The following is a 51,374-nucleotide window of genomic DNA, read 5'->3' on the forward strand; positions in this document are numbered from 1 at the left end:
GACGTGGAGTCCGGGCCGGGGCGGGGAGCGTAGAAGTCGATCACCTGGTCGGGGTGGTCACCGTACGCGGCCGTGACGTCGGGGTCGACCGGGGAGTGCGAGAAGGCCGACTCCTCTTCGGCGGCGGCGCGGGCTGCTGCGGCGTCGTCCGGCATGCTCCAACCTCTCAGGGAAGAAACGGGTTTGACGGACCAGGTGGTTAATCGGCCGTTGGCCGGGACGGTACCAGGCCGGTGACGTGCGGGGATACGGGGATGTCACGCACGGTGAGGATCAAACGGTCCTTTGGGGCGGGATGCGCGGGGCCCGGCGCGGGGCCCCGCACCCCCGGCGCTAAGCCAGCTCCTCCCCCAGCACCCGCGCCGCCCGCTCCACGTCCCGGAAGCCCACGTACAGCGGGGTGAAGCCGAAGCGGAGGACGTCGGGGTGGCGGAAGTCGCCCACCACGCCCCGGGCGATCAGGCGCTTCATCACCTCGCCCGCGTCCGCGCAGCGCAGCGCGATCTGGCTGCCCCGCTCCGCGTGCCGCTCCGGTGTCACGCACTCCACCCGGCCGGGCTCGGTGTACTCGGCCACGCACCGCAGGAAGAAGTCCGTCAGCGCGAGGGACTTGGCGCGCACGGCGGTGAGGGACACCCCGTCCCAGACGTCGAGGGCGGCGTCCAGAGCCAGCAGGGAGAGGATGTCCGGCGTGCCGACCCGGCCGCGCACCGCGCCCGGCGCCGGCGTGTAGGCCGGGCTCATGCCGAAGGGCTCGGCGTGCGAGTTCCAGCCGGGCAGCGGAGAGTCGAAGCGGTCCTGCAGCTCACGGCGCACGTACAGGTACGCCGGTGAACCCGGGCCGCCGTTCAGGTACTTGTAGGTGCAGCCGACCGCGAGGTCCACGCCGTGCTCGTCCAGGCCGACCGGCAGCGCGCCCGCGCTGTGGCACAGGTCCCAGACCGCGAGGGCGCCGGCCGCGTGGACCGCCGCGGTGAGACCGGGGAGGTCGTGCAGCCGGCCGGTGCGGTAGTCGACGTGGTTCAGCAGCACGGCGGCCGTGCGGTCGCCCAGCACCGCCGGCACCTCGGCCGGGGTCACCGGGCGCAGGGTGCGGCCGGTGAGCCGGGCCGCCGACTCGGCGATGTACCCGTCCGTGGGGAAGGTCGTCGCGTCCACCAGGAGTTCGTCGCGGCCGGCGTCCGCCATGCGGATCGCGGCCACGAGCGCCTTGAAGACGTTGACGCTGGTGGAGTCGCCGACGACGACCTGGCCGGGCGCCGCGCCGACCAGCGGGGCGATCCGGTCGCCGATCCGCTCGGGCGCCGTCCACCAGCCGCTCTCCTCCCAGGAGCGGATCCGCAGTTCGCCCCACTGGCGACGGATGACGTCCGCCACCCGGTCCGGGACGTTCGCGGGGAGGGCGCCCAGGGAGTTGCCGTCCAGGTAGACCGCGGCGTCGGCCGCGTCGTCGGACGCGGTGCCGAGGACGAAGCGGTCCCGCAGGGGCGCCAGTTCGTCGGACGCGTCCAGTTTCCGCGCGAGCAGGGGCAGCTCAGACATGGGACCTCGCCGTCCACAGCTCGGGGAACACGTTCTTGCGGGCGCGCTTCTCCAGCCAGGCCACACCGGCGGAGCCGCCGGTGCCGGCCTTTGCGCCCATCGCGCGCCGGGTGGCGACCAGGTGGTCGTTGCGCCAGCGCCAGACCAGTTCGGCGACGTCGGTGAGCGCCTCGCCGAGCCGGGCGAGTTCGTCGCTCTCGTCGCCCGCGTAGACGGCGGTCCAGGCGGCCTCCACGGCCTCCGACGGCTCGTAGCGCTGGGAGACGTCCCGGCGCAGCACGGTGTCGGGGACGGCGTGGCCGCGGCGCGCGAGGAGCCGTACCACCTCGTCGTACAGGCTCGGCTCGTGCAGCGCCTTCTCCAGCTCCGCGTGGACGCGCGGGGCGCCGCGGTGCGGTACGAGCATGGACGCGGACTTCTCCCCGAGCAGGAACTCCAGGCGCCGGTACATCGCCGACTGGAAGCCGGAGCCCTCGCCGAGCGCGCTGCGGTACGCGTTGAACTGCGCCGGGGTCAGCTGGCCGAGCGGCTTCCAGGAGGCGTTCAGGGCCTCCAGTTCCCGCACCGAGCGCTTCAGCGCGGCGATGGCGGTGGGTACGTCGTCCGAGCGGAGCGCCTGCGCGGCGGTCTCCCACTCGTGCACGATGACCGTGAACCACAGCTCCATGACCTGGGTGGTCACCAGGAAGACCATCTCTCCGGGGTCGTCGGAGAGGGGGTGCTGGAGGTGGGTGAGGACGTCCGCCTTGACGTAGTCCTCGTACGGCGTCGTCCCCGCGAAATCGAGATTCGGGGTCTCGGGCTCAGCGGCCTCAGGAAGGGGGTGAGCCTGTTGGGACATCGCTGTCTCCTGTTGTTACTCCGGGTAGCGGTCCGCCCCTGCCGATGCCGGCACGGGGGCCCCGGTCCCCACCCCGCAATCCTCCGCAAAGCCCCGGGGTACGGCAAGGCCCGCCTGCTGCCAGACGGGCCACACCGGTGACTTCCCTCCGGGTCAGCCCAGGGTCTGGGCCGCCGTCGGCGAGGAGTCCTTCAGGAACTGCGTGCAGCGCTCGTACTCGTCCTGCTCCCCGATCGCCTGCGCGGCGCGGGCGAGGGCGTGCAGGGCGCGCAGGAAGCCACGGTTCGGCTCGTGCTCCCACGGGACCGGGCCGTGTCCCTTCCACCCGCTGCGGCGCAGGGCGTCCAGGCCGCGGTGGTAGCCCGTACGGGCGTACGCGTACGACTCCACGACCGCGCCCCGCTCGAACGCGTCGTCCGCCAGCTGCGCCCAGGCGAGGGAGGACGTGGGGTGCTTGGCGGCGACGTCCGCGGGCGCGGTGCCGCCCGCGAGCGCCTGCCGGGGCTCCGGGTCGTCGGGGAGGTGGGTGGGGGGCGGACCGCCGAGGAGGTTCTCGTGAATCGTCATGGGTTCAGTCTCGCGCACCGGGGCGTACGGGGCGTGCCCGGTGCGGGTGCGGTGGGCCGGGCGGCACGGCTGCCCGCGGTTACGCCCGCCGGTCGGGCTCCAGCGGCGGAGCCGTCACGTTGCCGTGCGTCCGGCACTCCGGGTGACGGCAGCCCGGGGGCGGGCGGCGGACCAGGGTGAAGGCCAGGGCCGAGCCCAGCAGCAGCGTCCCCGCGCAGATCGGCATCGCCCGGTCGAACGCCGCGTCGAACGCCGTGGCCGACCGGTACGCGTCCGGGCCCATGCCCGCCAGGAGCGGGAGGGCGGCCACCGCGACCAGGCCCGCCGCACGGGCCGCCGCGTTGTTGATGCCGCTGGCCAGGCCCGCCCGGGCGGTGTCGACCGAGGCGAGGACGGTGGCCGTCAGGGGCGCCACCAGCGTGACCATGCCGGCGCCCATCACCAGCAGGGCGGGGAGGACGTCCGTCGGATAGTCGGCGCCGGCACCCACGCGCAGCATCAGCAGCATCGCCGCCGCGCACAGCAGCGGCCCGACCGTCAGCGGCAGGCGCGGGCCCGTGCGGTCGGCGAGGGCGCCGGAGCGGGAGGAGAACAGCAGCATCAGGGCCGTGGTGGGGAGGAGGGCCGTACCGGCGGCCAGGGGCGAGTAGCCCACCACCACCTGGAGTTGGAGGGCGGTGAGGAAGAAGAAGCCGCCGAAGGCCGCGTAGACGCACAGGGTGACCAGGTTGACGGCCGTGAACTGCCGTGAGGCGAAGATGCCCGGCGGGAGCATCGGGTCGGGGCGGTGCCGCTCCACCCGGACGAAGGCCAGCGCCGACGCCAGGCCCGCCGCCGCCGTCAGGGCCACCGCCAGGGAGCCGGCGCGGGCCTCGATGAGCGCGTACGTCAGGAGGGCGAGGGCCAGGGCGCCGAGGGCCGCGCCGAGGACGTCGAAGCGGCCGTGGGCGCGCTCGTCCGCCGACTCCGGTACGTGCCGCAGGGCGACCGGTACGCACAGCAGGGCCAGCGGCACGTTCAGCAGGAACACCCAGCGCCAGCCGGGTCCGGTCACCAGCCAGCCGCCGAGGAAGGGGCCGACGGCGGCGCCGATCCCGCCGAAGCCGGACCACAGGCCGACCGCCCGGCTGCGGTCGTCGGGGTGGAAGGACGCCTGGATGAGCGCGAGCGAGCCGGGCGTGAGGAGGGCGCCGCCGACGCCCTGCAGCGCCCGGGCGGCGATCAGCATGACGGCGTTCACCGCGAGCCCGCACAGCAGGGAGGCGGCGGCGAACCAGACCACGCCGAGGAGGAAGACCTTCCGGCGGCCGTAGCGGTCGCCGAGGGAGCCGCCCAGCAGGATCAGGCCGGCCAGCGTGACCATGTACGCGTTGACCGTCCACTGGAGGGCGGCGAGGTCCGTGTCCAGGTCGCGGCCGATGCGCGGCAGGGCGACGTTGACGACGGTGGAGTCCAGCATCGCCATGCCGGAGCCGAGGACCGTGGTGAACAGGGTCCACCTGCCCTGGGGCGAGGCCAGCCGGACGTCGGGCATGCCCCCAGGTATACAGCGGGCCCGGCGGCATGGACAGCCGCCGGGCCCGTCGCAGCGCCGTGGCGCTTACTTGATCTTGTTGCCCGCCGAGCGCAGGTTCTGCGTGGCCTGGACGACGCGCGCGGCCATGCTCGCCTCGGCCAGCTTGCCCCAGGTGCGCGGGTCGTAGGCCTTCTTGTTGCCGACCTCGCCGTCGACCTTCAGGACGCCGTCGTAGTTCTGGAACATGTGGGCGGCGACCGGACGGGTGAAGGCGTACTGGGTGTCCGTGTCGAGGTTCATCTTCACGACGCCGTTCTCCAGCGCGGTGAGGATCTCCTCCTCGGTGGAGCCGGAGCCGCCGTGGAAGACGAAGTCGAACGGGGACTGCTTGCCGAACTTGGCGGCGACGCCGTCGTTCAGCTCCTTCAGCAGGTCGGGGCGGAGCACGACGTTGCCCGGCTTGTACACGCCGTGCACGTTGCCGAAGGAGGCGGCCAGCAGGTAGCGGCCCTTCTCGCCCAGGCCCAGGGCCTCGGCGGTGCGGATCGCGTCGTCGACGGTGGTGTACAGCTCGTCGTTGATCTCGTGGGAGACGCCGTCCTCCTCGCCGCCGGTCGGGGTGATCTCGACCTCAAGGATGATCTTGGCGGCGCGGGCCTGCTCCAGCAGCTCCTGGGCGATCGCCAGGTTGTCGGCGAGGGTCTCCGCCGAGCCGTCCCACATGTGGGACTGGAACAGCGGGTTGAGACCGGCGTCGACGCGCTTCTTGGAGAGCGCCAGCAGCGGACGCACGTACCCGTCCAGCTTGTCCTTCGGGCAGTGGTCGGTGTGCAGCGCGATGTTGACCGGGTACTTCTCGGCGACGATGTGCGCGAACTCGGCGAGCGCGACCGCGCCGGTGACCATGTCCTTGCTGTACTGACCGCCGAGGAACTCGGCGCCACCCGTGGAGATCTGGACGATGCCGTCGCTCTCGGCCTCCGCGAAGCCGCGCAGGGCGGCGTGCAGGGTCTGGGTCGAGGTGACGTTGATGGCCGGGTAGGCGAACTTGCCTGCCTTCGCCCGGTCGAGCATCTCGTTGTAGACCTCGGGGGTTGCGATGGGCATCTGTCCGCTCCTTGTGTTGCGGGTAGGGGTTACGCGTACGGCCCTGACCTAGACCTGCTGGGGGTTCGACGTCGTCGTCGAGCACATCTTTCCAGACGAGGGGGCGCCCGTCGGCGCCCCGGTCAAGTCCAGGTCACACCGCGTCGTCAGTCCAGACCCAGTTCATCCTTCGAGAAGGCGAACCGGTAGGAAACGCCCGCGCCGGACTCGATCTTCTCGGCGGCGCCGGTCGCGCGGTCCACGATGGTGGCGACGGCGACGACCTCGGCACCGGCCTCGCGGACGGCCTCCACGGCGGTCAGCGGGGAACCGCCGGTGGTGGAGGTGTCCTCGACGACCAGCACGCGGCGTCCGGCGATGTCGGGGCCCTCGACCCGGCGCTGGAGCCCGTGCGCCTTGGCCGCCTTGCGGACGACGAACGCGTCCAGCCGCCGCCCGCGCGCGGCGGCGGCGTGCAGCATGGCGGCGGCGACCGGGTCGGCGCCCATGGTGAGCCCGCCGACCGCGTCGAACTCCAGGTCGGCGGTCAGGTCCAGCAGGACCTGGCCGACCAGCGGGGCGGCCTCGCCGTCGAGGGTGACGCGGCGCAGGTCGACGTAGTAGTCGGCCTCCAGACCGGAGGAGAGGGTCACCTTGCCGTGCACCACGGCCTTGTCCTTGATCTGCTGCAGCAGCGCGCCGCGTACGTCCGTCATGCCGACCAGCTTAGAGCCGTCGCCAGCTCCAGGTGGTCGTCGCCTCCAGCGGCTCCAGCGGGGTGACCAGGCGCGGGAGGGTGTTCAGCCCGTTCGGCGGACCGGTCTGCGGTTCGACGCAGACGGCCTCGGCCTGCTCGTCGTAGACCACCACCCACTCCTCGCGGCTGGTCACCTTCAGCTCCAGCTGCCCGGGCCAGGTGAGGGTGACGTCGACGCCGCCGGGCATGCCGAAGCAGTCGTCCCAGGGGCCGGGCCGCGGGTCGATCCGGTTGCCGGTGGGCAGGTGGTCGGCGCCGCGCTCCTCCTGCCAGGCGGGCTTGAAGTCCAGCCGGACGTCCTCGCCGCCGAGGTTGCGGTGGAACCAGGGGTGCCAGCCGAGCTGGGCCGGGAAGGAGTCGTCGTACGTCTCGACGGACATCGTCAGCGTCAGGGCGTCCTCGGCGAGCGCGACGACCTGGGTGACGCGGCCGGGGTGCGGCCAGGGGTCGGTCAGCTCGTACGTGATCACCGCCTCGTTCTCCGTGACGCGCGCGGTGCGCCACGCACCGTCGCGTGCCGTGCCGTGGATGGCGTGCGGCGGGGAGTTCAGCGGCATCCGGCGGACGGTTCCGCCGTCCAGGAAGCGGCCCTCCCGGATCCGGCCGCACCAGGGCACCATCGGGAAGCAGCCGTAGCGGGGCCCTTGCCGCAGCAGTTCCAGGGAGCCGGCCTTGAGGCTGCCGATACGGCCGCCGGCTGCCGGGCTGACACGTACTTCCGCCTCGCCCGCGGTCAGCGTGATGTCTTCGTTACTCACGGGACGACAGTACTGGGGTCGGGCCCGGTTGGGGGCGGGGCCGGTGGGGCGGGTCCGGTGAGGGCGTCCCGTCAGCGGCGCCTGCGCAGGGCCCGGCTCACGACGATCGCGGAGGCCAGCGCCAGCGCCGCCGCCGGTGCCGCCCAGCGCAGGGCCGTGCTGCCGGCGACGGTCTGCGGGGCCGGTACGGGGGCGTAGCGGCCGCGGGGCGGGGCGTGGTCGACCTCCTCGGCGCTGCGGCCGATCATCGTGCGGCGCGCGTGCGCGGCCTCGGCGGGGGGATCACCGGTGTCGGTGAACCCCCGGTCCAGGGACGGCGGGGGGACCTCGGTCTCGAAGACGGAGGGGTGGGGGGTGCCGGCGCCGCTCACGGCATCGCCGCCGGCGTCGGCGTCGGCGTCGGCGTCGGCGTCGGCGTCGGCATCCGTCTCGGCGTCGGCGTCGGCGTCGGCGTCGGCGTCGGCATCCGTCTCGGCGTCGGCGTCGGCGTCGGCGGGAGGCGTCTGCTGCTCGTCGCCGTTCGCCGCCAGGGCCTCCAGGAACCGGTTCAGCAGCCTCGTCGCCGCCGCGGTCACCGTCTCCTCCGGCAGTTCCGCGATCCGGCCGGTCGCGTCCGCCGTGCCCTCGGCCGTGACGGTGCAGCCGCCCTCGGTGTCCGTGAGGCGCAGGGTCAGGGAGAACGTGACCGAGCCGGTGCCGCGGGCCTCGGTGGCGTCGGCCTCGACGGCGTAGCCGCCGTCCTCGCGGGGCGTGACGTGTGCCGTGCCCCGGTAGGTGACGGAGTGTCCGCCGACGCGGAGTTTCAGCCGGCCGGTGATCGGTTCGGCACCGGCGTCCTGTTGCAGGCCGGGGACGGCGCGGGCCACGCGGGCCTGGTCGGCCAGAGCGGTCCGGAGCTGTTCGGCGGGGGCCGGGAGGAAGACCTGGTGCTCCATGGTGCGGGAGCCTACCCAGTTGCGGCCGGAACTCACCCGGGCGACTCGGTCGGCCGGGAAGGCGGACCGGAAGGCGATCGGGAAGCAGACGGGAGCGCGGACGGAAAGGCGGGCGGAAACCCCTCAGTACCGCGGATGCACCAGCGTCGACGCCGCCAGCCCCGCCACCCGCGTCCCCTCCGCCGCCCGCGCGTCCGCCGTCAGCTGCCCCTGCGTCAACGTCCCGGAGCGGTCGCGGGGCACCCGCAGGTCCGGCGGTGTGGTCCCCGGCGCCGCCAGCAGGAATCCCCAGTCCCGGGGTGCCCGGGAGGTGTCCGTCGAGCGGTCGGGGCCGGCCGCGAAACCGGAGTCGTGGCCGAGGACGCGGTAGGGGGAGACGGAGAAACCGGCGGTGCGGAGGGTCGCGGCGACGGTCCAGAAGGCGCGGGGGCGGGTGGTGACGGGTCCGGCGTGCACCACGAGGCGGCCGTTCCGGGTGAGGACCCGGCGGGCCAGGCCGTAGAACTCCTGGGAGTACAGCTTGGTGCTGGCGGTGATGCCGGGATCGGGGAGGTCGGCGATCACGACGTCGTACGCCGGTCCGCGCGCCGCCCGCAGCCAGGCGAGCGCGTCGGCGGTGGTGACGTGCACGCGCGGGTCGGCGAGGGCGTGCCCGTTGGCGGCGGACAGGCCGGGGTCGCGGCGGGCCAGGTCGACCAGGCCGGGGTCCAGTTCGACGACGTCCACGCGGCGCACCCCACGGTGGCGCAGCACCTCGCGGGCGGCGAGGCCGTCGCCGCCGCCGAGGACGAGGACGCGCGCGTGCGGGCCGGTCAGGGCGGGCCGGACCAGGGCCTCGTGGTAGCGGTGTGCGTCGCGGCCGCCGACGCGGAGGCGGCCGTCGAGGAAGAGGTCGAGGGGGCGTCCGCCGGTGCCGCCGGAGAGGACCACCTCCTGCACGTCGGTCTGCACGGCCACCCGGACGTCCGGTCCGTACACGGCGTGCCGGGCGGCGCGTTCGAAGTCGCCGGCGAGGGCGGCGGCGGAGGCGAGGACACCGAGGACGGCGAGGCCGGCCAGGCCGAGGGTCCAGCGGGCGCGGCGGGTGAGGTCGCGGCGGAAGAGGCCGAGGACCAGGGCGCCGCCCGCGACGACGTTGACCGTCCCGGTCAGCAGGGCGCCCGTCAACTGGCCGAGGAAGGGCAGGAGGAGGAAGGGGAAGGCGAGGCCGCCGACGAGCGCGCCGACGTAGTCCGCGGCGAACAGGTCGGCCACCGCGCCGCCCGCGTCCTGCCGGCGGATGCGCTGGATCAGCTCCATGAGCAGGGGGACCTCGGCGCCGATGAGCAGACCGATGGCGAGGGAGAAGGCGACCAGCAGGCAGCGCGGCCCGTCGGCCCACATCCCGCCCCATCCGGCGGTCCAGGCGAAGACGGCGTACAGGGCCATGGCGCTGCACCCGCCGACCAGGGCGAGGACGGACTCCACCGCGCCGAATCCGGCCGCCGCGTGCCAGCGCAGCCGTTTGGCGCCGAGGGAGCCGATGCCCATCGCGAACACCATCACGGACAGCACCACGGAGGCCTGGGTGACCGAGTCGCCGATCAAGTAGGAGGCGAACGCGACGAGTTCGAGTTCGTACACGAGTCCGCAGGCGGCGCAGACGAAGACGCAGACGAGGACCAGGAACCGCCCGGTGCCGGGCCGGACGGGCAGCCGTGCGGGGCCTGTCCGGGAGGGCGGGGCGCCCGGGGGCGCGGGGGCGTGCGGTTCGATCACTCTGCGACGTTACGTCACACACACGGCACGCTTCGTCACCCACACGTGTGGATCTGGAGGCGGTCGGCGCCCGGTGGGTTTATGTCGCCGGAGGCTGCTGAGCGGCCGGTCTCGTCCGTGCCCCGACCCGGGTGCGGGTGGCCACCAGCTGGCCGTCCTGCGGGTAGGCGTGCCAGGTGCGCCAGTGCACCTGGCCCTCGTGCCGCTGGGCCAGCATCGCGGTGAAGGCGTGCGGGCTGCCGGGAAAGACCCCGGCGAGGCCGTGCGGATGGTCGGAGACGAGGGCCAGCAGTTCCTGGGCGCGGCCCGCGAAGGAGCCGGGGGTGAGGATCTCGACGCGGGCGGCGAACTCGTACTCCCAGTTGCCGACCCGCTTGGCGACGCCCAGCGGCAGCGGGGTGCTGGATCCGGGGATGCACGCGACCGTCTCCGAACAGCTGCCTCGCTCCTCCTCGAGGAGCACCTGATGGGAGGCGCCGAGCAGCCGCAACTGCAGTTTGGCGCCGGTGAGTTCGAGATCCAGGGTGGCCAGGGCGGGCAGCGGTTCGCGTCCCAGGGCCCAGGCCAGGTCGGCAGCGCGCGTATCGGTGTACGTGGTGTTCAGGGTCGTGAGCATGGATCGGCTCCGCTAACACGCAAATGAGGGGGAGATCGGCCATGTCAGCCCTGCCGGCCCGGCCGGGGTGGGGAGTCTGAGGACGTCCGAGGGGCTGCTTTGGCGCTTTAGAGGGAATCATGAACAAGGGCTACGCCACAGCGTTTTTACCCAACTTCATGGGCTTTCCATCCCTCAGAGGGCGCCACAGTTCAACTGTTCAACCATGAAGTGCGCCGGGCGCCGTTTCACGCCACCGAGCGCCCGCCGGATCTCTGCCCGGCGGGCGCCCGATGGGTGCGGCCCGGATGCGGTTCCCCCTGTTCCGGAAAGCTCAGCTGCCCCGTGTCAGCTGCCTCCCCCGCATCCGCCCCCGCCGCCGCACGACGACCCCCCGCCGCACGAGGACCCCCCGCCGCACGACGAGCTGCTCCCGCACGACGAACCGCCGCCGCAGGAGTGCCCCCCGTGGTGCCCGCCGTGGTGCCCCCCGCCCCCCGACGACCCGGAGTCCCCGCCACCGACCCACCAGCTGCTCGCACCGCTGTCGGTGGACGACGACGCGGCCGTACCGGACGACGCGGAGGCCGCGCGGTACGACCGGTTCCGGCCGCGGCCGGACTTGCTCAGCGAGAGCCGGGCGTTCCGGCTCCGGCGGGCCTGGGCCGCCAGGACGAACACCACCACGACCACCGCCAGGATGATGCCCTCGATCGCGCTGTCGCTCATGGCGTCACCCTCCTTCCGTTCCCCCGAAGCGGCCCCCCGTGGGCGCCTCGCCTGGTGCCGCGTCTCGCGCGGTGCCGGGGGGATTCCCGGCCGCCGTGTGCCGCAAAGCAGAGTTGAGGAACTCCAGAGCTTGAGCGCAGGATGACCGGCATGACCTCCAGCGCACGTCCTCACCTCAACCGCCGGCTCGCCGCGTTCGGGACGACGATCTTCGCCGAGATGTCGGCGCTCGCCGTGGCGACCGGGTCGATCAACCTGGGCCAGGGCTTCCCCGACACCGACGGCCCCGAGGAGATCCGGGAGGCCGCCGTGCGGGCGCTGCGCGACGGCCGCGGCAACCAGTACCCGCCCGGCCCCGGCGTCCCCGAGCTGCGCACCGCGATCGCCGCGCACCAGCAGCGCCGCTACGGCCTGTCCTTCGACCCCGACACCGAGGTGCTGGTCACGGCCGGCGCCACCGAGGCGATCGCGGCCTCGCTGCTGGCCCTGGTCGAGCCGGGGGACGAGGTGGTGGCGCTGGAGCCGTACTACGACTCGTACGCGGCGAGCATCGCGATGGCGGGCGGCACCCGGGTGCCGGTGACCCTCAGGCCGCAGGACGGCAGCTTCCGGCTGGACCTGGACGAGCTGCGCGCGGCCGTCACGGACCGCACCCGCCTCCTCCTGATCAACACCCCGCACAACCCGACCGGTACGGTCCTCACGCGCGCGGAGCTGGCCGCGATCGCCGAGCTGGCGGTAGAGCGGGATCTGCTGGTGGTGACCGACGAGGTGTACGAGCACCTGGTCTTCGACGGCGCCGGGCACGTGCCGCTGGCGACGTTCCCCGGGATGCGCGAGCGCACGGTGAGCATCGGTTCGGCCGGCAAGACGTTCTCGTTCACCGGCTGGAAGGTCGGCTGGGTGACGGCGGCACCGGAGCTGGTGGGCGCGGTCCGCTCGGCGAAGCAGTTCCTGACGTACGTCGCCTCGGGGCCCTTCCAGTACGCGGTGGCGGAGGCGCTGGCGCTGCCCGACTCCTACTTCGAGGAGTTCCGCCGGAGCATGCTGGTCCGCCGGGACATCCTGGCGGAGGGGCTCGCGGCGGCGGGCTTCGAGGTGTTCCGGCCGGCCGGGACCTACTTCGTCACCACCGACATCCGGCCCCTCGGCGAGAAGGACGGCTTCGCCTTCTGCCGGGCCCTGCCGGAGCGGGCGGGCGTGGTGGCCATCCCGAACGCGGTGTTCTACGACGACCGCGAGGCGGGGGCTCCGTTCGTGCGGTTCGCCTTCTGCAAGCGGGAGGAGGTGCTGCGCGAGGCGGCGGAGCGGCTGCGCGCGATGTGAGGGCGGCGGCCTCCGCGCGCGAGGTGGGCGCGGGGGCGACGGCGCGCTGGGTGGGCGCGGGGGCCATGGCGCGGGTGGGCGCACTGGACCCGGTCCGGGAGCGGACGCCCCCGGACCGGCCGGGGCCGGTTACTCCCCGTCGTCCTCGGGCTTGTCGGAGTCGTTGACCTCCTGCTCCAGGCCGAGCTGCTCGACCAGCCACTTGTCGAACTCGATCGCGGCCCGCACCCAGCTGACCGTGGAGGAGACGAAGTGGTTGATGTCGACGCCCGTGCCGATCAGCATCTGGGCCTCGCCGATCAGACGGACGGTGCCGTCGTCATGGGTGTGGGTGTACACCTTGGGCCACAGGGTGCGGCGGTTCCACTCGTCGATGGACTCCAGCAGCTGGAGCCGCTCGTCGATCTTGTGCGGGCGGTCGTAGAAGGTCCGCACCGAGAAGATCGCCTGCTCCTCCTCGCCACGGAACATGAAGTACGTGCGGAACTGCTCCCACGGCGCGGCGAGGTCACCCTCCTCGTCGACGACGTACTTCAGCTCCATCTGGTCGAGAAGCTGCTTCACCAGGTCCTGATCCGGGAGGACGGGGCCCGCCGGTCCTTGGGGCTGCGGTTCGGGCTGGCCCCCGAAATTCGGAATCGAGGACGGGTCGATGCTCACCGTGTTTTTCCCTTCATGCGGATGCCGCCATCCTCCCCCATGCGGGGAGGGGGGAGGCAAGCCCCGACGCCCGCCTGTCCGCCGTCGGCTGACATGATTCCCGCGGCCGGACGGATGGGGGACGGGTGACGGGTGTGACGGGGCGGGGGCGGACCCGGTGGGGGCTCTTCGCGGCGATCATGGCACTTCCCGCGCTGGTCCTGGCGGGGATCGCCGTGCTGGTGGTGCGGTTCGCGACCTCGGAGTACCCCCTGGGCGGCGCCCCGGAGGAGGTCCCGTGCGCCGAGGCGCTCGCCTTCGGCGGGGCGAAGCCGCCCGCGGGGGCGTACGACGCCGAGTGCGCGGTGCAGTCCTGGCTGGACACGAACTACGAGGCTCGGTTCCGTATGCCGCGCAAGGACGTGCGCGCGTGGCTGGAGACCACCTACCCGGTGGCGCCGGAGCCGAGGACGGACCACTGCTACCCGGACTCCGTCGACCTCTGTCTGCACCTGGAGTTCCAGGCGGGTACAGAGGACTACGCCGGGCTGTTCCCGGGCCTGTCCGACCCGGGTTTCGGCGCGTACGCGGCGGACGTCGACGTGACCTACGAGGGCCCGGACCGGGCCCTCGTACGGTTCTCGGCGTTCACGACGTGAGCCTCACGGGCCTCACAGCGTCTTCCCCGTGGCCGGGCCCACCAGCAGGCCCTCGCCGAAGCGGTCGACGCGGACCGTGTCGCCGTGCTTGACCTCGCCGGCGAGGATCTCCTTGGCGAGCCGGTCGCCGATGGCGGTCTGCACCAGGCGGCGCAGCGGCCGGGCGCCGTACGCCGGGTCCAGGCCCTCCTCCGCGAGCCAGGCCAGCGCCTCGGGGCTGACCTCCAGCCTGAGCCGGCGCTCGGCCAGCCGCTTGCCCAGCCGGTCGATCTGCAGCTGGGCGATCCGCTCCAGCTCCGGCTTGGTCAGCGCCGAGAAGACGACCAGGTCGTCCAGCCGGTTGAGGAACTCCGGCTTGAAGGAGGACCGGACGACCTCCAGCACCTGCTCCTTCTTCTCCGCCTCGCTGGTGATCGGGTCGACCAGGAACTGGCTGCCCAGGTTGGAGGTGAGCACCAGGATGGTGTTGCGGAAGTCGACGGTACGGCCCTGACCGTCGGTCAGGCGGCCGTCGTCCAGCACCTGGAGCAGGATGTCGAAGACCTCCGGGTGGGCCTTCTCCACCTCGTCCAGCAGGATCACGCTGTACGGGCGCCGGCGCACCGCCTCGGTCAGCTGGCCGCCCTCCTCGTAGCCGACGTAGCCGGGGGGCGCGCCGACCAGCCGGGCCACGCTGTGCTTCTCGCCGTACTCCGACATGTCGATGCGGACCATGGCGCGCTCGTCGTCGAAGAGGAAGTCCGCGAGCGCCTTGGCGAGTTCGGTCTTGCCGACACCGGTCGGGCCGAGGAAGAGGAAGGTCCCGGTGGGCCGGTCGGGGTCGGCGATCCCGGCCCGCGACCGCCGTACGGCGTCACTGACCGCCTGCACGGCCTCGCTCTGCCCGATGAGCCGGCGGCCGATCTCCTCCTCCATCCGCAGCAGCTTCTGCGTCTCGCCCTCCATCAGCCGCCCGGCGGGGATGCCGGTCCAGGCGGCGACGACGTCGGCGATGTCGTCGGCGCCGACCTCCTCCTTGACCATGGTGTCCTTGGCGGCCTCCTCCTCGGCGGCCGAGGCGGCCTCCAGTTCCTTCTCCAGCTGCGGGATCTCGCCGTACAGCAGCTTGGCCGCGGTGTCGAAGTCGCCGTCCCGCTGGGCGCGTTCCGCCTGGCCGCGCAGGTCGTCCAGCCTCTCCTTCAGCTCACCGACGCGGTTGAGGGACTGCTTCTCCTTCTCCCAGCGGGCGGTCAGGCCCCGCAGCTCCTCCTCCTTGTCCGCGAGGTCGCGGCGCAGCTTCTCCAGGCGGGCGAGGGAGGCCGGGTCGGTCTCCTTGCCGATGGCCAGCTCCTCCATCTTCAGCCGGTCGACGGCGCGCTGGAGTTCGTCGATCTCGACGGGCGAGGAGTCGATCTCCATCCGCAGCCGGGAGGCGGACTCGTCCACGAGGTCGATGGCCTTGTCCGGGAGGAAGCGGGAGGTGATGTACCGGTCGGAGAGGGTGGCCGCCGCCACCAGCGCCGAGTCCGCGATCTGGACCTTGTGGTGGGCCTCGTAGCGGCCCTTGAGACCGCGGAGGATCGCGATCGTGTCCTCCACCGTGGGCTCGGCGACCAGCACCTGCTGGAAGCGGCGCTCCAGTGCGGGGTCCTTCTCGATCCGCTCCCGGTACTCGTCCAGCGTGGTGGCGCCCACCATGCGCAGCTCACCGCGGGCGAGCATGGGCTTGAGCATGTTGCCCGCGTCCATGGCCGAGTCCCCGCCGGCGCCGGCGCCGACGACGGTGTGCAGCTCGTCGATGAAGGTGATGATCTGCCCGTCGGAGTCCTTGATCTCGGCGAGGACGGCCTTCAGCCGCTCCTCGAACTCGCCGCGGTACTTGGCGCCGGCCACCATCGCCCCGAGGTCGAGCGCGACGAGCCGCTTGTCCTTCAGCGACTCGGGCACGTCCCCCTTGACGATCCGCTGCGCGAGCCCTTCCACGACGGCGGTCTTGCCGACGCCGGGCTCGCCGATGAGGACGGGGTTGTTCTTGGTGCGGCGGCTCAGCACCTGCACGACCCGCCGGATCTCCTGGTCCCGCCCGATGACCGGGTCGAGCCGGCCCTCGCGGGCGGCGGCGGTGAAGTCGGTGCCGAACTTCTCCAGGGCCTTGTACTGGCCCTCCGGGTCGGCGGTGGTCACGCGGCGTCCTCCCCTGGCCTTCCTGAAGGCCTCCAGCAGCTTCTTGGCCTCGGCACCCTGCCGGGTGAGCAGCTCACCGGCGGCACCGCCCTTGGCGGCGATACCGATCAGCAGGTGCTCGGTCGACAGGTACTCGTCCCCCAGCTCCTTGGCGCGTTCGCCGGCGTCGGCGATCACGGCCAGCAGCTCGCGGTTGGGCTGCGGCGGTGCGACGGTGGCCCCGGTCACGCTGGGCAGCGAGGCCAGGATCTTCTCGGCGCCCGCGCGTACGGCGGCCTGGTCCGCGTCGACGGCCGCGAGCAGGTCGGTGATGTTCTCGTTGTCCTGCCCCTGGAGCAGAGCCAGCAGCAGGTGAGCGGGGGTGAGGTCCGGGTGTCCCTCGGTCACGGCGCGGTTGCCGGCCGCGTTGATCGCGTCCCGGCTCCTGTTGGTCAGCTCGGCGTCCACGTCTGCGTTCTCCTCCTCGGCGTCGTACCGACAGCCTTCCGTCCCAGTCCTGCCTCAGCCAACGTACACAAAGTTGAGTCTATTCCACTCAAGGCGATGGGTGCACGGGTGTCGGCTAGGTTGCACCGCATGGCTTCGTACTCCGTAGACCCGGCTGCCCCGGACGAGCCGTACCTCGCCTTCTGGCGCGAACGGCATCTGTGCACCCTGACGACCCTGCGCCCCGACGGCAGCCCGCACGTCGTACCGGTCGGCGTGACCTACGACCCCGGGGCGCGGCTGGCCCGGGTGATCACCAACAGGTCGAGCACCAAGGTGTCCCACGTGCTCGCGGCCGGCGCCGAGGGGGCGCGGGTGGCCGTCTGCCAGGTGGCCGGCCGGCGCTGGGCCACGCTGGAGGGCCGGGCGTACGTGCGCACCGAGCCGGAACGCGTCGCGGAGGCGGAGCGGCGCTACGCGGAGCGGTACGAGCGCAGGCCGTCGCCGAACCCGTCCCGGGTGGTGATCGAGATCGAGCTGGAGCGGGCGCTCGGACGTGGCTGAGCACGGCGGTTCTCGGCCACCGTGGAAGCGTGCGGGAGTGCGCACATATACGGAGATGTCCCCGGAAACTGCAGCGGCGTCACCGTGTTCAGGTCACGGTGACGCCGCTGCGGGGGGAAGCACCTGAGCGATCTGTTACGACGGGGGAATCGCGTCAGGCACTGCGGGGGGTGGCCGAGATGGTCCTCGGGTCGGACTCCACCGGCTCGGACAGCCGGTGGTCCCGCTGGTCGAGGTTCACAAAGATCATTCCGTACCGGATGGCGCATCGCACCGGCTGCGGCGCACCGCGCGGCTTGCGCAGACACCGGAACGCCCGCACGTCACCGTCCTCGTCCCGCGTGACGACGACCGGCTCACCGAACACGGTCACCATCAGCGAGTCACCGCTGTGGGGGATGGCGGTGACCAGGTCGATGAAGTGCCAGCCGGAGCGGTAGGCGGTGGCCATTTCGCGACGGAAGGAGCGGTCGTCGGGCGGGGTTGTCACGTCAGCTCCTCACGCCATCCTTGGGGGCCACCGGCCACGTGGTATCGCTGAGAGTCGCGCTCGCCGCGACCACACTCGGCCAGGTTGTGTCCGCTCGTACGTCGGCTTTCTCGCTCGCGAGGCCGCCCAGCGCCCCCGCGGTCATCACGACGGAGAAAGCGGCGACAAGTATCGAGCGAAGCAGTCTCTTGCCCATAGTCGGCTTCGTCCTCACTTGAAGGTCCCCTCTTCCCCCGTCGAGTACGACGATGGCTCATTCGGGCACGTCATGGCCACATAATCGATGCATCATGTTCCTGCACGTTCAGGACCCTGGGGGGTGGAGATTTGGCAACGAATCGGACTAAAGCTGCACATCCCCATGCTGTGACCGAGATGTGTGAGGAAGGTGGACGTCTCTACGCCGATGCCCTGCGGGCCGGGCGCATCGCTCGATCAGAGGTGGAAACCGCCCCCTGCCTAGTGGAGTTCGACCTCCTGCATCCGGATCCGGACGATCCTGAATGGCTGCGCCCCCTTCCCGCACCCGTGGCCCTGGCCCAGCGCCTCAGCCCCATAGAACGGGAGATCACGGAACGCCGGCGGCTGTCCGTCCGACTCGCCGATGCTTTCGAGCCGTTCATGGCGCTCAGCAGCCACATGGCCGCCACCACCGACTCCATCGCGGTGCTGGAGGGCGGGGAACGCATCAACGCGGCCCTGAACCTCGCCACTTCGCAGTGCCAGAACGAAGTGCTCACCGTACAGCCGAGTGACCGCCTGTCCGAACAGAACCTGCTGCGGGGCCTGGAACGCGACCGGCCGCTCATCGAACGCGGCGTCAGGATCCGCACGCTCTACCAGCACACCGCGCGGTACAACCCGGAGAAGCTGGCCTACGTCGCCCAGCTCGCCAACGGCAAGGCGGAATACCGCACCATCGACGAGCTGGTGGAGCGGCTCATCATCTGCGACGAGGCCGTCGCCTTCATCCCCATCCGGGACGACCAGCAGGTCGCGCTGGAACTGCGTCATCCGGGCCTGGTCCGCTATCTGATCAAGGTCTTCGAGTTCATGTGGGGCCGGGCGGTCCCGTTGAGCGCCGGCGCCCCCTACGAAACCGCCCCCGGCGGCATCACCGAGATCCAGTACTCCATCGCCAAGCTCCTGGTCGAGGGTCACGTGGACGAGGCCATCGCCCGCCGCCTCGGCATGAACGTCCGCACCTGCCGGGCCCACATCGCCAAACTCGCCCAGGCCCTCGGCAGCGGCAGCCGCGCACAACTCGGCTATCTCATCGCCCAGTCCGGCATCCTGGACCGGGACCACTGAGGCGGCGGCCCGGTGACGCACCCCGCACACCCGGTCGAGGACCTGTGCGCCGCCGGGCGGGAACTGTACGAACGCGCGCTGCGGGAGGGACACATAGCCGCAGCCGACGCGGCCGGTGCGCCCTGTCTCGCCGACGCCGGGTTGCTGCGTCCCGCGGTGGACGACACGGGGCGCCTGGAACCGGTGCCCCCGGCGGCGGCGCTGCACCGTCTGCTGCGCACGGCCGAGAACCGGATCGCCGAGGAACGCGACCGCGAGGTGCGGCTGGCCGAGACCTTCGAGCCGCTGATGCGGATCGACGGCCGGTGGACCGAGAGCACGGCGGACACTCCGACGCTGCGCCTCCTCGACGGCAACGCGCGGATCAACGCGGCCATCACCGAGGCCATGGCGCAGGCGAGCCGGGAGCTGCTGTCCATACAGCCGTACACGGCCCGGAAGGCGGCGGCGGTGCGGGACGTCACCCGGCGACGGGACCAGGCCCTGCTGGACCGCGGCGGCCGTATCCGCACCATCTACCAGCACACCCTGCGCCATGCCCCCGACATCATCGCCTACCAGGAGCAGCTGGACGGCGACCACCAGGTCCGCACCCTGGACGAGGTGACCGACCGCCTGATCGTCGTGGACGGCGAGGTGGCCTTCCTCCCGGCGAACGCCGACGGCAGCCTCGCCCTGGAAGTACGTCACCCCGCGCTGCTGCGCCACTTCCTCACCACCTTCGACCGCCTCTGGCACCTGGCCACCCCCATGTACCCCCACGCGGTCCACAAACCCTCCGTCAACGGCATAACCCCCCGCCAGCGCGCCATAGCCGCCCTCCTCGTGGAAGGCCACACCGACGCCGTCATAGCCGACCGGCTGGGCATGAACGTGCGGACCGCCCGGCTGCACATCGCCAAGCTCGCCGCCACCCTCGGCAGTGCGAGCCGGGCGCAGCTCGGCTATCTCATCGGGCGGTCGGGGGTTCTCGGTCCCGACCGGTGAGGGCGGTGGCCGGCGGGGGCGGGCGGTGCCCGTCGAGGCCGACCTGGGCGATGCGGACGCCGAGCTGGGTGCGGCTGGCCGCGCCCAGGGTCTCGGAGAGGCGGGCGATGTGGGCCCGGCAGGTGCGGACGCTGATGCCGAGGCGTTCGGCGATGACGGCGTCCTGGTGGCCCTCCGCGAGCAGGGCGGCGATGGACTGCTCGCGGTGGGAGATGCCCTCGATACCCGTGTCGGGCAGGGGCGCCGTCAACGGGATCGCCAGGCGCCAGAGGCGTTCGAAGACCGTCACCAGGTACTCCACCAGGGCGGGGTGGCGCAGTTCCAGGGCCATCGTGCGGTCGGCGTTGGCGGGGATGAACGCCACCGTGCGGTCGAAGAGGATGAGCCGGTCGATGACCTCGTCCAGGGTGCGGGCCTCCACCGTGTCGCCCATCAGCTCCAGGTAGTTGAGCAGGCCCTGGCCGTGCCGGGCGACGTGGGTGTAGAGGTCCCGCATGCGGACGCCCCGGCCGCGCAGGGCGAGGGCCCGGTGCAGGCCCTCGGTCAGCTCGGCCTCGCGCCGGATGCCGCCGGGCTGCACGGTGAGCACCTCGGTGGTGCACGCCTCGGTCGCCTCGTCCATCGCGGCCTGGATGCGGGAGAGGCCGTCCAGGACCCGGATGGCGCTGCCCTCGGCCGGTGCCGCGAGCGTGTTCAGCTGCCGGCCCAGGCCCGCGTACCACTCGAAGGCCGCCACCGCCGAGCCCACCCGCCGCTGGCTCGCGCTGACCTCGTCGTAGACCCCGCGCAGCAGCCGGGTCATGACCTCCTGCGGGGAGGTCGGCACCAGCCAGTCCATGTCGTCGGGGTCCGGGTGCAGCAGGCCCAGTTCCAGCAGGCAGGGCACCGGTCCGGCGTCCGTGCGCGGCACCCGGCCCCGGCGTACGGCCCGGGAGTACACCCGGTCCCCGGCCTCACACAGCCGGTCGGCACCGTGAGGATGCTCCTCCGCCCCGTGCCCGGCCATCGCCCATTCCACCCCCGGTGTGCTGCCACTTCCGCAGCGCAACTATGCGCGGCGCCCAACCGGGTCCGCAACACGGCTCACTGCGCGGGGGTCACCGGAAAGTCCCGCTGTGCCCGGTTTTCGGCACCGCTCCGTCTCTCGGCTCGCACCAGGATGACGGTGGTGGCGGGGGGTGTCGCTCCGCCGGCGGTTTCCCCACGGGAACCGGCCGACGGGTACGGGCCTACTTCAGGCCGATCGCCGCGCAGGCCGCCTTGTACTTGGCGGTGCAGATCTCGCCGGCGGTGTAGATGCCGTCCGCGATGACGGTGTCCTTGATGCTGTGCTTGGTCAGCGCGCTCACCTGGACCAGCCGGGCCGGGATGTCCTTGGCCGTGGGGCTGTCCACCCGGTCCTGGGTGAGGGCGTCGAACTGGATGTCCTTGCCCTGGATCTTGGTGACGGCCATCTGCGCGGCGGCCTCGGCCTCGTCCGGGTAGGACTTGTAGACGCTCATGTACTGCTCACCGGCGACGACCCGCTGCACCGCGTCCAGTTCGGCGTCCTGGCCGGTGATCGGGGGCAGGTCGGTGACGCCGGCCGCCTTCAGGGCCTTGATGACACCGCCGGCCATGCCGTCGTTGGCCGAGTAGACGGCCGCGATGTTGTTCTTGCCGATCTTCGCGATCGCCTCGGCCATGTTGGCCTCGGCGACCTCCGGCTTCCACTTGGTGGTGTCGTAGCTCGCCGCGATGTCCACCTTGCCGTTCAGCTCGGAGAGCGCCCCCTCCTTGAACTGCTTGGCGTTCGGGTCGGTGGGCGAGCCGTTCATCATGACGACCTTGTCGGAGGTGTCGACGCCCGAGCCGAGGGCCTCCAGCAGGGTGCGGCCCTGCACCTCCCCGACGAGTTCGTTGTCGAAGGAGATGTACGCGTCGATCGGGCCCTCGGCGAGCCGGTCGTAGGCGATGACCGGGATGCCCGCGTCCTTGGCCTTCTTCACCCCGTCGGCGACCGCGTGCGCGTCGACGGCGTCCAGCAGGATGACGTCCACCTTGGCGTCGATCATGTTCTGGAGCTGCTCGGACTGCCGGGTGGCGCTGGCGTCGGCGTTGGCGTACTCCACCTTGCCCTGCTTCTTGGTGAGTTCGGCCACCTTGTTCTTGATGATGGGGTAGTCGAACTTGTCGTAGCGGGTGTTCGCCTTCTCCGGCAGCAGCAGGCCCACCGTGATGTCGTCACCCTTCGTCGGGCTCGCGCTCGCGCCGTCCCCCGTTGCGTTCAGCACGCCGCAGCCGGCGAGCGAGAGGGTCATCGTGGACAGGGCCACGGAGATGGCGATACGACGCATGCGGGGCTCACTTCAGGTGCGTTTCCGGACGTGGGTGCTGCAATACGACCCAGGTGACTGAAAAGACAACGCTGAGCCCGTACCTCCCGTCAAGAAAAATCACTTAACGAGTGCGCAACAGCACGCTCAGCTGCATCTGTGAAGGTCACGCGAAACACCCTTCAAGGGACCTTTACGGACCGTACATCCAAAGGGAGTTCACGGGTTCAGCAAAGATCCGTACAACCCGCCCGGTACGTCACGAGTCGTGATCACGGCGGACGCGCACCGCGCTCCGATTCGATCAGAGGACCGAATGAACTCAGCCACCGGCCGAGTACGGCTGCGGCGTCCTGGCACAAAGGCGAGAGGGGCCCGGAAGTCCGGGCCCCTCTCGCCTTGCGACGGTACGGGTCAGTCCTGCTGCTGCCGCTTCGGCCGCCACACCACCAGCGCGCTGGTCTGCTGGACCTCCTGGTACGGCACCAGGTCGCGCCGGTAGGAGGCGTGCACGGCGGCCTCGCGCTGCTGCATCGCGGCCGCCGCGCCGTCCAGGGCCGCCTCCAGCTCCGCGACCCGGGACTGGAGGGCCGCGACCTGGTTCTCCAGTTCGATGATCCGCTTGATGCCGGCCAGGTTGATGCCCTCGTCCTGCGACAGCTGCTGCACCTGGCGGAGCAGTTCGATGTCACGGGCCGAGTAGCGGCGGCCCCGGCCGGCGGTGCGGTCCGGGGAGACCAGGCCGAGACGGTCGTACTGGCGCAGCGTCTGCGGGTGGAGTCCGGAGAGCTGGGCCGCCACCGAGATGACGTAGACCGGGGTCTCATCAGTCAGTTCGTACGGTGAGAAACCCCCGCGCTGACGGGGACGACGGCCGTCCATCACTCTCAAGCTCCCTTCGCGGCCTCGAACAGCTCCGCCCGCGGGTCCTCGCCCGCGGTCGCCTCGCGATACGCCTCCAGCGCGTCACGAGCCTTCCCCGACAGGTCCGTGGGAACACGCACCTCGACGGTGACCAGCAGATCGCCGCGGGTGCCGTCCTTGCGGACCGCGCCCTTGCCCCGCGCCCGCATCGTGCGGCCGTTCGGGGTGCCGGGCGGCAGCTTCAGGGTGACGGCGGGGCCGCCGAGGGTCGGGACCCGCACCTCGCCGCCGAGGGCCGCCTCGGCGAACGTCACCGGCACGGTGACGGTGAGGTTGTCGCCCTTGCGCCCGAAGACCGGGTGCTCGCCGACGTGGACCACCACGTACAGGTCGCCGGCCGGGCCGCCCCGCTCGCCGGGCGCGCCCTTGCCGCGCAGCCGGATCCGCTGCCCGTCGGTGACACCCGCGGGAATGCGGACCTGCATGGTCCGGGACGACTTGGCCCGGCCGCTGCCCTTGCACTCCAGGCAGGGGTGCTCGGCGATCAGGCCGCGGCCCTTGCAGTCGGGGCAGGGGTCGGTGAGCGAGAAGCCGCCACCGGAGCCCCGGGCGACCTGCCCGGTGCCGACGCAGGTCGAGCACACGCTGGGCGTGCCGTTCTTGTCGCCGGTGCCGGAGCAGGCCTTGCAGGGTGCCTGGGAGGACATCCTGAGGGGCACCGTGGCGCCCTCGATGGCCTCCGTGAAGCTCAGCGTGACCTCGGACTCGATGTCCTGGCCGCGCCGGGGCTGGGTCCGCGGGCCCGCGGTGCCGCCGCGGTTGAACAGGCCCCCGAAGACGTCGCCGATGCCTCCGCCGAAGCCTCCGCCCTGGGCGGCGCCGCCGAAGAGGTCGCCCAGGTCGAAGTTGAAGGAGCCGCCGGCCGTGCCCGGTCCGGGGCGGAAGCCGCCGTTGCCGAACAGCGCGCGCGCCTCGTCGTACTCCTTGCGCTTCTTGGGGTCACCGAGCACGTCGTTCGCCTCGGAGATCTCCTTGAAGCGCTCCTCGGCCTTGGCGTTGCCCTTGTTGGCGTCCGGGTGGAACTCGCGGGCGAGCTTCCGGTACGCCTTCTTGATCTCGGCCTCGGTGGCGTCCTTGGGGACGCCGAGGACCTTGTAGTAGTCCTTCTCGATGAAGTCCTTGGTGCTCATCCTCGACGTACCCCCTCTCCCGGCTTTCCCTCAGTCTTCACGTCAGCCCTCGTCCGGGCCACCGCTCTCCTTGTCGTCGGCCGCCGGGGTGGACTCCTCGGCGTCCTCGGCCTTGACGGTCTGCGCGCCGGGCTGCGGCTCGGCCACGGCCACCCGCGCGGGGCGGATGGTGCGCTCGCCGATGCGGTACCCCGGCTGCAGGATCGCCACGCAGGTCGTCTCGGTGACGTCCGGTGCGTAACTGTGCATCAGGGCCTCGTGGATCGTCGGGTCGAAGGGCTCGCCCTCCTTGCCGAACTGCTGCAGGCCCATCTTGGCGGCGACGGTCTCCAGCGACTCGGCCACCGACTTGAAGCCGCCGACGAGTTCACCGTGTTCCCGCGCCCGGCCGATGTCGTCGAGCACGGGCAGGAGCTCGGTCAGGAGGTTCGCGATGGCGATCTCCTTGACCGCGATCCGGTCCCGCTCGACCCGGCGGCGGTAGTTCTGGTACTCGGCCTGCAACCGCTGGAGGTCCGCCGTACGCTCGCCGAGCGCCGTGCGCACCTGGTCCAGCTGGGCGACCAGACCGGCGTTCTCTGCGTGTCCGTCCCCGGCCGGGGCCGCCCCCTCCTCGGAGGCGGCCTTCGGCTCGGCGTCGTCGGAGGTGGCGCCGGAGGGGACGTCGGGCTTCTCTTCAAAGCCCGGGGTCTCCTCCGTCACGCGGCACCGTCCTTGCGCTCGTCGTCCACGATCTCGGCGTCCACGACGTCGTCGTCAGCGGCCTTGGCACCGCCGGCGGCGGCGCCCTCGGGGCCGCCCGCGGCCTGCTGGGCGTCGGCGTACATCGCCTGGCCGAGCTTCTGCGAGACGGCCGCGACCTTCTCGGTGGCGGTGCGGATCTCGGCGGTGTCCTCGCCCTTGAGGGCTTCCTTCAGCTCGCCGACCGCGGCCTCGACCTCGGTCTTGATCTCGCCGGGGACCTTGTCCTCGTTGTCCTTGAGGAACTTCTCGGTCTGGTAGACCAGCTGCTCGCCCTGGTTGCGGGCCTCGGCGGCCTCGCGGCGCTTGTGGTCCTCCTCCGCGTAGCGCTCGGCCTCCTCGCGCATGCGGTCGACCTCGTCCTTCGGGAGCGAGGAGCCGCCGGTGACGGTCATCTTCTGCTCCTTGCCGGTGCCGAGGTCCTTCGCCGTGACGTGCATGATGCCGTTGGCGTCGATGTCGAAGGAGACCTCGATCTGCGGGACGCCGCGCGGCGCCGGCGGCAGACCGGTCAGCTCGAACATGCCGAGCTTCTTGTTGTACGCCGCGATCTCGCGCTCGCCCTGGTAGACCTGGATCTGCACGGACGGCTGGTTGTCCTCGGCCGTGGTGAAGATCTCGGAGCGCTTGGTCGGGATCGTGGTGTTGCGCTCGATCAGCTTGGTCATGATGCCGCCCTTGGTCTCGATACCGAGGGACAGCGGGGTGACGTCGAGCAGCAGGACGTCCTTGACCTCGCCCTTGAGGACACCGGCCTGGAGCGAGGCGCCGATGGCGACGACCTCGTCCGGGTTCACACCCTTGTTGGCCTCCTTGCCGCCGGTCAGCTCCTTGACGAGCTCGGCGACGGCGGGCATACGGGTGGAGCCACCGACGAGGACGACGTGGTCGATCTCGTTGATGGAGATGCCGGCGTCCTTGATGACGTTGTGGAACGGCGTCTTGCAGCGCTCCAGCAGGTCGGCCGTCAGCTGCTGGAACTGGGCGCGGGTGAGCTTCTCGTCCAGGTGCAGCGGGCCCTCGGCGGACGCCGTGATGTACGGCAGGTTGATCGAGGTCTCGGTGGAGGAGGACAGCTCGATCTTGGCCTTCTCGGCGGCCTCGCGGAGGCGCTGGAGGGCCATCTTGTCCTTGGACAGGTCCACGCCGTGGCCGGACTGGAACTGCTTGACCAGGTAGTCGACGACGCGCTGGTCCCAGTCGTCACCACCGAGGTGGTTGTCACCGTTGGTGGCCTTCACCTCGACGACGCCGTCGCCGATCTCCAGGAGGGACACGTCGAAGGTGCCGCCACCGAGGTCGAAGACGAGGATCGTCTGGTCGTCCTTGTCGAGGCCGTAGGCCAGCGCGGCGGCGGTCGGCTCGTTGACGATGCGCAGGACGTTCAGACCGGCGATCTCGCCGGCCTCCTTCGTCGCCTGGCGCTCGGAGTCGTTGAAGTAGGCCGGGACGGTGATGACCGCGTCCGTGACCTTCTCGCCCAGGTAGGCCTCGGCGTCCCGCTTCAGCTTCTGCAGGATGAACGCGGAGATCTGCTGCGGGTTGAAGTCCTTCCCGTCCAGCGCGATCTTCCAGTCGGTGCCCATGTGGCGCTTGACGGACCGGATGGTCCGGTCGACGTTGGTGACCGCCTGGCGCTTGGCCACCTCGCCGACGAGCACCTCGCCGTTCTTGGCGAAGGCGACGACGGACGGCGTGGTCCTGGCACCCTCGGCGTTGGTGATGACGGTGGGCTCGCCGCCCTCCAGAACGCTGACGACGGAGTTAGTCGTGCCCAGGTCGATGCCGACCGCACGTGCCATGGTTGATTCCTCCAGCTGACTTGAGTGGAACAGGCTCAAGTGTGCACGAGGAGACCCGCCGGGTCAACAGACCTGAGTCAACCGGACTCAACTCTTATCCGCTCCTTACGCGCAAGTGCCCGCTGACCTGCGTCGACGGCGGTCGGCGGCCCTGCGGAGCGGGAATCAGAAGGAGCAGCAGAACGGCGAGAACCACCCCGCCGGCCACCCAGAGCACCGCCCGCTCCCCCGTCCACCCGGTGTGCACGAGCACCCCCACGAGCACCGAGGAGAAGGACCCGGCGCCGAGCAGCACGACCGACCCCTGCGGGGTGAGCCCGAGCCGCCGCAGCCGGTGCGCGAGATGGTCCGGGCCCCGCCGGAGCAGCGGACGCCGGGCCGCCGTCCGGGCGAGGACCACCAGCAGGGCGTCGGCGGCGGCGACGGCGCCGAGGCAGAACACCACCGCCGCGCTCGACCCGATGTCGTACCCCGCGCGCGTGAAGACGACCGCCGAGGACAGCACGAACCCGGTGAACAGCGAGCCGCAGGCGCCGAGGCCGATCCGCGCGGGGTGCCAGTTGTGCATCAGGAAGCCGGTGAGGGCCGCGGCGACCACGCTCAGCAGCACGGCGAGCCCGTCCATCACCTCGGCGGCGGCGCAGGCCCCGGCGCCGAAGGCGGTGACCACCCCGACCGTCCCGGCCAGCCCGTCGGCGTGGTCGAGCCCCTTGAAGGCGAGGGTGGCGAGGACGATCCAGCCGACGGCCAGCAGCCCGCCCGGCACGCCCGTCTCGTCGTAGGGCACCACGCAGGCCGCCGCCACGGCCGTACCGGCGACGAGCACCCGCGCGCGCAGCCGCCACACGTCCGCCACCAGGCCCAGTCCGGCCATCCCGACGGCGGCCATGAGCAGCTCGCCGACCCCGTCCCCGAGCGGGGCGACCCGGGTCCACTCACCCGTTCCGGCGACCAGGCAGGTGACGACCACGACGGCGAGGCCGCCGAGGAGCGGCAGGGGACGCTGCCGGCGCCGGTCGAGGATCCCGGCCCTCAGGGCGGGCAGCCGGAGCACCGCCGCGAGCACGGCGGTGCAGAGCAGGGCGGCGGTGGCGGCGGCGATCCCGTAGAGCACGGCTCTAAGGTAGGGGCGAAAGTATCAATTCGGGATGAATAACACGATCGGATTGCCCGCAAAAGGGGGACGCAGGCGACCCTCAGCGACTCAGATCACCCCGCGCTCTGCTGCATCCCGAAGGAAGATGGGGGTAGTCTCAGACGGACTACATAAGTTACCGCTTAGTAATGTCGATCAGCTCGGGCAGTCGGCTTCCGACAGCCCGTTCAGACCGAGGCCGCCTCAGGAGCCCCAATGCAACTCGCCGCGATCATCGTGTCGCTGGTCCTGATCGTGGTCGGCGTGGCACTGTTCGGCCGCGCCCTCCTCCAGATCTTCCACTTCATGCGGCTCGGCCAGCCCGTGCCCGCGGGAACCCGGACCAACGACCCCTACCAGCGCACCGTCACCCTGGTGAAGGAGTTCCTGGGGCACACCCGGATGAACCGCTGGGGCATCGTCGGCATCGCGCACTGGTTCGTCGCGATCGGCTTCTACACGCTGCTGCTGACGATCGTGAACGCCTTCGGCCAGCTCTTCAAGGCCGACTGGATCCTGCCGGTCATCGGCGACTGGGCGCCGTACAACATCTACGTCGAGTTCATCGGCACCATGACGGTCGTCGGCATCGCGACGCTGGTCGTCATCCGGCAGCTGTCCCGGCCGGACAGGCCGGGCCGCAAGTCCCGCTTCGCGGGCTCCAACACCGGCCAGGCGTACTTCGTCGAGACGATCATCCTCATCGTCGGCGTCTGCATCTTCATGCTGCACGCGCTGGAGGGCGCCCAGCACCACGTCGACGGCTACGAGGCGTCGTTCTTCATCTCGTACCCGGTGGTGGCCTGGCTCAAGGGCATGGACGTCTCCACGCTCCAGAACCTGACCTACTTCTTCGCCGGCCTGAAGATCGCGGCCTCCTTCATCTGGATGATCGTGGTCTCCCTGAAGACCGACATGGGCGTGGCCTGGCACCGCTTCCTGGGCTTCCCGAACATCTGGTTCAAGCGCAACGCCGACGGCTCCACGGCCCTCGGCGCGCTCCAGCCGATGACGTCCGGCGGCAAGCCGATCAACTTCGAGGACCCGGGCGAGGACGACGTCTTCGGCGTCTCCCAGGTCGAGCAGTTCTCCTGGAAGGGCCTCCTCGACTTCTCCACCTGCACCGAGTGCGGCCGCTGCCAGTCGCAGTGCCCCGCCTGGAACACCGGCAAGCCGCTCTCCCCGAAGCTGCTGATCATGTCCCTGCGGGACCACGCGCACGCCAAGGCGCCGTACCTGCTGGCCGGCGGCGGCAAGACCGTGGAGGGCGAGGAGAAGGCCTCCGAGGAGCAGCTGAAGGACGTCCCCGCCGCCGCTCTCGCCGAGGCCGAGCGCCCGCTGATCGGCACCGCCGAGGAGAACGGCGTCATCGACCCGGACGTCCTGTGGTCCTGCACCACCTGCGGCGCCTGCGTCGAGCAGTGCCCGGTGGACATCGAGCACGTCGACCACATCGTCGACATGCGCCGCTACCAGGTGATGATCGAGAGCGCCTTCCCCTCCGAGGCGGGCACGATGCTCAAGAACCTGGAGAAGAAGGGCAACCCCTGGGGCCTGGCCAAGAAGCAGCGCCTGGAGTGGACCAAGGAGGTCGACTTCGAGGTCCCGGTCGTCGGCAAGGACATCGAGGACCTCACCGAGGTCGAGTACTTGTACTGGGTCGGCTGCGCCGGCGCCCTGGAGGACCGCGCCAAGAAGACCACGAAGGCCTTCGCCGAGCTGCTGCACATCGCGGGCGTCAAGTTCGCGATCATGGGCGGCGACGAGAAGTGCACCGGTGACTCCGCCCGCCGCCTCGGCAACGAGCCCCTGTTCCAGGAGCTCGGCATGGAGAACGTGATGGCCCTGAACACGGCGTTCGGCGAGGAGCTGGACGACGAGGGCAAGGTCGTCGCGGAGTCCGCGAAGCCGAAGTCGGCGAAGAAGATCGTCGCCACCTGCCCGCACTGCCTCAACACCATCGGCAACGAGTACCCGCAGCTCGGCGGCGACTACGAGGTCATCCACCACACTCAGCTGCTCCAGCACCTGGTGGACGAGGGCAAGCTGGTCCCGGTCACCCCGGTCGAGGGCATCATCACCTACCACGACCCGTGCTACCTGGGCCGCCACAACAAGATCTACACGCCCCCGCGCGAGATCATCGGCAAGGTCCCGGGCCTGCGCAACGAGGAGATGCACCGCCACAAGGAGCGCGGCTTCTGCTGTGGCGCCGGTGGTGCGCGCATGTGGATGGAGGAGCGGATCGGCAAGCGCATCAACAACGAGCGCGTCGACGAGGCCCTCTCCCTGAACCCCGACATCGTCTCCACCGCCTGCCCGTTCTGCCTGGTCATGCTCACCGACTCGGTGAACGGCAAGAAGAACGACGGCAAGGCGAAGGAGTCGATCCAGGTGGTCGACGTCGCCCAGCTGCTCCTGGAGTCCGTGAAGACGCCGGTCGACCCGGAGGGCTCGACGGAGACGGAGAGCGAGCCGGAGCCGGAGCCGGTGAAGTAGTCCCCCCGAACGGACGGCGCCCCCTGACCCGCACAGGCAGGGGGCGCCGTCGTATCTCCGTACCCTGCGGTCAGGCCCCCTTCGGGCCGGCCTGCTGCACCACCTCGAAGGACCACAGGGTCGAGCCGGAGGCCGCCGGCTTCGGGCGCTCGCCGCCCTCGCCGCCGCCCTGGTGCGCGGACTTCATCGGCCCCTCCATCCAGGCCTGGAACGACTCCTCGTCCCGCCAGCGGGTGTAGACGAGGTAGGTGTCGGTGCCCTCGACGGGACGCAGCAGCTCGAACCACTCGAAGCCGTCGGAGTTCTCCACCGCGTGGGCCCGCGAGGCGAACCGCTTCTCCAGCACCTCCCGCTGCTCGGCGGGAACGGTCAGCACGTTGATCTTCACTACGCTCATGGACCCATCCTGGACCATCGCCCCGCCCGCCACAGCGATCCCGGACCGTTACCACGAGCGCGTACAACCCTCGCCCCCCACCGCGGGTCTCCTGATCGCCTACCGCCCGTGAACCACGGGACAACACGTGCTGAACACGGGCGGACCGCACCCCATCGTCTGCGGACGCCCCGCCAGGCGTCCCCCGCATGCAGCAGGAGACCGCATGCACGCGCACGCTCGCATCGCCCTCGCGACGGCCGCCGCCGCCGCGCTGACGGGCGGTCTGCTCACCCTCGCCGCGTCCCCGGCCACCGCCGCCGACTCCGTCAAGGCCGCCAAGGCCGACTTCAACGGCGACGGCATCGGTGACGTCGCCACCTCGGCGGCCGGCGCCTACGTCAGCGGCCGGAAGGACGCCGGCCAGGTCGTCGTCCTGTACGGCTCCGCCACCGGCGTCTCCTCCGCCAGGCGCACCACCATCAGCCAGAACACCACCGGTGTCCCCGGCACCGCCGAGGCCGGTGACATGTTCGGCGGCGACCTGGCGTACGCCGACTTCAACGGCGACGGCTACGACGACCTCGCCGTGGGCTCCCCGAGCGAGAAGGTCGGCACCGACACCGACGGCGGCGGCCTCGCCATCCTGTGGGGCTCCGCCGGCGGCCTGACCGGCAAGGCCGTCGACGTGCCCGACCCGGCCCCCTCCTCCCACGACTTCTGGGGCAAGAACCTCGCCGCCGGCGACTTCGACGGCGACGGCAGGGCCGACCTGGCCGTGGGCAGCTCCGCCGCCACCCTCTACCTCTACAAGGGCGGCTTCACCACCGCCGGCGCCTACGGCAGCCGGACCACCGTCAAGCCGCCGATCCAGTCGGGCACCAACGACTACCCGTACGGCCCGCTGAACCTGACCGCCGGCGACGTCAACGGCGACGGCCGCACGGACCTCGTCGTGGACGGCTACGAGACCACGACGCGGTACGGCTGGAACACCAACTACTGGCTGCCCGGCACCTCCGGCGGCCTGAGCACCGCCTCCGCCAAGACCCTCAAGCCCGGCATCATCACCGCCATCGGCGACGTCAACGGCGACGGCTTCGGCGACATCGTCAGCGGCGCCGACTGGGACGCCAAGGACCCCGACGGCACCGTCATCCCGAACGCCTCCGACGGCGGCAAGGTGAACATCACCTACGGCTCCGCCTCCGGCCCGGCCGGCACCACCGGCATCACCCAGAACACCGGCAACGTCCCCGGCTCCTCGGAGAAGGGCGACGCCTTCGGCTGGGAGCTGGACCTCGGCGACATCAACGGCGACGGCTACCAGGACCTGGTCGTCAGCTCCCCGCAGGAGGACCTCGGCGGCGTCCCGGACACCGGCAGCGTGACCGTCCTGTACGGCTCCGCCGCGGGCGTCGACACCGTCTCCGGGGCCCAGTCCTTCTCCCAGGACAGCGCGGGCGTCCCCGGCGGCAACGAGAAGTCCGACCTGTTCGGCGCCGACCTCAAGCTGGACGACGTCACCGGCGACGGCAAGGCGGACCTGGTCGTCGGCTCGTACGAGAACGGCGGCGACGGCGCGGTGACGTACCTGCCGTCCAACGGTACGAAGATCACCGCCACGGGCTCGCGCGCCTTCGGCGTCTCCACCGTGGGCGTCTCCACCTCCGGCACCCCGCAGTTCGGCGCGGTGATGGCGGACTGACCGTGCCGGCGGACCGACCCCTCCCGGGAAACCCCTGAGGAACCCGGAGGGCGTTGCTGACGGTCCCTTAGGGGATGTCACAGGTCGGCCGCAAAGCCGGGCCCGGACCACCGGGCCCGGCACGTCGGGCTCCGGGACCAGGTACGTTCGATGACGTGGCTGGATTCAGGATCGGACGCGGGGGCCGGGACAACCGCACCCCCCAAGGACAACAGGCGCCCCAGGGACCGTCGTACGGACACGGGCGCGGCCCCGCTCAGTCCGGGAGGCCGTCGTACGGCCGGCCGGGCCCCTCGGGCGCCCCGGGCCCCTCGTACGGCTACCCGTCGGCGCCGCAGCCGCCGTACCCGCAGCAGGGACAGTCGTACGGCTACCCGGGCGGGCCCGACGACGGGCCGGAGTACTTCGGGGACGGCGGCTACCCGGGCGGCCCCGGGAACGGCGGGCACGACCCCTACGCGGCCAACAACCCGGGCCACACCCAGGCCTTCTCCATCGACGAGGCCGCCGGCTACACCCAGGGCGCGACCTACCACGCCGGCCAGGCCGCCGAGCCCGCCGGACCGATCGGCCCGCCCCTGCACTGGAAGGAACTGCTGAAGGGGATCGTCCTCTCCCCGAACGAGACCTTCCTGCGCATGCGGGACTACACGATGTGGACGCCCGCCCTCATCGTGACCTTCCTCTACGGCCTGCTCGCGGTCTTCGGCTTCGACGGGGCCCGCCAGGACGCGATCAGCGCGACGCTGTCCAACGCGGTCCCGATCGTGCTGATCACGGCCGTCGTGATGGTGCTCGGCCTGTTCATCCTGGGCGTGGTCACCCACACCCTGGCCCGCCAGCTCGGCGGCGACGGCGCCTGGCAGCCCACGGTCGGCCTGTCCATGCTGATCACCGCCCTCACCGACGCGCCCCGCCTGATCGTCGCCATGTTCTTCGGCGGCGACGCCGGCTTCGTCCAGCTCCTCGGCTGGGCCACCTGGCTCGGCGCGGGCGCCCTGCTGACCCTGATGGTCTCCCGCTCCCACGACCTGCCGTGGCCGAAGGCGCTGGGGGCGTCGGCGATCCAGCTGGTCGCGCTGCTGTCGATCGTGAAGCTGGGCACGTTCTAGTCACCGCCCAGCCGTCCGCGGACACGCGAAAGGGCCCCCGGCGCTCCAGCCGGGGGCCCTTCGGCGTTGCCTCTCCGCTTCCTGGACCTAGGCGTCGAGAACCTGTCCGGCGCGCTTCACGACGGGGGGCTCGACACTCCACGGGAAGTTGATCCAGTCGTCGGTCCGCTTCCACACGTACTCGCACTTCACGAGGGAGTGGGACTTCTCGTAGATCACCGCGGAGCGCACCTCGGCGACGGTGTCGAGACAGAAGTCGCGGACGAGCTTGAGGGTCTTTCCGGTGTCGGCGACGTCGTCGGTGATCAGGACCTTCTTGTCGGAGAAGTCGATCACGTTGGGGACGGGGGCGAGCATGACCGGCATCTCCAGGGTCGTCCCCACACCGGTGTAGAACTCGACGTTGACGAGATGGATGTTCTTGCAGTCGAGGGCGTAGGCGAGCCCCCCGGCGACGAACACCCCGCCGCGGGCGATGCTGAGCACGATGTCGGGCTCGTACCCGTCGTCGGCGATGGTCTGCGCCAACTCGCGGATGGCGGTGCCGAACCGCTCGTAGGTCAGGTTCTCCCGCACGTCTGCGCTGCTCATGCTGTCGTCGCCCTCACACCTGGGTCCGATGGAAATTGAGGAAGGACCGCGAGGCGGTCGGCCCGCGCTGCCCCTGGTACCGGGAGCCGTAGCGCTCACTGCCGTACGGGTGCTCGGCGGGCGAGGTCAGCCGGAACATGCACAGCTGCCCGATCTTCATCCCCGGCCACAGCTTGATCGGGAGCGTGGCGAGGTTGGACAGCTCCAGGGTGACGTGCCCGCTGAACCCGGGGTCGATGAACCCGGCGGTGGAGTGGGTGACCAGTCCCAGCCGCCCGAGCGAACTCTTCCCCTCCAGCCGGGAGGCGAGATCGTCGGGGAGCGTGATCACCTCGTAGGTGGAGGCGAGCACGAACTCCCCGGGATGCAGGATGAACGGCTCATCGCCCTCCGGCTCGACCAGCCGGGTCAGATCGGCCTGCTCGACGGACGGGTCGATGTGGGGGTACCGGTGATTCTCGAACACCCGGAAGTACCGGTCCAGCCGTACGTCGATGCTCGACGGCTGCACCATGGTTTCGTCATAGGGATCGATCCGTACCCGCCCGGCGTCGATCTCGGCCCGGATGTCCTTGTCTGAGAGAAGCACGTAGCGAGGATACGCAAGGCGCGCGAAGCCTTCGCAATCCGAAGGACTCCGCGCGCCCGCCGTGACGAACCGACTACGGCCGGTCCCCGTGCACCGCCCCTACCGCTTCTCCAGAACGACAGGCACGGCGCTGCGGAGCCGGGCACAGCGCGGGCACCGCACGAGGCGGCCGGGGCCGAGCCGGTCGGCCTGCTGCATCGGGAACGAAGCGGTGCTGAAGACGTGCCCGTCCGCGCATCGGACGACGGTGCGTTCCATCAAGTCCCTCAAGTCCCTTCCCCAAGAGCCGCGTCCGGCGTTGCTGCCCGGACGACAAAAGCCACATTACGGGATCAAAGAGATGACTCTCCACGCGGCACTCCGGCCCTCCCCCAGGCCTCCACGGTACGCCCCAACTCCGGCCGCCCGCAGCCGGATCCCACCCCTGAAACACGCTCAGCCCCCGGGATCCGAACACCGGGAGCGCGCGATGATGTAGAGTGAGCAAGGTCCGGACACCGGCCCCTCCGGGACCACGTCCGTACTTACGCGGGTGTAGTTTAATGGTAGAACATCAGCTTCCCAAGCTGAGAGCGCGAGTTCGATTCTCGTCACCCGCTCCATGAAGAAGGCCCAGGTCAGAGACCTGGGCCTTGTTGTTGTGTCCGGCGATCAGTCGCCGCGTGCCAGATCCGTGCCAGAAGGCTTGTGGGCCGCCTTCTTGGCAGCCTCCGCCCGAGCCTTCCGAACGGTGACGTCGAGGCCGGCGGCGACCTCTTCCTGCCGCTCCTCGTCGGAGTGCTGGTAGATCAACGCGGCCTTCTCGGAGGACTGCCCGGCGCGGACCATCGTGTCCTTGAGGGTGGCGCCCGGAACGGGTCGAGAGCGTGTGTCCGGTGTGACGAAGGTCGTAGAAACGGAAGTCGTCGGGGAGCCCGGCGGCGGCTCGGGCACGACGCCACTTCCGTTTGAAGGAGGTACGACGGAAGGGCGCCCCCTTCTCGCCGACGAAGACCAAGCCGTCAGGCCCCTCTACTGGTCGCACACCGCGGTGCCTGACTCGCCCATTGAAACTCCCGGCCAAAGTCGCTACGCCGACCTAGGCCGGACAAGTCCTAGCCGGATAGGCACCTTTCGTCGCTGTTCGGAACGAGAAGCATGGCCAGGCCCTCCTGGTCCGCATCGCGGTTGCGGGGGCTCTCTACCTGCTCCTCGGCCCGGTTCCAGGCACCACCGACCAACAGCAGGCCCCGGCGCCCCCGGCGTCCGCACCCTCAGCGTCCTATTGCTGGGGACTGAGCCGCTGGCGTCAAGGCCGGGCAAGGGACGAATGGAAGGCCCCGTACGAAGGAGCACGCGGACTCGCCCGTCTCCTTCGACCGGCCTCCGGCCGCAGTCGTGTGTGACGTTCGTGCACACAGATGCGCTGGGTGTGGGGGCGGCCTGTGTGACGACTGTGCCCAAGTCCCGCCCCACCGTCCCCCTCTCCCCTCCGTGAAGGAGCCACATGCGCAAACGCGCTGTCTTCGCCCTGTTCGGTACCGTCGCCGCCCTGGCCGGCTTCGCCACCCCCGGCGCCTACGGTGACGAGCCCCAGACCGATGTCCAGATCAGCGACGTCTCCTTCGACGGTGGCAAGAACATCGTGGTGGGCCTCGACTCCAAGACGATCACGGTGTCAGGGACCTTCACCCACCCGTCGGGCATCCAGGACGCGGACTTCGTCCTGTGGCGCGGACCGGAGGGTGCGAACCCCTACGAGACCTACGACGACCGCATCGTGTCGCAGCAGTTCCACTACCACGCGGACTGCGTCGCATCGAGCGCCACCACCTCGACCTGCTCGCAGACGATCTTCCTCGAGCCGGACTGGCGGTACGGCGGCACCGCGCTCACCAACGCCCACGCCGGCACCTGGAAGGTCAGCGTGCAGGGGGTGGCCAACGACGACAGCTGGACCCAGGCCGCGAGCTACACCACGACCCGCCTGCAGCGGTACTCCAAGCTCACCGCGAACGCGGGCCCGGAGCCGGTCGCCAAGGGCGCGCCCCTCACCGTCACCGGCAAGCTCACCCGGGCCGACTGGAACAACCTCGAGTACTTCGGCTACACCAACCAGCCGGTCAAGCTCCAGTTCCGCAAGGCCGGCACCACGACCTACACCACCGTCAAGACCGTGTACACCTCCAGCACCGGCACCCTGACGACCACGGTCCCCGCGTCGGAAGACGGCTACTGGCGCTGGAACTTCGCGGGCACCTCCACCACCCCGGCCGCCAAGGCGACCGGGGACTTCGTGGACGTGCGGTAGCCCGCGCGGCTACCACGCCCACCGAGGAATCCCCGGGTCCCGGACCCGGGGGTTCTCCCACGGAGCGCGAAGCCCTCCGCTGCCGTACGGCCCTCTAGCTAGGTGTGCTGTCCGGCGGGTCACCCCACCGACCCCGCATCCGACAGCTATGTCACCCGAACGGCCTAACTTGACGTGTCGCCCACATGGGTGAACATCAAGCTGAGTGGTGTCCCAACCGAGGCAATCCGTGAAAGGCGAACCAAATGCGCATTCGACGAGTCCTCGCCGCCGTCATCGCCACGGCAGCCCTCGCCGGGGTCGGCCTCGCAGACGCCGCCACCGCCACCGCCACAACCGCCACCGCCACAACCGCCGCCCCCGCCAGCCTCACCCCGGGCGAGTGCATCGACGGCGGCGGAACGGTCGATCGGTCGAACTTGTCCTCGGCCCATCTCCCGACCTGCAAGGGCGGCAAGTTCAACGGGCAGGAAGTCGACTAAACCCCACTAGGCGCCCCGCAGCCACGCGCTGCGGGGCGTTCCCGCGCGAGCGTAGCCGGGAGAGTCGCAGGGACCGTGCCGATGAGCTACGGATCAAAAGGGGTGAGAGGGTGAGTGCGGAGACCTAAAAGGGGCGGCGCCCTGTGACCGCGCCGGCCGGGTCGTCCAGCAGGGCGAGGCGGGCGGTGATGCGTTTGCCGACCGGTTCCCGCTGTGCTTCGAAGCCCTGGGCGACGGCTATGACGATCTCCAGGCCGTGCTGGCCCACCCGGCCGGCATCCGCGGCCCGGGCGATGGGCAGGACCGGGTCGGAGTCCCACACAACGACCTCGACCGTGTCACCGGCGATCCGCAAATCCAGCAGCAGCGGCCCCGGAGCGTACTTGAGGGCGTTGGTGACCAGCTCGCTCACCACCAGCTGGGTCAGGTCCATGGCGCGCCGGGAAACCGGCAGGCCGTGGTCGGCCTGGACACGGGTCAGGAATCCGGCGGCAAGGTGCCGGGCCTCGGCAATGACCGTGCTGGTCCCGTCCAGGGCCACTGTGGTCTGGATGGTCTGTTCCCCCGGCGTGGTGTCTTCGTCTCACCCAGGCATCACCTCGTGCGGTCCAGGGCACCGATTCCCGCGAGGGCATGGCTGTGCCAGTATCACCGACATGGCTGAATCAGAAGTGGCGGATACCGAACAGGCGGTGCAGGCGGGCGAGCTATCGACCACCCTCTCTGTCACCGACGGTATCCGCGTGCTGACCGTCGCCGGAGAGATCGACCACGAGACCGGTGACACGTTCCGCCAGGCCCTCAAAGTCCCCGACGCGCCCCGGCCCCGCGTCGTGGTGGACCTGGGGCAGGTGACCTTCATGGACTCCAGCGGCATCAACGTCCTCATCGCCGCCCATAGCGCCCTCAGCGACGCCGGCGGCTGGCTCCGTCTCGCCCGACCCGGCGAATCCGTGCAACGCGTCCTGCACCTCGTCGGCATCGACACCGTCATCGACTGCCACGAAACCCTCCGCCAGGCGCTCACCGACTGACCGGTCACGCCGCAGCTGCCCGGCCAGTGCACGGGGCTGCCGTGGCCGTACTGCGGCCGACGGTGCGTCAGAGCGCGGCCGGCGCTGGCAGGTCTCTCCTTGGCCATCGACGAAGCCCGACCGTTGGTTAGGTCCCAGGTCGTACCCGGGCCACCCCCAACAGGGCCGGGGATGCAGCTGCTCTACAGAGTTGGACACCTCGGAAGCCGGCCGCGCGTCAGAGACCCTAGCCATGGGCACTGACAACCAGCCCCGAGAGCACGACCTCTGACGCGTTGAGGACAACCAGCGTTCGTCCGTCCAGTGCCCATGCGTAGAGGGCGACAGGGCGACCCTGAAGGCGTGCGTGATCCGCAGGGAGCACTCGTCGAGATCGACACTGGGGGAGCTAGGCGGCCATCTCGATGCGTATCCGCTCCAGGGACTGGGCAGCTCGGGCGTGCTGCGCAGGCAGCCCCTTACCCGCCGTGCGCATGATGCGCTGGAGCTGGTGGGGGAGCCGCTGTGTGACCGCCTCCTGAATGGCGATGTCCAGCGACTGGGCTGCGCCGCTGCGATCGTCGGCAAGCATCTGGACTTGGGCCACGGTGACGAGTTCGATCACGCGCCACTGCGGGGCCACCACGGTCGTAGACAGCGGGCTCTGCTCCACGAGCCGCATGGCCTCCTTCGTACGGCTTGTGTCGACAAGTCCGCGCAGGCGGATCTCGTGCAGGGAGAAGGGGTTGAACAGACTGGTGTGGTCCACCCAGTCGAGAAGAGCATCGGTCTCCCGCATCACCTGGTCGAACAGCTCACCATTGCCCAGTGCGCCGGCGGCCCGCGCGAGGAGAGGGAGGACGGCGGCGCGAGCGGTCTCGTCCGGAGCAGTGGCCGCGGCGCGGCACAGCCGTTGGACGGCCGCGCCCCGCAAGCTGGCCTTGCGGAGTTCGTTGCCGTGCATGCGCAGCACGTAAGAGGTCATACGGACGTCGTCGAAGTACTCGGCGATCTCCAGGCTCTTGGCTGTCCAGTGCGCGGCGGTGGCGAGACGTTCCTCGGGCAGTACGTTGCCCAGGGCGACACCGAGGCCGACACGGGCCCGCGCGAGGAGGTGCAGGACGTCCCGCTCGGTGTGGCCGTCCTCGACACGTGCTTCGAGGCGGGCGACGAGCGGCCACAACTCCGAGACCGCTTCTGTGGCGTGCCCGGACTGGCGGGCGATCTCGGCGAGCCGGACAGTGGACTCGCCGAACTGCAGCATCGCCCGGTGATCGGTATCGGTCGGGTCGGTGACGCCGAGCACGTGTGGCGGCAACTGCAGCGCTTCGCAGATACGGCGGCGGGAAGGCACGTCGTCCAAGGACCGCTTTCCCAGTTCCAGAGCGGAGATGTACGTCTTGTCGTAGCCGAGGAGTTCACCGAGTGCGGTCTGGTTCAGGCTGTGCACGCGGCGGTAGAAGCGCAAGATGTCGGCCAGGTCTCCCGTTGCCAGGACTAACTGAGCCTGGGGTGTGGCCCAGTGCCACTGAGCGTGCCGAGCCGAGGGCCGGGGAAGCGGGAGCCGGTCCTCACCCGCGCGTGCAGCGATCTCGCCCCCGGCCATGCCGACTACATCCGCTCGTAGTCGTCCAAGGCCGCCGGGCCGGCGTTCCTCCGGCCGTACCAGGCGGTGATGGCCTGCTTGTATCCGTCGGGCATGTTCAGGTCCGGCACTTCGTCCGCGGTGAACATGCCCAGCTGCTTGTGCTCGTGGCTGACGACCGGCGGCCGTTCGGGGGTCAGCACGGTGCAGCCGTAGGTCACGATCAGTACGCGCCGACCCGGGATCGGCTCGTAGATCCACACACCGCCGTCGATGAGTGGGCCAGCCTTGACGTCCCACCCGGTCTCTTCCTGGATCTCGCGCTCAAGGGCCGCCTCGGGACTGACATCCGGCAGTTGAACTCCGTCGCCGGTACCGATCTCCAGCCGCCCTCCAGGCAGTTCCCACTCATCACGTTCGTTCCGCAGCAGCAGCACACGATCACGCGCGTCGAGCGCAACGCCCTTCACGGAGACGGGCCAGAGCGGCGGCGTGTACGTCATGACGGTCCTCGTCTGCGGTGTGCGAGCCGGGCCTTGGGAACGTAGCACGCGCCTCTCAGCCCGCCACCCTGCCATCCCATTTGTCCGAGTCGACAGTCTGTCGCTTTACCGCGACCACCCTGCCTCCCCACTCTGATCACACCGATCCCGATCGAAGGAGTACGGCGATGCTCGACGCCTCCACACGCTCCGAGGGGCTCTTCGCGGACCACTTCGTCAACCTCCGCGTCCCGCACGCCAGCGACGTGATCGCCGCACAGCTTCGTGAGACCGGCCTCGTCACCCTGGACGGAATGGCCACTCGCCAGGAAGTCCTGTCGTTCGCCTCCCCATTGATGGCGATCACGCCCCATCCGCACGGCGCTCCTGACGGCTTGACCCTGATCCACAACACGGGCAGCCACGCCCACCGCGCCGGCTTCGCCGGACTCGGCAACGGCGAACTGCTCCCCCACACGGAGAGGTCGGGCACGCCATCCCCTCCGCGTCTGATCCTCCTGGTCTGCCTACAGCCGGCATCCGATGGTGGTGAGACGCTCCTCGCGGACGGACGTGATGTGCACGCCCGCCTGGTCAGCGAGGACCGCGCGGCAGCGGTCGCGCTCTGCCAGCCCCGGACCGCCTACTTCGGTGAGGGCGCCGGCCACGCCTCCCAGGTCTTCACCGTCCACCCCGACGGCCGGATCTGCATACGGCTGCGACAGGACGGTCTGGCCCGCTGGAGACCCCATCGTCCAGCCCTACCTCCCCGTGCTCCGCAGCGCCATCACCACCAGTCAGCATCGCCTCACGCTTCGGGCCGGGCAGGGCTACCTGCTGGACAACCACCGTTGGCTGCACGCCCGCACGCGTTTTACCGGGGACCGGCGGCTCCTGCGCGCGCTGGGCGACCCGCGCTTCGCTCTTCCCGACGGATTCACGCCCTGCCCGACCGCATCCGTTCTGCCCAGAACGAGTGAGGCCCTCTGATGTTCACGAGAAGAGGTGACAGTCATGGCTGATCGCAGCCTGCCTGCTCTCCGGGCCGTGATGGTCGACAGCCGCACGGGCCGCATCGGCCGGGTCATGGGCAGCGAGGGACCGTACGTGCAGCTTCGTCCCCTCAACGGGGGGGGGAGGGAGTGGGACGTGCCGCCCGACCAGCTGCGGGCACCCACAGCAGCCGAGGAGATGAGTGGCAGGGTCGCCGTGGCGAACGGACGGTGGGGTCGGTGAGCCCGCGCATCACCAGACGCCACAAGCGGTCGCGGCACGCCTGGCGGCACACGGGATGCGGCGGGCCATCGCCTGGCTGGGTCGTTTCGCCGGTCCGCTGCTGGTCGTCGCTATCGCCGCGTCGTGCGGCTTCGTGATCGGCGTGGCGGTCGCCAGCACCCCAGCCCACCCCTGACTTCCGGTTCCTTCAGACACCGGCCCCTGAGTTCCCGTCCCTGCCGGACGTAGCCGATCGAGACGCTCCCCCACGTTGAGAAGCCCCGGCAGGGGCGGGTCGCAAACCCCGCCTCGGACGGACCAATCCGCCCGCGCCCTTGGACAGGTCGAGCGCCGTCCGGGGCGGGTCCGCAATGCACCTCATCGTCATAGGAGGACTCAATGCCGAGCAGCAGCACCACCCCGGCGGCCGAGCCGGCACCGACGGGCCTGGTCAGGGCACGCCGTCGCATCCAGGCCGCCCGCGAGCGCGGCGTAACCCCGTCTGACGGTGGCAGCACCGGCCGCACCGACGGCAACGACTGATCAGGGAGGAGCCGCGTTGTCGCCGCTGAATCTGGCGGCTCACCTGGGCCAGGACGAGTTCCTGGCCCAGGTGCTCCACCGCCACCACCGCCATGTCCCCCACGCCCTCGCCGAGCCGGGCCGGCTGATCACCTGGGACGACGTCAACACCATCCTCGCCACCCACCGCCTGGAACCGCCCCGCTTCCGCCTCTCCGCCGAAGGCGAGATGCTTCCCGCATACCGCTACACGTCCCCGGTCACGACCCGCCGGCACACCGTCTGGCAGCGCCTGCATCCGGCCGAACTGCACGCTCGCCTCGCCGAGGGCGCCTCCCTGGTCATCGACGCCGTCGACGAACTACACCCGGCCGTCGGCCGCGCGGCCATGGAACTGGAGCAGTGGTTGCGCACGGGCGTGCAGACCAACCTGTACGCGTCCTGGACCGCCCGTGAAGGCTTCGGCGTCCACTGGGACGACCATGATGTGCTCGTCGTCCAGATCGACGGGGCCAAACGCTGGAAGCTGTACGGGCCCACGCGGGCCGCCCCCATGTACAAGGACACCGACGAGCCGGAGCCCCCTCCCATCCAACCGCTCACCGAGCTGGTCATGCTCCCTGGCGACCTGCTCTACCTCCCCCGCGGCTGGTGGCACTCGGTGGCCGCCTCCGAAGGCGAGCACTCCCTCCACCTCACTTTCGGCATCCAGACCTCCACCGGCGCCCAACTGCTGTCCTGGCTCGCCGATGACCTGCGCCGTCACCCGGTCCTGCGCGAAGACCTGCCCGTGCACGCGACGGCCGCTGACCGGGCTGACTACCTGGAACGACTACGCAAGCAGGTCACCGCAGCACTGGAGGATCCGAACGTGATCAACCGGTACGCGACGATGCGCGATGCCAGTGATCTCACGCGGCTTAGGCCAAGCCTGCCCCATGTCACCGGCCTCGCCGCGAACCCGAACACCCGCGTCCGGCTGACCACCGCACGCGCCCGGATCGAGCCAGCAACCGACGGGACCTCGGTGGTGTTCCGGGCGTGCGACCACGAGTGGGAGATGGCCCAGGAAGCCCTGCCGCTGCTCACACGACTGATCTCCGCTGTTCCCCACGCCGTCTCCCTCAGCGAACTGGCCGCGGCGGCCGGCCTCTCTGTCGACGCCGTGGCAGCCGCCGTCTCCGAGCTGATGACGGGCCAAGCGATCACAGTGGAAGGCCAAGGGTGATGGCGACGGCAGCCCTGGGGCTGGGCACCTACCGTCTCCAGCCCGCCGCCCTGATCGACGCAGCCGCACGCGCAGCCGCCGACCCCGCCACCGCTTGGATCGACACCGCGCCCAACTATCTCGGCGGGCGAGCGCAGGAACTACTCGCATCCTTCCTCGTCCGGCACCCGGTCCCAACCTCCACCAAGGTCGGATTCCTCACTGCCCAGACCGCGAAGGATGCCGTACTCGACGGAGCGATCACCGGCGAGGAGGCGGCACGGCGACATTGCTTGAGCACCCCGTACGTGCACTGGCAGTGCGCCCGCAACCGCACCGAACTCGGCCGAGACCGCCTCGACCTTGTGTTCACGCACAACCCCGAGCACGCCGACGGCGACCCGTACGAAGCCCTTCATGACGCTTTCATCGCCCTCGAAGAAGAGGCAGCAGCCGGCACCCTGACCGGCTACGGGGTCGCCACCTGGGACGGCTTCGAAACCGGCGCCCTGAACGTCCCCACCCTTCACCAACTGGCCGCCTCGGCCGCCGGGAGCGAGCAGCACCATCTGAGGGCGATCCAGCTGCCGGTGTCCCTCGTCACCGCAACCGCCTTCTCCCAAGCCCTGGACGGCGAGGGTCCCATCGCCCAGGCAGCAGAACGCGGCTGGCAAGTATTCGCTTCGGCCCCCCTGTTCGGCGGCGAACTGCCACACCTTGCCACCCGCGAACTCACGGAGTTGTTGAACCCGGACCTCAGCACAGCACAGGCATGCCTGCTCGCCGCAGCGTCCTGCCCTGGAGTGACACGAACCCTGCTCTCCGCCTCCAGTCCGGCACACTGGGCCGAGGCACGAGAGGCTCTGCGCCTCCCGGCCATCCCGGTCCCTATCCTGCGGAAGGTGCTGGATGTACTCGCCGCCGGCTGAACCAGCAGACCAGCAGCGCATGCGCCGGGCGTTCGCGCAATCGGCCGGGCTTGTCAACGCCACGGTCACCGGCCCCGAAGTCTGGGGCTGGTACGGCCGCACCCTCAGTAGCCGCGTCGAGCATCCGGACCGGGGAGACTGCTGGCTGAGACTGCTCTCCGCACCGCGCGATCGAGCGGCGGGAAAGATCTGGGAAGGCAATCGGAAGGCAGCCGCGCTGTTCGACGGACATGTCCACAAGCCGTTCCTGTACGACACCGTCGAGTCGACCAAGGACGGCTACACGTACCGGGCCGAGCTGCACCAGTACGTCGACGAGCCCACCTGCTCTCCCAGCCCCGTTCTGCGCACCCGGCTGGCTCTGCCGGCCTCGTGGTGGGACTCCCTCCGCACCGATCTCGAGTACGTCAGCGGAACGGCCACCGACCGTGTGGCTGTCCGGCAGGAGTGGGTGGACCGTTCGGTCCCCCGCTTCCTAGGCACACCCAGCCCGCGTATCACCGCCTGGGCAACAGCCCACGGGGATCTGCACATGGCTAACCTGACCGCCAGCCCCTACCTCCTCGACTGGGAAGGCTTCGGGCTGGCGCCCGCCGGTTACGACGCTGCCATGCTCCTGGCGTACTGCCTGCTCCTCCCCGATGTCGCCCAGCGTGTCCGTGACTCCTTCCCGATCCTCGGCACGGCGCCTGGGCGCGTGGCGCAGATCATCGTGGTCACCGAGTTACTACAGTCCGCCTCGCGCGGGGACCACCCCGAACTCGTGCCCGCCCTTCAGGACCTGATCACCGACCTGACCTGACTTGTGCTTAGCCGGGTCAGTTTTGGCCTACGTGGAGCCGATGAAGCCCGGCTTCATGCAGCAGGCCATGACTGACCGACGCGCAGCGGAGCCGGTGCGAACACGCGACTCGCCTCGGCCCTCCTACGGCACTCCCGGGGGATGTGACCTTTATTGCGGCATGGGAGTCCCGGGCACGTTTGCCGTTGTGCCCTCCGCCGGCGACGGTGGCAGCGGCACATGTCCCGTCGAGCGAGGTCACAGGGTCGCGGACGGAAGTGCACGGCAGGAAGGCCGTGCCCGGGGAGAGCAATATCTGTGCCCGCGAAATGAGAAATTGGCGCGGGGTACGGCGAATATTCCTCGACCGCCCGGCGGAACGGAATTATCGACCGTGCAGGGCCGATCGCACCGTGCTACTGTCGTCATCAGTTGCAGGTGTGGTTGCCAGAAGGTTTTTCCGACGGCTGATCATCACGGCGACACGGAACACGCACAAGGCGTATTCCTGACACCGTCTCCGAAGGAGAAACAACATGGCTACTGGCACTGTGAAGTGGTTCAACGCGGAAAAGGGCTTCGGCTTCATCGAGCAGGACGGCGGCGGCGCCGACGTCTTCGCCCACTACTCGAACATCGCCACCCAGGGCTTCCGCGAGCTGCTGGAAGGCCAGAAGGTGTCGTTCGACATCGCGCAGGGCCAGAAGGGCCCGACGGCTGAGAACATCGTTCCCGCCTGACGCACCGGCGCTGACGCATACTTCGCAGCTGGGGCCCGCACCTTGGGGTGCGGGCCCCAGCTCGCGTCATTTTCAGGGTGTTTCGACCCTGTCATTTTTCGGCCCGTTCTCGCGATTCTCTGCGCCGCTCATTCTGCTGCGGAAATTCCTTGATCGTGCCCGCATCGAGGAAGGTTCCGCATGAACCGAACACGTACCACTCGCGCACGCACCGATCGCACATACGACCGTTTCGGAGGAAGCGCCGCCGCCGGCCGCTCCGGCGGTTACGGAAACCGACAGCCGGCGCGGGGCGAGTTCGCTCTGCCGAAGACGGTCACGCCCGCGTTGCCCGCCGTCGAGTCGTTCGCCGATCTCGCCATGCCGGCGCCGTTGCTGGCCACGCTCGGCCACGAAGGGGTGACCGTGCCGTTCCCGATCCAGGCGGCGACCCTGCCGAACGCCCTGGCCGGCCGTGACGTACTCGGTCGCGGCCGCACCGGGTCGGGCAAGACCCTCGCCTTCGGCCTGGCGGTCCTCGCCCGTACGGCGGGCCGGCGCGCCGAGCCGCGCCGACCGCTGGCCCTGATCCTCGTCCCCACCCGTGAGCTGGCCCAGCAGGTCACCGACGCGCTCGCTCCCTACGCCCGCTCCGTCAGCCTGCGGCTCGCCACCGTCGTCGGCGGAATGTCCCTCGGCAGGCAGGCCCAAGCGCTGCGCGCCGGCGCGGAGGTGGTCGTGGCGACGCCCGGTCGGCTCAAGGACCTCATCGACCGGGGCGACTGCCGGCTCGACGACGTCGGCACCACCGTCCTCGACGAGGCCGACCAGATGACCGACATGGGCTTCATGCCCCAGGTCACCGCCCTGCTCGACCAGGTGCGTCCCGAGGGACAGCGGCTGCTGTTCTCGGCCACCCTGGACCGCAACGTCGACCTGCTGGTCCGCCGCTACCTGGCCGACCCGGTGGTGCACTCCGTCGACCCGTCGGCCGGTGCCGTCAGCACGATGGAGCACCACGTGCTCCACGTGCACGACGCGGACAAGCACCGGACGACCACCGAGATCGCGGCCCGGGACGGCCGGGTCATCATGTTCCTGGACACCAAGCACGCCGTGGACCGGCTGACCGAGCACCTGCTGAGCAGCGGTGTCCGCGCCGCGGCCCTGCACGGTGGCCGGTCCCAGCCGCAGCGCACCCGGACCCTGGCGCAGTTCAAGGACGGTCACGTCACCGTCCTGGTGGCCACCAACGTCGCGGCCCGCGGCATCCATGTCGACAGCCTCGACCTGGTCGTCAACGTGGATCCGCCCAGCGACCACAAGGACTATCTGCACCGTGGCGGCCGTACGGCCCGCGCCGGGGAGTCCGGCAGCGTCGTCACGCTCGTGACGCCCGGACAGCGCCGCGGCATGACCCGGCTGATGGCTTCGGCCGGCATCACCCCGCACATCACCTCCGTCCGCTCGGGCGAGGCGGAGCTGAGCCGCATCACGGGTGCCCAGGCGCCCTCCGGTGTGCCGGTGGTCATCAGCGCGCCCGTCGCGGAACGCCCCCGCCGCGGGTCGTCGCCGTCCCGCAGCCGCCGGGGCCGCACCGGGCAGGGCCGACCGGTCGGCGAGGGGGCGCGCCGGCGGGCACAGCGGCTGCCCGGGAAGGACTCGGCTGCTTAGGCCGGCGCAGTCCCCGGCGCCCCTCGGCCTCCGAGAGCCACGTGGTCTCCCGGGGCCGCAAGGGCCGCCCAGCCGACCATCCCCTACCGAAGGAGACACCCGTGACGTCAGCGCGGACTCGGTACCGCATGCCGGACCCCGCTCCCGCGACCGCGGTCGAGGGCACCGAAGGGCACGACCCTCGGGTATGTGACGACATGACCGTCGAGGTGGCTCTGGCCGTCATGGCGGGTGCCCGGGTCGAGTACCTGACCGTGTGCGACGGGGACGACGAGAGCACAGGCTTGGTCACCCGGGGCGGGCTCGCCGTTGTCCGAGACAGTTCCGCGTACACGGACCGGATCCGTCTGCGGGACGTTCTCGACGGACCACTGCCCTCACCGCCCGGCGTCGGCGAGTGCGGCCGGGCTCCGGGCGTACCCGCCCTCTCGCGCTGATCCGTCGCGCCCCGGGCGGCCCGCTCTCCTTCTCCCCGCGGCTGCCTGCAGGATCCGGGCGAGAGGGAAGTGCAGGACGAGCAGCTCATCCGCGTCAGAGTTCCTTCTCCTTCGGAAGAGTGAAACCTTCTCTTGTCAGAGTAGATTTTCATCATCGGCATGGGTACGCTTCTTCTCGTAGACACGGTCGAACGAGACCCGCCAGACACGAACTGGCAGGTGGCTGGAAACTGCCGACAGCAGTACAGGTTCACTCAGTGGTTGTACCGAGAGGAACGGAGGAGCAGACGCCATCAGGATCGCCCGGCCCGAGAAGCACTCGGCCGGGTACCGCAAGGCCCCGGATTGGATGGTGGTCCCCGGTCACGCAGCTGCGATCCCCCGCTCCGCCCTGCCGGGCCTGGTAGCGGATACAGAAGGTCGGCCGAGCAGGAGGGCCGACAGATGGTGTTCAATTTCCTTCGGGGCCCTGGTGCCGTACGGCACCAGGGCCCCTCGACGCGTTATACAGCGAGGTGACATGACATCGGACAACCCTCTGAATGACCGACTGGACGACGACGACTACCCCGCGTACACGATGGGCCGGGCAGCCGAGATGCTCGGCACCACCCCGGCCTTCCTCCGAGCCATCGGTGAGGCTCGCCTGATCACTCCGCTCCGCTCGGAGGGAGGACATCGCCGGTACTCCCGCTACCAACTGCGGATCGCCGCGCGCGCCCGCGAGCTCGTCGACAAAGGGACCCCGATCGAGGCCGCGTGCCGGATCGTCATCCTCGAGGACCAGCTCGAGGAAGCGCAGCGCATCAACGCCGAATACCGTCGGGCGGCCGGCCAACCGGCGGGCGGCTCCGGCTCCGCCTGAACACGCGGGCGCGTGCCGCATCCGGAACGCCGTCTCGCGACCTGCTCATAAGAGCGAGTTCGATTCTCGTCACCCGCTCCATGATCAAGGCCCAGGTCAGGGACCCGGGCCTTTGTGCTGTGCGGGGTGATCGCCACCGCCGGCGTCAGGCGTGCCGTGCTCCGCAGCGACCAGGAAGCGGTCGGGGCGAAAAAATCTGTGGATCTTCGCGGCAACCTTTTCGGCCTCTCGGACCACTCAGCGTTGTCCGGCCAAGTGGTCCGGTCAGATGCAACGGCTGAAAGAGAGCAACAGGCATGTCCCTGGAACGAGAGCACAGACATGTCCCCGGCCCACCCACGTCACCGGTGGCGTCCCGCGTCGGCGGCCATCGTGCCGACGGCGGCGCGCGCGGTGGTCGCCCGAAGCATCGTGGCCGTCGGTTGCTCGCGCGTCGGAGTCTCTGGGCGGGTCTCGCCATGGTGGTCGTGGCCGGCTCGGCTGTCGTGGTCAGCCAGGCTTCGGCGCAGCAGAAGACCCTGGATCTGAAGAAGTGGTACGTGCTGGTCAACCGCAACAGTGGCAAGGCGCTGGACGACCGTGGCTCCGCCAAGAACGACGGCGCGGCGGTGGTGCAGTGGAGCCGTCACGGCGGCCCCAACCAGCAGTGGCGGTTCATCGACGCGGGTGACGGGTACTACCGGCTGCAGAACCGGAACTCCGGCAAGGTGCTGGACGACCTCGGCTGGTCGAAGACCGCCGGCTCCGCCATCGTGCAGTGGAAAGACCTGAACGGCACCAACCAGCAGTTCAAGCTGGCCAAGTCGCCGGACGGCTACGTGCGTCTGGTCAATCGCTTCAGTGGCATGGCCGTCGATGTCCGCAACGCCGCCAAAGCCAACGGCAGCGGTGTCGTCCAGAACCGCGACCGGGGCGGCGCCGATCAGCAGTGGCAACTCGTCCCGGCCGGGAGTGTCGGCGGCTCCGGTACGCCCACCAGCCAGGCTACGAGCGGCTCGCACCCGTCGTCGGCGCCGTCTCCCGTGGCCGGTGGCGGCAGCTCGACGACACGTTTCATGGGCAGCAGCACGGTGCTCATCGGCGGCTCGATGTCCGACGCCTCGGCGGCCGCCGCGCCGTTCGACGTGCGGTACGCCTATGTGCACAGCCAGCCCGCGCCGTCGTCGGACTACTACTCGGCAGCGCGCTGCCACGACGGTTGGTCGAGCTGGTGGGGCTGCTGGAACGGCAGCACCACGGCGCCCGGCACGTACGTGACCTGGCGGGACACCGTGGCGGCCCAGGCGACGTACAAGGGCAGCCGGCGCCCGCAGAAGATGCTGTGGACCTGGTACTCGTTGCGCGACCTCGGGGACGCGGCAGGCCAGGGCGACGGTCCGGGCGAGGTCAAGGCCATCAACCGGCTCGACCTGCTCACCCGGTACCTGAACGACTACCGGTTCTTCCTGCAGAAGATCGGCACGTCGCACGACGCGATCGACCTTGAGCCCGACTTCTGGGGCTACGTCCGGTCGCTCGGCGATCCGCACCAGGTTCCCGCACAGGTCTCGGGCGCGAATCCGACGGATTGCGGATCGCAGGAGAACAGCGCCGCCGGACTCGCCCGCTGCCTGATCTCGATGGCGCACAAGTACGCGCCGAACACGGCCGTGGGACTGCACCTTTCCTGCTTCGACTGGCAGACCAACACACAGGCATGCGTCAAGGACTACGCGAACCTCGGGGCAAAGAACGCCGACTTCCTGGTCACCGACGTGTCGGACCGCGACGCGGGCTGGTACGCACAGCCGGCCCACGGCGGCAGTGACCACTTCTGGACCGACCAGAAGGCCACCGCCGCGCTGCAGTTCTACAAGACGATGGCCGAGTCCGTGGGCAAGCCGGTGGTCCTGTGGCAGATCCCCGTGGGCAACATGGCGCAGAACAACACCCTCAACCATTTCAAGGACGACAAGGTGGACTGGCTCTTCGGGCACATGGACCAGGTGGCAAATGCCCATGTCGCCGGCCTGTTCTTCGGTCCGGGGCAGCAGGAACAGACCACGGTCGAGTCCGACGGCGGAAACCTGATCCGCAAGACGATCGCCTATCACAACTCGGGTGGTACAGCACTCAAGTAGGCGAAGCTCACGAATGCGCCCCCATCTCTTCGATGGGGGCGCATTTCGTCATTGCCGTCGGGCCTCCGGTCAGCGCTGCAGGGTGAGGACACCCGGCCGCCACGGCAGCTGGTCGTAGGGGCCGCTGGCGCTGGGGGACTTGCCCTGGTAGAGGAGCTGGAGGTTGCAGGGGTCGATGGTCATGGTCTGGTCGGGGTTGGTGCGGACCAGGTCACCATGGCTGATGTCGTTGGTCCAGGTGGCACCGCTGTTGGCCTTGCCCGCGAAGGGGTTGCTCTCGCTCGCGGCCTGCGGGGTCCAGGAGCCGCTCAGGCTGGTGGCGGTGAAGGAGCGGAAGTAGCGCTGCTCGTTCGCTCCCCGGGCCTCGACGATCATGAGGTACTGGTTCTGGCCCTGGACCTTGTAGACCTGCGGCGCCTCGAAGAGGTTCTTCGTGGTGTCGCTCATGACGGTCGTGTACGACGAGCCGAAGTTGCCCGGGA

General features: G+C 70.4%; 50 protein-coding genes, 1 tRNA gene and 2 pseudogenes (1 of these 53 only partly in view). 23 read left to right on the plus strand and 30 right to left on the minus strand.

Translation table 11 applies throughout. From position 1 onward, the window contains the following. The 12 genes from IEZ20_RS06390 to IEZ20_RS06445 all read right to left on the minus strand — a co-directional run. Positions 1-155, minus strand: partial view of an alpha/beta hydrolase gene (locus IEZ20_RS06390; RefSeq protein ID WP_189295231.1) — the 5' end (the start) only. Its footprint begins 751 nt before the window's first position; the window shows 155 of its 906 coding nt (coding positions 1-155); its start codon is at positions 153-155; its stop codon lies off the left edge, out of view. Between the two features lie 178 nt (positions 156-333). Next, entirely contained in the window at positions 334-1,542 is a 1,209-nt protein-coding gene (gene kynU / locus IEZ20_RS06395; RefSeq protein WP_189295233.1) for a kynureninase, read from the minus strand. Further along, entirely contained in the window at positions 1,535-2,383 is an 849-nt protein-coding gene (locus IEZ20_RS06400; protein WP_189295235.1) for a tryptophan 2,3-dioxygenase family protein, read from the minus strand. The genes kynU and IEZ20_RS06400 overlap by 8 nt, the downstream gene beginning before the upstream one ends. Before the next feature lie 153 nt (positions 2,384-2,536). Beyond that, on the minus strand, positions 2,537-2,950 hold the full coding sequence (locus IEZ20_RS06405; protein ID WP_189295237.1) for a DUF3151 domain-containing protein: 414 nt from the start codon (positions 2,948-2,950) through the stop codon (positions 2,537-2,539). Between the two features lie 79 nt (positions 2,951-3,029). Next, positions 3,030-4,484: an MFS transporter gene (locus IEZ20_RS06410; RefSeq protein ID WP_189295239.1), complete on the minus strand. Its 1,455-nt coding sequence runs from the start codon at positions 4,482-4,484 to the stop codon at positions 3,030-3,032. A gap of 66 nt (positions 4,485-4,550) precedes the next feature. Beyond that, positions 4,551-5,573 (minus strand): class II fructose-bisphosphate aldolase, encoded by a 1,023-nt coding sequence (gene fbaA / locus IEZ20_RS06415; RefSeq protein ID WP_189295241.1) that lies wholly within the window; start codon positions 5,571-5,573, stop codon positions 4,551-4,553. Between the two features lie 146 nt (positions 5,574-5,719). After that, entirely contained in the window at positions 5,720-6,268 is a 549-nt protein-coding gene (gene pyrE / locus IEZ20_RS06420) for an orotate phosphoribosyltransferase (protein ID WP_189295242.1), read from the minus strand. 10 nt (positions 6,269-6,278) lie between these two features. Continuing rightward, positions 6,279-7,067, minus strand: a complete 789-nt coding sequence (locus IEZ20_RS06425) for an aldose epimerase family protein (RefSeq protein ID WP_189295245.1) — start codon at positions 7,065-7,067, stop codon at positions 6,279-6,281. A 71-nt stretch (positions 7,068-7,138) separates the two neighbouring features. Next, on the minus strand, positions 7,139-8,002 hold the full coding sequence (locus IEZ20_RS06430) for an SRPBCC family protein (RefSeq protein WP_189295247.1): 864 nt from the start codon (positions 8,000-8,002) through the stop codon (positions 7,139-7,141). Positions 8,003-8,125: 123 nt separating this feature from the next. Beyond that, complete coding sequence (locus tag IEZ20_RS06435; RefSeq protein WP_189295249.1) at positions 8,126-9,760, minus strand: polyamine aminopropyltransferase; 1,635 nt, start codon at positions 9,758-9,760, stop codon at positions 8,126-8,128. 79 nt (positions 9,761-9,839) lie between these two features. Further along, positions 9,840-10,376 carry a DUF2617 family protein gene (locus IEZ20_RS06440; RefSeq protein WP_189295251.1) on the minus strand — a complete coding sequence of 179 codons (537 nt, stop codon included), beginning with the start codon at positions 10,374-10,376 and terminating at the stop codon, positions 9,840-9,842. A gap of 327 nt (positions 10,377-10,703) precedes the next feature. Beyond that, a complete protein-coding gene (locus IEZ20_RS06445) occupies positions 10,704-11,084 on the minus strand; it encodes a hypothetical protein (RefSeq protein WP_189295252.1) in 381 nt (126 codons plus the stop codon). A gap of 141 nt (positions 11,085-11,225) precedes the next feature. Between IEZ20_RS06445 and IEZ20_RS06450 the strand changes: the two genes are divergently transcribed. After that, the gene (locus IEZ20_RS06450; protein WP_189295254.1) at positions 11,226-12,410 is read left to right on the plus strand and encodes a pyridoxal phosphate-dependent aminotransferase; all 1,185 of its coding nucleotides are present in this window, start codon (positions 11,226-11,228) and stop codon (positions 12,408-12,410) included. Between the two features lie 129 nt (positions 12,411-12,539). Here the strand turns inward: IEZ20_RS06450 and IEZ20_RS06455 are convergent, their stop codons facing one another. Further along, the gene (locus IEZ20_RS06455; protein WP_189295255.1) at positions 12,540-13,070 is read right to left on the minus strand and encodes a type III secretion system chaperone family protein; all 531 of its coding nucleotides are present in this window, start codon (positions 13,068-13,070) and stop codon (positions 12,540-12,542) included. Positions 13,071-13,249: 179 nt separating this feature from the next. On the opposite strand from IEZ20_RS06455, the gene IEZ20_RS06460 reads away from it, so the two are divergent. Beyond that, positions 13,250-13,708 carry a hypothetical protein gene (locus IEZ20_RS06460; RefSeq protein WP_189295257.1) on the plus strand — a complete coding sequence of 153 codons (459 nt, stop codon included), beginning with the start codon at positions 13,250-13,252 and terminating at the stop codon, positions 13,706-13,708. A gap of 12 nt (positions 13,709-13,720) precedes the next feature. Here the strand turns inward: IEZ20_RS06460 and clpB are convergent, their stop codons facing one another. Beyond that, entirely contained in the window at positions 13,721-16,318 is a 2,598-nt protein-coding gene (gene clpB / locus IEZ20_RS06465) for an ATP-dependent chaperone ClpB (RefSeq protein ID WP_189295259.1), read from the minus strand. Positions 16,319-16,447: 129 nt separating this feature from the next. Here clpB and IEZ20_RS06470 point away from each other — a divergent pair, with 129 nt between their 5' ends. Then, positions 16,448-16,861 (plus strand): pyridoxamine 5'-phosphate oxidase family protein, encoded by a 414-nt coding sequence (locus IEZ20_RS06470; protein WP_189295261.1) that lies wholly within the window; start codon positions 16,448-16,450, stop codon positions 16,859-16,861. Between the two features lie 154 nt (positions 16,862-17,015). Here the strand turns inward: IEZ20_RS06470 and IEZ20_RS06475 are convergent, their stop codons facing one another. After that, complete coding sequence (locus IEZ20_RS06475; RefSeq protein WP_189295263.1) at positions 17,016-17,351, minus strand: Rieske (2Fe-2S) protein; 336 nt, start codon at positions 17,349-17,351, stop codon at positions 17,016-17,018. A gap of 327 nt (positions 17,352-17,678) precedes the next feature. On the opposite strand from IEZ20_RS06475, the gene IEZ20_RS06480 reads away from it, so the two are divergent. Then, on the plus strand, positions 17,679-18,662 hold the full coding sequence (locus IEZ20_RS06480) for a helix-turn-helix domain-containing protein (protein ID WP_189295265.1): 984 nt from the start codon (positions 17,679-17,681) through the stop codon (positions 18,660-18,662). A 12-nt stretch (positions 18,663-18,674) separates the two neighbouring features. Then, positions 18,675-19,649: a helix-turn-helix domain-containing protein gene (locus IEZ20_RS06485; protein ID WP_189295267.1), complete on the plus strand. Its 975-nt coding sequence runs from the start codon at positions 18,675-18,677 to the stop codon at positions 19,647-19,649. Here the strand turns inward: IEZ20_RS06485 and IEZ20_RS06490 are convergent. From IEZ20_RS06490 to IEZ20_RS06520, 7 genes are all read right to left on the minus strand, one after another. Next, on the minus strand, positions 19,612-20,655 hold the full coding sequence (locus tag IEZ20_RS06490; protein WP_229895901.1) for a helix-turn-helix transcriptional regulator: 1,044 nt from the start codon (positions 20,653-20,655) through the stop codon (positions 19,612-19,614). The two genes, IEZ20_RS06485 and IEZ20_RS06490, sit on opposite strands and share 38 nt — an antisense overlap. Before the next feature lie 223 nt (positions 20,656-20,878). Further along, positions 20,879-21,985, minus strand: a complete 1,107-nt coding sequence (locus tag IEZ20_RS06495) for a sugar ABC transporter substrate-binding protein (RefSeq protein ID WP_189295271.1) — start codon at positions 21,983-21,985, stop codon at positions 20,879-20,881. A 393-nt stretch (positions 21,986-22,378) separates the two neighbouring features. Further along, positions 22,379-22,846 carry a heat shock protein transcriptional repressor HspR gene (locus tag IEZ20_RS06500; RefSeq protein WP_059255065.1) on the minus strand — a complete coding sequence of 156 codons (468 nt, stop codon included), beginning with the start codon at positions 22,844-22,846 and terminating at the stop codon, positions 22,379-22,381. 5 nt (positions 22,847-22,851) lie between these two features. Then, on the minus strand, positions 22,852-24,018 hold the full coding sequence (gene dnaJ / locus IEZ20_RS06505) for a molecular chaperone DnaJ (RefSeq protein WP_189295273.1): 1,167 nt from the start codon (positions 24,016-24,018) through the stop codon (positions 22,852-22,854). A gap of 42 nt (positions 24,019-24,060) precedes the next feature. Then, entirely contained in the window at positions 24,061-24,720 is a 660-nt protein-coding gene (grpE, locus tag IEZ20_RS06510) for a nucleotide exchange factor GrpE (protein WP_189295275.1), read from the minus strand. After that, complete coding sequence (gene dnaK, locus IEZ20_RS06515) at positions 24,717-26,561, minus strand: molecular chaperone DnaK (protein WP_189295277.1); 1,845 nt, start codon at positions 26,559-26,561, stop codon at positions 24,717-24,719. The genes grpE and dnaK overlap by 4 nt, the downstream gene beginning before the upstream one ends. Before the next feature lie 94 nt (positions 26,562-26,655). Beyond that, positions 26,656-27,675 carry an MraY family glycosyltransferase gene (locus IEZ20_RS06520; protein WP_189295280.1) on the minus strand — a complete coding sequence of 340 codons (1,020 nt, stop codon included), beginning with the start codon at positions 27,673-27,675 and terminating at the stop codon, positions 26,656-26,658. A gap of 237 nt (positions 27,676-27,912) precedes the next feature. On the opposite strand from IEZ20_RS06520, the gene IEZ20_RS06525 reads away from it, so the two are divergent. Next, entirely contained in the window at positions 27,913-30,195 is a 2,283-nt protein-coding gene (locus tag IEZ20_RS06525) for a (Fe-S)-binding protein (RefSeq protein WP_189295281.1), read from the plus strand. 70 nt (positions 30,196-30,265) lie between these two features. Here IEZ20_RS06525 and IEZ20_RS06530 read toward each other — a convergent pair whose 3' ends face one another. Beyond that, positions 30,266-30,592 (minus strand): antibiotic biosynthesis monooxygenase family protein, encoded by a 327-nt coding sequence (locus IEZ20_RS06530; RefSeq protein WP_189295283.1) that lies wholly within the window; start codon positions 30,590-30,592, stop codon positions 30,266-30,268. Positions 30,593-30,797: 205 nt separating this feature from the next. Here IEZ20_RS06530 and IEZ20_RS06535 point away from each other — a divergent pair, with 205 nt between their 5' ends. After that, a complete protein-coding gene (locus IEZ20_RS06535) occupies positions 30,798-32,279 on the plus strand; it encodes an FG-GAP and VCBS repeat-containing protein (RefSeq protein ID WP_189295285.1) in 1,482 nt (493 codons plus the stop codon). Between the two features lie 74 nt (positions 32,280-32,353). Continuing rightward, positions 32,354-33,391, plus strand: a complete 1,038-nt coding sequence (locus IEZ20_RS06540) for a Yip1 family protein (RefSeq protein WP_189295287.1) — start codon at positions 32,354-32,356, stop codon at positions 33,389-33,391. A gap of 87 nt (positions 33,392-33,478) precedes the next feature. Here the strand turns inward: IEZ20_RS06540 and IEZ20_RS06545 are convergent, their stop codons facing one another. Next, entirely contained in the window at positions 33,479-33,982 is a 504-nt protein-coding gene (locus tag IEZ20_RS06545) for a phosphoribosyltransferase (protein WP_132784696.1), read from the minus strand. 13 nt (positions 33,983-33,995) lie between these two features. Further along, positions 33,996-34,571, minus strand: coding sequence for a dCTP deaminase (dcd, locus tag IEZ20_RS06550; protein WP_189295289.1), 576 nt, complete (start codon positions 34,569-34,571; stop codon positions 33,996-33,998). Positions 34,572-35,099: 528 nt separating this feature from the next. Between dcd and IEZ20_RS06555 the strand changes: the two genes are divergently transcribed. Next, a tRNA-Gly gene (locus IEZ20_RS06555) sits at positions 35,100-35,173 on the plus strand. Between the two features lie 49 nt (positions 35,174-35,222). Here IEZ20_RS06555 and IEZ20_RS06560 read toward each other — a convergent pair. Beyond that, positions 35,223-35,583, minus strand: a pseudogene (locus IEZ20_RS06560) (tyrosine-type recombinase/integrase); the annotation flags it as partial. Between the two features lie 474 nt (positions 35,584-36,057). Here IEZ20_RS06560 and IEZ20_RS06565 point away from each other — a divergent pair. Then, a complete protein-coding gene (locus IEZ20_RS06565) occupies positions 36,058-36,861 on the plus strand; it encodes a calcium-binding protein (protein ID WP_189295291.1) in 804 nt (267 codons plus the stop codon). 245 nt (positions 36,862-37,106) lie between these two features. After that, positions 37,107-37,343, plus strand: a complete 237-nt coding sequence (locus IEZ20_RS06570) for a hypothetical protein (RefSeq protein ID WP_189295292.1) — start codon at positions 37,107-37,109, stop codon at positions 37,341-37,343. Between the two features lie 124 nt (positions 37,344-37,467). Here the strand turns inward: IEZ20_RS06570 and IEZ20_RS06575 are convergent, their stop codons facing one another. Continuing rightward, on the minus strand, positions 37,468-37,896 hold the full coding sequence (locus IEZ20_RS06575) for an ATP-binding protein (protein ID WP_189295403.1): 429 nt from the start codon (positions 37,894-37,896) through the stop codon (positions 37,468-37,470). 103 nt (positions 37,897-37,999) lie between these two features. On the opposite strand from IEZ20_RS06575, the gene IEZ20_RS06580 reads away from it, so the two are divergent. Next, positions 38,000-38,377, plus strand: coding sequence for an STAS domain-containing protein (locus IEZ20_RS06580; protein WP_189295294.1), 378 nt, complete (start codon positions 38,000-38,002; stop codon positions 38,375-38,377). A gap of 388 nt (positions 38,378-38,765) precedes the next feature. On the opposite strand, the gene IEZ20_RS06585 is transcribed toward IEZ20_RS06580, so the two are convergent. Further along, a complete protein-coding gene (locus IEZ20_RS06585; RefSeq protein ID WP_229895902.1) occupies positions 38,766-39,824 on the minus strand; it encodes a helix-turn-helix domain-containing protein in 1,059 nt (352 codons plus the stop codon). Positions 39,825-39,967: 143 nt separating this feature from the next. After that, entirely contained in the window at positions 39,968-40,444 is a 477-nt protein-coding gene (locus IEZ20_RS06590; protein ID WP_189295296.1) for an NUDIX hydrolase, read from the minus strand. A gap of 167 nt (positions 40,445-40,611) precedes the next feature. Here IEZ20_RS06590 and IEZ20_RS06595 point away from each other — a divergent pair. The 11 genes and pseudogenes from IEZ20_RS06595 to IEZ20_RS06640 all read left to right on the plus strand — a co-directional run bounded on the left by IEZ20_RS06595 (position 40,612) and on the right by IEZ20_RS06640 (position 50,892). Then, a pseudogene (locus IEZ20_RS06595) lies at positions 40,612-41,413 on the plus strand (TauD/TfdA family dioxygenase). Positions 41,414-41,437: 24 nt separating this feature from the next. Next, the gene (locus IEZ20_RS39500) at positions 41,438-41,659 is read left to right on the plus strand and encodes a hypothetical protein (RefSeq protein ID WP_229895903.1); all 222 of its coding nucleotides are present in this window, start codon (positions 41,438-41,440) and stop codon (positions 41,657-41,659) included. A gap of 378 nt (positions 41,660-42,037) precedes the next feature. Beyond that, a complete protein-coding gene (locus tag IEZ20_RS06600; protein ID WP_189295300.1) occupies positions 42,038-42,181 on the plus strand; it encodes a hypothetical protein in 144 nt (47 codons plus the stop codon). Positions 42,182-42,197: 16 nt separating this feature from the next. Then, positions 42,198-43,388 carry a cupin domain-containing protein gene (locus tag IEZ20_RS06605; RefSeq protein WP_189295302.1) on the plus strand — a complete coding sequence of 397 codons (1,191 nt, stop codon included), beginning with the start codon at positions 42,198-42,200 and terminating at the stop codon, positions 43,386-43,388. After that, complete coding sequence (locus IEZ20_RS06610; RefSeq protein ID WP_189295303.1) at positions 43,388-44,296, plus strand: aldo/keto reductase; 909 nt, start codon at positions 43,388-43,390, stop codon at positions 44,294-44,296. Before IEZ20_RS06605 ends, IEZ20_RS06610 begins: the two co-directional genes overlap by 1 nt. Further along, positions 44,277-45,098, plus strand: a complete 822-nt coding sequence (locus tag IEZ20_RS06615) for a phosphotransferase family protein (RefSeq protein ID WP_189295305.1) — start codon at positions 44,277-44,279, stop codon at positions 45,096-45,098. Before IEZ20_RS06610 ends, IEZ20_RS06615 begins: the two co-directional genes overlap by 20 nt. Positions 45,099-45,613: 515 nt before the next feature. Beyond that, positions 45,614-45,817 carry a cold-shock protein gene (locus tag IEZ20_RS06620; RefSeq protein WP_028799214.1) on the plus strand — a complete coding sequence of 68 codons (204 nt, stop codon included), beginning with the start codon at positions 45,614-45,616 and terminating at the stop codon, positions 45,815-45,817. Positions 45,818-45,997: 180 nt separating this feature from the next. Beyond that, on the plus strand, positions 45,998-47,470 hold the full coding sequence (locus tag IEZ20_RS06625) for a DEAD/DEAH box helicase (RefSeq protein ID WP_189295306.1): 1,473 nt from the start codon (positions 45,998-46,000) through the stop codon (positions 47,468-47,470). A gap of 128 nt (positions 47,471-47,598) precedes the next feature. Continuing rightward, a complete protein-coding gene (locus IEZ20_RS06630; RefSeq protein WP_189295407.1) occupies positions 47,599-47,907 on the plus strand; it encodes a CBS domain-containing protein in 309 nt (102 codons plus the stop codon). 520 nt (positions 47,908-48,427) lie between these two features. Beyond that, the gene (locus IEZ20_RS06635; protein ID WP_189295308.1) at positions 48,428-48,772 is read left to right on the plus strand and encodes a helix-turn-helix domain-containing protein; all 345 of its coding nucleotides are present in this window, start codon (positions 48,428-48,430) and stop codon (positions 48,770-48,772) included. A gap of 458 nt (positions 48,773-49,230) precedes the next feature. Continuing rightward, positions 49,231-50,892: an RICIN domain-containing protein gene (locus tag IEZ20_RS06640; protein WP_189295310.1), complete on the plus strand. Its 1,662-nt coding sequence runs from the start codon at positions 49,231-49,233 to the stop codon at positions 50,890-50,892. 69 nt (positions 50,893-50,961) lie between these two features. Here IEZ20_RS06640 and IEZ20_RS06645 read toward each other — a convergent pair. After that, positions 50,962-51,374, minus strand: a 413-nt coding sequence (locus IEZ20_RS06645; RefSeq protein WP_268253032.1) for a non-reducing end alpha-L-arabinofuranosidase family hydrolase, incomplete at its 5' end; no start/stop codon positions are given.

This window comes from Streptomyces cinerochromogenes (assembly GCF_014648635.1).
Classification (GTDB): Bacteria; Actinomycetota; Actinomycetes; order Streptomycetales; family Streptomycetaceae; genus Streptomyces; species Streptomyces cinerochromogenes.

Excerpts from the sequence above, each read along its gene's own strand:
- kynU (WP_189295233.1), bottom strand. The coding sequence starts at position 1,542 with ATGTCTGAGCTGCCCCTGCTCGCGCGGAAACTGGACGCGTCCGACGAA.
- IEZ20_RS06400 (WP_189295235.1), bottom strand. The coding sequence starts at position 2,383 with ATGTCCCAACAGGCTCACCCCCTTCCTGAGGCCGCTGAGCCCGAGACC.
- IEZ20_RS06405 (WP_189295237.1), bottom strand. The coding sequence starts at position 2,950 with ATGACGATTCACGAGAACCTCCTCGGCGGTCCGCCCCCCACCCACCTC.
- IEZ20_RS06410 (WP_189295239.1), bottom strand. The coding sequence starts at position 4,484 with ATGCCCGACGTCCGGCTGGCCTCGCCCCAGGGCAGGTGGACCCTGTTC.
- fbaA (WP_189295241.1), bottom strand. The coding sequence starts at position 5,573 with ATGCCCATCGCAACCCCCGAGGTCTACAACGAGATGCTCGACCGGGCG.
- pyrE (WP_189295242.1), bottom strand. The coding sequence starts at position 6,268 with ATGACGGACGTACGCGGCGCGCTGCTGCAGCAGATCAAGGACAAGGCC.
- IEZ20_RS06430 (WP_189295247.1), bottom strand. The coding sequence starts at position 8,002 with ATGGAGCACCAGGTCTTCCTCCCGGCCCCCGCCGAACAGCTCCGGACC.
- IEZ20_RS06440 (WP_189295251.1), bottom strand. The coding sequence starts at position 10,376 with ATGCTCACGACCCTGAACACCACGTACACCGATACGCGCGCTGCCGAC.
- IEZ20_RS06445 (WP_189295252.1), bottom strand. The coding sequence starts at position 11,084 with ATGAGCGACAGCGCGATCGAGGGCATCATCCTGGCGGTGGTCGTGGTG.
- IEZ20_RS06450 (WP_189295254.1), top strand. The coding sequence starts at position 11,226 with ATGACCGGCATGACCTCCAGCGCACGTCCTCACCTCAACCGCCGGCTC.
- IEZ20_RS06460 (WP_189295257.1), top strand. The coding sequence starts at position 13,250 with ATGGCACTTCCCGCGCTGGTCCTGGCGGGGATCGCCGTGCTGGTGGTG.
- IEZ20_RS06470 (WP_189295261.1), top strand. The coding sequence starts at position 16,448 with ATGGCTTCGTACTCCGTAGACCCGGCTGCCCCGGACGAGCCGTACCTC.
- IEZ20_RS06490 (WP_229895901.1), bottom strand. The coding sequence starts at position 20,655 with ATGGCCGGGCACGGGGCGGAGGAGCATCCTCACGGTGCCGACCGGCTG.
- IEZ20_RS06495 (WP_189295271.1), bottom strand. The coding sequence starts at position 21,985 with ATGCGTCGTATCGCCATCTCCGTGGCCCTGTCCACGATGACCCTCTCG.
- IEZ20_RS06500 (WP_059255065.1), bottom strand. The coding sequence starts at position 22,846 with ATGGACGGCCGTCGTCCCCGTCAGCGCGGGGGTTTCTCACCGTACGAA.
- dnaJ (WP_189295273.1), bottom strand. The coding sequence starts at position 24,018 with ATGAGCACCAAGGACTTCATCGAGAAGGACTACTACAAGGTCCTCGGC.
- dnaK (WP_189295277.1), bottom strand. The coding sequence starts at position 26,561 with ATGGCACGTGCGGTCGGCATCGACCTGGGCACGACTAACTCCGTCGTC.
- IEZ20_RS06525 (WP_189295281.1), top strand. The coding sequence starts at position 27,913 with ATGCAACTCGCCGCGATCATCGTGTCGCTGGTCCTGATCGTGGTCGGC.
- IEZ20_RS06530 (WP_189295283.1), bottom strand. The coding sequence starts at position 30,592 with ATGAGCGTAGTGAAGATCAACGTGCTGACCGTTCCCGCCGAGCAGCGG.
- IEZ20_RS06535 (WP_189295285.1), top strand. The coding sequence starts at position 30,798 with ATGCACGCGCACGCTCGCATCGCCCTCGCGACGGCCGCCGCCGCCGCG.
- IEZ20_RS06540 (WP_189295287.1), top strand. The coding sequence starts at position 32,354 with ATGTCACAGGTCGGCCGCAAAGCCGGGCCCGGACCACCGGGCCCGGCA.
- IEZ20_RS06545 (WP_132784696.1), bottom strand. The coding sequence starts at position 33,982 with ATGAGCAGCGCAGACGTGCGGGAGAACCTGACCTACGAGCGGTTCGGC.
- IEZ20_RS06565 (WP_189295291.1), top strand. The coding sequence starts at position 36,058 with ATGCGCAAACGCGCTGTCTTCGCCCTGTTCGGTACCGTCGCCGCCCTG.
- IEZ20_RS06570 (WP_189295292.1), top strand. The coding sequence starts at position 37,107 with ATGCGCATTCGACGAGTCCTCGCCGCCGTCATCGCCACGGCAGCCCTC.
- IEZ20_RS06580 (WP_189295294.1), top strand. The coding sequence starts at position 38,000 with ATGGCTGAATCAGAAGTGGCGGATACCGAACAGGCGGTGCAGGCGGGC.
- IEZ20_RS06590 (WP_189295296.1), bottom strand. The coding sequence starts at position 40,444 with ATGACGTACACGCCGCCGCTCTGGCCCGTCTCCGTGAAGGGCGTTGCG.
- IEZ20_RS39500 (WP_229895903.1), top strand. The coding sequence starts at position 41,438 with ATGGCTGATCGCAGCCTGCCTGCTCTCCGGGCCGTGATGGTCGACAGC.
- IEZ20_RS06600 (WP_189295300.1), top strand. The coding sequence starts at position 42,038 with ATGCCGAGCAGCAGCACCACCCCGGCGGCCGAGCCGGCACCGACGGGC.
- IEZ20_RS06610 (WP_189295303.1), top strand. The coding sequence starts at position 43,388 with ATGGCGACGGCAGCCCTGGGGCTGGGCACCTACCGTCTCCAGCCCGCC.
- IEZ20_RS06615 (WP_189295305.1), top strand. The coding sequence starts at position 44,277 with ATGTACTCGCCGCCGGCTGAACCAGCAGACCAGCAGCGCATGCGCCGG.
- IEZ20_RS06620 (WP_028799214.1), top strand. The coding sequence starts at position 45,614 with ATGGCTACTGGCACTGTGAAGTGGTTCAACGCGGAAAAGGGCTTCGGC.
- IEZ20_RS06625 (WP_189295306.1), top strand. The coding sequence starts at position 45,998 with ATGAACCGAACACGTACCACTCGCGCACGCACCGATCGCACATACGAC.
- IEZ20_RS06630 (WP_189295407.1), top strand. The coding sequence starts at position 47,599 with ATGCCGGACCCCGCTCCCGCGACCGCGGTCGAGGGCACCGAAGGGCAC.
- IEZ20_RS06635 (WP_189295308.1), top strand. The coding sequence starts at position 48,428 with ATGACATCGGACAACCCTCTGAATGACCGACTGGACGACGACGACTAC.
- IEZ20_RS06640 (WP_189295310.1), top strand. The coding sequence starts at position 49,231 with ATGGTGGTCGTGGCCGGCTCGGCTGTCGTGGTCAGCCAGGCTTCGGCG.